The following is a 57671-nucleotide window of genomic DNA, read 5'->3' as shown; positions in this document are numbered from 1 at the left end:
GACGGAAGATATCCAGGCCCAGGGTGCTGAAGGGGGATTCTTTTTCCGGATCGAAACGCCAGTTGCGAATATCCAACTGATAGGTGCGTCCGGAAGGCTCAAGCCCATCATCTGGCTGAGATACCTGGCTGAGAGGCCTCAGGGTCAAGCTCATGCTGTCATCGCCGATATGACCGACCAGCGCCAGATTCACCTCTTCCCAGTTGCGTACCTTTTGCCCGGAAACCGCCACTATCTGCTGTGGGCCATCTATCTGCATCACGGCCGCAGGCGAGCCGGGTCTGACATCGCTGATCACCGGCTTGAGTGAAGGCACACCGATGAGATACATAATATAGAGCGCGAAAATGGCAAAGATAAAGTTGGCTATCGGCCCGGCAGCGACTATCGCGATACGCGCCCAGACACTCTTGCGATTAAAGGCCTGATCTTTAAGCTCCTCGGGCACATCCTCGACCCGTTCGTCGAGCATTTTGACATAGCCCCCAAGCGGGATCATGGCTATCACATATTCGGTGCCATCTTTACCGAGGCGACGCCAAATCGCCTTACCAAAGCCGATGGAGAAACGCTCTACCTTGACACCACAGCGCCTGGCTACCCAAAAGTGGCCATATTCATGGGCGGTGATCAGTATCCCCAAGGCGACGATAAAAGCGCCCAGGTTCCATAAAAAATCAAACATCAGACCTTATTTTCCTCACTTGCATCCGGCGATAGCTTCCTCGGCATACTGACGGCTTTGGCCGTCCAATGCCAGAATATCCGCTATGGAATTTAAAGGCGATTGCGGCACACGCGCCAAACAAGCTTCATTGACCCGGGCGATATCGGTAAAGCCGATTTCCCCTTTAAGGAAGCTGGCGACGGCCATTTCATTGGCTGCATTAAGCACTGTAGTGGCTTCCTGGCCCGAAGCGCAGGCACTCATTGCCAGCTCCAGACAGGGATAGCGGGCAAAATCCGGCTCACAGAAGCTCAATTGTCCGACTTTGAAAAAGTCCAAAGGTTCAACCCCGGAGACAATTCTCTCTGGATAGGCCATACAATGGGCTATCGGGGTGCGCATATCCGGATTACCCAGCTGCGCCAGCACGCTGCCATCCTGATACTGCACCATGGAGTGAATCACACTCTGGGGGTGGATAACCACCTTGAGCTGCTCGGCACTGGCGTTGAAGAGCCAGCGCGCCTCTACATACTCAAGCCCTTTATTCATCATGGTCGCCGAATCGACAGAAATTTTAGGCCCCATGGACCAGTTGGGATGCTTGATAGCCTGGGCTGGCGTCACACTCGCCAGACTGGCAAGATCGGCGCTCAAAAATGGCCCGCCTGAGCCGGTGAGCAGAATCGATGAAATCCCTGCACCTTGAAGGTTGCAATAACCCAGCTGTTGCTGCACGGCTTCCGGCAGGCATTGGAAAATAGCGTTGTGCTCGCTGTCTACCGGCAGCAGAGTCGCGCCCGATTGGCGGGTGGCTTCCATAAATAAGCGCCCGGACATTACCAGCGCCTCTTTGTTGGCCAGCAACACTCGCTTACCTGCCTTGACTGATGCCAGTGTTGGTATCATACCGGCGGCGCCAACTATGGCCGCCATCACGGTATCGACCCGGCTGTGAGTCACCAGCTCAAGTAGTTCGGACTCGCCGGTACTGACCCGGGTATCCGAGCCGGCACCCAAACGCTCGGCCAATGCCTTGGCCGCTTGAGGGCAAACCATATGGGCAATTTCAGGTCGGTGGATCGCACACAACTCGGCCATCTTGTCCACATTGGTATTGGCCACCAGCGCATAAACATGATATGCCGCCGGATTATGTTGGATCACACTGAGGGTACTGGCACCAATTGAGCCAGTCGCTCCTAAAATCACCATGTTTTGCATAGCACTACATCCAGAATGCAATATAGATAAGGGTAAAGACGGGCAAGGCTGCGGTCAGGCTGTCGATGCGATCCAGCACACCACCGTGGCCGGGCAATATGGTGCCCGAGTCTTTAATTTTAGCGGCGCGCTTGAACATGCTCTCGGACAGATCGCCAAGCGCCGAGGCAAGTGCGGTAAACAGGGTCACGGCAACCAGCAGTCCAAGCTCCTGTTCGGGAGAGAAATAGCTGACCCCGGCCACTACCACCATGGTGGTCAGCAGGCCACCCAGCAAACCTTCCAGGGTCTTGGCCGGGCTGACATTGGGCATGAGTTTAATCCGTCCCAGCGCCTTACCGGCAAAGTAGGCCCCTGAATCAGCGGCCCATACCGTCAGCATCACCAAAAACACCAGGATACCGCCAAAATAAGGGTCAGCAGGACTGCTGAGCGCTTTGAGGGCTATCAGGGAAGCGAAACAAGGTAGCAAGGTCAACTGGCCGAACATGGACTTGAGCATAGGGCTGCCCTGCCAAAGTTTGGCGCTGCGGGGATAGGAGATCACCAGCACCAGAGAGAACAACCACCAACAGGCACCGATAAGAATGATGGCCAGCATAATGGGGTGTAACTGGCCCCTGGACCAGACGGCATCGGCCGGAACCAGAAGATTAATCGCCACCAGCACTATCGCCAGGGTAGCGGTAAAACTCCATTGAGTAACCTCACAGCGGCTGTCGATAATGCGGCCCCATTCTTTTGCCGCAATCAGAAATACCGCCACCAAGGCCCATGAAAAATAACTTGCCGGGAGCAAAAAGATAGCCCCCATAACCAGTGGGATTAACCAAATTGCTGTTATTATTCGTTGTTTTAGCAAAAAATGTCCCTCGTAAGATGTTATACGCTGCGTATTTCTTCTATCTGACTTCCGGTCAGACCAAAACGACGCTGGCGGCTGGCAAAAGTCGCCACTGCCTGGCGAAACGCCTGCTCATCAAAATCCGGCCAAAGGGTGTCGGTAAAGACCAACTCGGCATAAGCCGCCTGCCAGAGAATAAAATTACTGATGCGGTAATCCCCGCCCGTACGGATCATTAAATCAACTTCATGTTGATTTTGCATGCACAAATGTTCTGCCAAGGCCTCTTCGCTGAACTGACTGCTGGTCATTTCACCGGATTCTACTTTTTCGGCCAGTTTACGAGCAGCTTGCATTATGTCCCAGCGGCCACCGTAGTTGGCGGCAACATTGAGGATAAGCTCTGAATTGGCGGCGGTTTTCTCTTCGGCTGCGCGGATCTGCTTTTGCAGCCTCTCGGAGAAGCGGCTGGTATCACCTATGATGTTCAGCCGGACACCGTTTTGGTGCAGCAGTTTGATTTCCCGGCGCAGCACGGTAAAAAACAGTTCCATAAGCAGGCTGACTTCCTGATCCGGACGACGCCAGTTTTCACTGGAAAACGCAAACAGGGTCAGTGAACGTACCCCGAGTTGCCTGGCGGTACTCACGGCGCGGCGCACAGCCTTGACACCGGCCTTATGGCCTATGACTCTGGGTTTACCCTGGGCCTGAGCCCAACGGCCGTTACCATCCATAATGATAGCCACATGCTGCGGGATAGACTGCTTTACCAGCTCTGAAAGCTGCTCCGGTAAGCACTCAGAGGTCAGGCAGTCGCCGGTGCTGGTTGGAGTCGTAGGATCGGCTTCCATATTGGATGACATCTGAATAAACAACCCTTATAAATAGACAAACGCCGCGTAGTATACCCCTACACGGCGCATCAACTCTAGTTTAGCGAGTCAATATCAGACTTCCATCAATTCCGCTTCTTTTGCGGCCAACAGCTCGTCTATCTTCTTGATATGTGCGTCAGTTATCTTCTGCACTTCCTCTTCGCTACGGCGTACATCGTCCTCGGTACACTCTTTTTCCTTCTCCAGGTTCTTCACCGCAGAGTTGGCATCACGACGAACGTTACGTACTGCCACGCGGCCGTTTTCGGCTTCGGCGCGAACCACTTTAACCAGATCACGACGACGCTCTTCGGTCAGAGCCGGCAGAGGGATACGGATAGTGGCACCGGCAGACATAGGGTTCAGGCCCAGATCTGAGCTCATGATCGCCTTCTCTACGGCCTGGATCATGCTACGGTCGAATACGTTAACCGCCAGAGTGCGGCTGTCTTCAACAGAGATATTACCCACCTGCTTGAGCGGAGTCATGGTGCCATAGTAAGACACCTGGATAGAGTCCAGCAATGCAGGGTGAGCACGGCCGGTACGCACTTTGGCCATTTGCGCCTTGGTGGCATCTACACACTTGTCCATACGAACCTGTGCATCTTCTTTAATCGCATCAATCACGTTAAATGTCCTTTTTGCAATCAGTCGGTTATTTCGTTTTGATCAGCGTGCCTTCGGCTTCTTCACCCATGATCACCCGGCGCAGTGCGCCTGGCTTATTCATATTGAAGACCAATATAGGCATGTCGTGGTCACGGGCCATGGTGAAGGCGGCCAGATCCATGACTTTCAATTCTTTATCCAGAACTTCAGTGTAACTCAGTTCATCGTATTTGACGGCTTCGGGGTTCTTCATCGGATCATCCGAATATACGCCGTCAACTTTAGTGCCTTTTAGCACGACTTCTGCTTCAATTTCAATCCCTCTCAGGCAAGCAGCAGAGTCTGTAGTACAGAATGGGTTACCGGTACCGGCAGCAAAAATCACCACACGTCCGGACTTGAGCAGGCTGATAGCCTCGGCCCAGTTGTATCTATCGCACACACCATTGAGCGGAATAGCAGACATCAGACGGGCATTAACATAGGCACGGTGCAGCGCATCACGCATCGCCAGACCATTCATCACTGTCGCCAGCATACCCATGTGATCGCCCACCACGCGGTTCATACCGGCCTTGGCCAGTCCTTCACCACGGAACAGGTTTCCGCCACCGATAACCACGCCAACCTGAATGCCGAGCTCAACCAGCTCTTTAATCTCCTGGGCCATACGATCCAGTACCTTGGGATCGATACCGAAGCCTTCTTCGCCCATCAGGGCTTCGCCACTCAGTTTCAGCAGAATACGTCGAAATGCAGGTTTTGGGTTGGTGCTCATCTTTTTCTGTCCTGGTCATAACAAGACCGCAGCGGCTGCTGCGGTCTTGGGAGGGTTAAGAATTGACGATTAAGCCTTCTTGGAAGCAGCGATTTGGGCAGCTACTTCAGAAGCGAAATCTTCTTCTTTCTTCTCGATACCTTCACCCACTTCCAGGCGGATGAAGTTAGTCACAGTGGCGCCTTTCTCTTTCAGAACTTCACCAACAGTTTTCTTTGGCTCCATGATGAATGGCTGACCAGTCAGAGAAACCTCACCGGTGAACTTCTTCATGCGGCCGGCAACCATCTTCTCAGCGATTTCCTGAGGCTTGCCTTCGTTCATAGCGATTTCAACTTGAACGGAACGCTCTTTCTCAACCACTTCAGCTGGAACGTCTTCTGGGTTAACGTACTCAGGCTTAGAGGCAGCAACGTGCATTGCGATGTGCTTCAGCGTTTCTTCATCGGCTTCACCGGTAACAACTACACCGATGCGATCGCCGTGACGGTAGAAAGCCATTTTGTCACCGTCGATGTACTCAACGCGACGAACATTGATGTTTTCACCGATTTTGGCAACCAGGGCAACACGCGCTTCTTCGAACTGAGCTTTCAGATCTTCAACAGTCACTTTGGCAGCAGCGGCAGCTTCCAGAACTTCGTTGGCGAAAGCCAGGAAGTTGGAGTCTTTTGCTACGAAGTCAGTCTGGCAGTTAACTTCAACCAGAGCAGTGTAACCAGCACCGTTTTTGATCAGGATAGTACCTTCGGCAGCGATGTTACCGGCTTTCTTGGCCGCTTTGGCCGCGCCGCTCTTACGCATGTTATCGATTGCAGCTTCGATATCACCGTTAGTTTCGGTCAGGGCTTTTTTACAATCCATCATGCCTGCGCCAGTACGGTCGCGCAGTTCTTTAACCAGGGCAGCAGTAATTGCCATTGTTAAATCCTCAATTGATAATTCGACAAATTTAACCTGTTGATAATCAGGTATAAAACAGGGGCCATATGGCCCCTGTTAACCAATCATATCTCTTGGTTAATAAGGGTGATGTACTAGCATCGCACCTTATTATTCAGCTTCGATGAAACCGTCTTCTTCAGCTTGAACAGCCAGGTCCTGACCACGGCCAGCTTTGGCAGCAGCAGCTACAGACTCAGCATACAAACGGATTGCACGCATAGCGTCGTCGTTACCAGGAATGATGTAGTCAACGCCATCTGGAGCAGAGTTGGTATCTACTACGGCAACAACAGGGATACCCAGGTTGTTGGCTTCTTTGATAGCGATGTGTTCATGGTCGGCACCGATAACGAAAATGGCGTCTGGCAGACCGCCCATGTTCTTGATACCACCCAGAGACTTCTCAAGCTTTTCCAGCTCACGGGTACGCATCAGCGCTTCTTTCTTGGTCAGCTTGTCGAAAGTACCGTCAACAGACTGGGTTTCCAGATCTTTCAGGCGCTTGATTGACTGACGAACGGTTTTCCAGTTGGTCAGCATACCGCCGAGCCAGCGCTTGTCCACGTAGAACTGCTCGCAAGATACGGCAGCTTCTTTGATGGCTTCACTGGCAGCGCGCTTGGTGCCTACGAACAGGATTTTACCTTTCTTGGAAGCAATGTTGCTGATGAAAGCCAGAGCTTCATTGAACATTGGCACAGTGTGCTCGAGGTTGATGATGTGTACACCGTTGCGGGCGCCGAAGATGAAAGGCTTCATCTTAGGGTTCCAGTAACGGGTTTGGTGACCGAAGTGTACACCGGCCTGGAGCATATCGCGCATTGAAACTGTAGTCATTTTCTATACCTTAATTTAAGGGGTTAGACCTCCACGCATCCCATGTCTTCGACCCTTTGGCCAAGCCGCGGGCACCCCGAAGAATGTGTCGATACGTGTGTGATTTAGTATTTGAGTTAAATGCCATGTATAATGGCCGCCATCTTTACTCTGACCTGCCAACGAAATGGGATCCCCCACCGAAGGCAGCCCGACTTGAAGTCAATTCGAACTCGTAGAGTCGTCAGCTCAAAGTCACTTAGAGTCAAACATAACGGCGCGCTTTATACCATAAATCGCCGGCAAACACAAATTTTTTACCGCTCATATGTCGGCCTTAAACTCAGTTCAAAGCCGCGCCAGGAGCGTTATTTTACCGTTTCACAAACAAGTTGGATTGGCCTTGGCCAAGACACAGGTTATTAAGAGAAAACCCCCATGAGTATAGTCATCAAGACAGCAGACGAAATTGAGAAAATGCGTGCCGCCGGTAAGTTGGCCGCCAGTGTACTGGAAATGATAGCCCCGCACGTCAAGGCAGGGGTCAGCACCAACGAGCTCAACGATATCTGCGCCAAGTACACGGAAGAACAAGGCGCCATCTCTGCGCCGCTCAACTACCATGGTTTTCCCAAGTCCATCTGTACCTCTATCAATGAGGTGATCTGCCACGGTATTCCCAGCGATCGCGTGCTCAAGGACGGCGATATTCTCAATATCGACATCACTGTCATCAAGGATGGCTATCACGGCGACACTTCCAAAATGTTCCTGATTGGCGATGTCAGCCCAAAAGATCGCCGCCTGTGCCGTATCGCTCAGGAAAGCCTCTACGCCGCCATCCGCAAGGTTCGCCCCGGCATGCAGTTGGGTGAAATTGGCACCACGGTCGAGAAGTTTATCAAGGCCAGCAAGTCAGGCCTGGACAAATATTCGATAGTGCAGGATTACTGCGGTCACGGTATCGGCGCCGGTTTCCACGAAGAGCCACAGGTAGTGCACTACAAAAACAACGACAAGACCATACTGCGTCCAGGCATGTGCTTTACCATTGAGCCGATGATCAACGCCGGTCGCCACACTTCTGTACTGAACAAGGATGACGGCTGGACTGTCACCACCTCAGATGGTAAAAATTCAGCTCAGTGGGAACATACTCTGTTGATCACCCAGACCGGCGTAGAAGTTCTGACGCTGCGCGCCGAGGAAGATTTCCCGAGGATCATCAATCACGCCAAATAAGGCGTCACCCAAGGAATAGAATGAGCACAGCGCTGGCAGCCAAAACGGCACTTTGTGAGCAGAATCAGGCCCTGTTTGACAGGTTTACCTCGCGAGAAAAGATAGTCGAACTGGTTACCAGCCGCTGTCGCTTTGTCGATAAGCAGCTGATTGAACAATGGCAAGCCCAGGGGCTGAATGATTATCCCATCGCCCTTATCGCCGTTGGCGGCTATGGCCGCGGCGAGCTGCACCCCTATTCAGACATAGATCTGCTGTTTCTGGTGGATGACAACCTGGACCCGGCAGCCGAGAGCAGGCTCAGCGCCTATATCGCCTTTCTCTGGGACGCAGGTCTTGAAATCGGCCACAGTGTCAGAACCCTGGGCGAAACCCTGCAGCAGGGTCGCCAGGACATCACCATAGCCACCAATCTATTGGAAGCCAGGCTGCTTACCGGCCCGGAAATCCTGTTTGATACTCTCTACGACGCGATTCGCGAGCACCAATTCTGGCCATCGAACGAGTTTTTCAGCGCCAAGCGCGATGAACAGCGCGCCCGCCACGCCAGGGCCAATGCCTTCGATCTTGAACCCAATATCAAAACCTGCCCCGGCGGCCTCAGGGATATTCAAACCATAGCCTGGGTCGCCATGCGCCACTTCGATGCCGCCAAACTCGAAGAGTTGGTCGGGCACGGTTTTCTGGAGCAGGCCGAACTCGAAGAGCTGCTGGAGTGTCAGCACTTCCTCTGGGAGCTGAGATTTGCCCTGCACCTGGCATCGGGCCGTGACGAAAACCGTTTGCTGTTTGACTTGCAGCGTCAGGTCGCCGGCTTGATGGGCTACGAAGATGCCACCCAACTGGCGGTCGAGCAGATGATGAAGCGCTATTACCGCACAGTGCGGCGGGTGATGGAGCTCAACGAGATGCTGCTGCAACTGTTCAAGCGTGCCACCCTGGGGCACACCCAGGCGCTGGAAATCCAGCCTATAGATGAACACTATCAGCGTCGCGGCCGCTTTATCGAGGCGCTGGACTTGGCACTGTTTGACGATCCGGAAGAGATCGTCAGACTGTTTTTGCATGTGGCCCGCAATTCCAATATTCAGGGGATTTATGCCCCGACTCTGAGGGCACTTAGAAGGGCCAGACGCGCCCAGCCGCAGCCGCTGATGGCCTGGGAAGGCTGCCGCGGGGTATTTATGGAAATCCTCCGCCATCCTCGTGGCATTGCGGCTCTGTCGCTGATGCACAAACATGGGGTGATGTCGGCTTATTTGCCTGCCTGGCGCGCCATTGAGGGCCAGATGCAGTTTGACCTCTTCCATGCTTACACTGTAGATGAACACACCCACAGGCTGCTGCTCAATATCGACAAATTTGCCCAGGCAGAGCAGAAAGAGGAGTTCCCACTCGGCTCTGTACTGATCAATCAGTTGCCGAAAAAAGGGCTTCTGGTCTTGGCGGCCATTTTCCACGACATCGCCAAGGGGCGCGGCGGCGATCACAGTAAACTCGGCGCCGTGGATGCGCTGGAGTTTTGCAAACTGCATGGCCTCAACGACCACGACGGCCGCTTGGTCAGCTGGTTAGTGGAGAATCATCTGTTGATGTCGATTGTTGCCCAGCGCCGGGATATTTCCGATCCGGAAGTAGTCGCCGATTTCGCCGACAAGGTTCGCGATGCGGTGCACCTGAGTTACCTCTACTGCCTGACAGTGGCCGATATCTGTGCCACCAATGAAAAAACCTGGAACAACTGGAAGGGCTCCCTGCTCAGGGATCTCTACTTTGCCACCCAGAGGGTGCTCGCCCGCGGCAAAGAAAAGCCGGTGGATATTCGCGCCCGGGTGCGGGAGCATCAGGCCAAGGCCAAGAAAGAGTTGCTGCGGCGCGGCTTCAAGGAAAAGGCGCTGGATCAGCTGTGGCAGAGATTCAAGGCCGATTACTTTTTGCGTCATCAACCCAATCAAATCGCCTGGCACGCCGAGGCGATTCTCAAGCATAAGCAGGATGAGCCGCTGGTGATGGTATCCAAACACACCACCCGTGGCGGTACCGAGCTGTTTGTCTATTGCCAGGACAAACCCAAGCTGTTTGCCACTGTGATGGCGGTGCTGGACAACAAGAATATCAATGTTCATGATGCCAACATCATGACATCCAAGGACAACTACGCCCTGGATACCTTTGTGATCCTCGAACAGGACGGCAAGGCGGTCAGTCAGCTGTCGCGGATACAAAGCATACGCAAGACCCTTGGTAAAGCGCTTAGCGGCGAGCAACCCAAGATCCCGCGCTTTCGCAAGTTGTCGCGCAAGATGAAACCTTTTAAAGTTCCGACTCAGGTCAGTTTCCTGCCGACCCGCCGCCATGGTACAAGTATGATGGAACTGATAGCCTTGGATAGCCCGGGCCTGCTGGCCAAGATAGGTGAAACCTTCTATCGCTGTGATGTCACCCTGCTGGCGGCCAAAATCACCACGATAGGCGAGCGCGCCGAGGACTTTTTTATTCTACAAACCAATCAGGGACTGGCACTGGATGAAGCCCAGCAACAAAAGCTGAAAGAGTCACTGATCAGTGCCCTGTCCCAATTCGGGACCCCAACAACCTAAGTAAACGGGAGAAACCAATGGAGGCTTTACGCCAACGTATTGAGGCGGCTTTTGAAGCTCGCGCACAGATAAGCCCAACCACAGTTGACGCCGAGCTGCGCGCCGATGTGGAACGAGTGATTGACATGCTGGACAGAGGCGAGGCCAGAGTGGCCGAGAAACTGGACGGTCAATGGCATGTGCACCAATGGCTCAAGAAAGCCGTTTTGCTGTCTTTCCGTATCTTCGACAATGGCGTAATCGATGGGGCCGAAACCAAGTATTTCGACAAGGTACCACAAAAGTTTGCCGACTATGATGAAGCGCGTTTTCGCGCCGAAGGCATACGCGTTGTGCCACCTGCTGCGGTGCGCAAAGGCTCTTTCATCGGTAAAAACACTGTGCTTATGCCCTCTTACGTTAACCTGGGCGCCTATGTAGATGAAGGCACCATGGTCGACACCTGGGCCACGGTTGGCTCCTGTGCGCAAATTGGTAAAAACGTGCATCTCTCCGGCGGTGTCGGTATCGGTGGCGTACTCGAGCCGCTGCAGGCCGGCCCAACCATTATTGAAGACAACTGCTTTATCGGTGCCCGCTCTGAAATCGTTGAAGGGGTAGTGGTCGAGGAAGGCTCAGTGATCTCCATGGGGGTCTATATCGGCCAGAGCACCCGCATCTATGACCGCGAAACCGGTGAAATTCACTATGGCCGGGTTCCAGCAGGTTCTGTAGTGGTGTCAGGCACCTTGCCCTCCAGCTGCGGCAAGTACAATCTTTACGCCGCCATCATAGTCAAAAAGGTAGACGAGAAGACCCGCGGTAAAGTGGGTATCAACGAACTGCTGCGGATGGTCGACTGACCCTTGCCCTCGGGAGCTGACCTCGAGCAATAAGCGCTTTAGCAGGTCAGCAACCCCATCTATGTGTCTGTCTGCTCTGCCCATAAGGGCGCGGGCAGACACATTTACTTACCAAGAGACAAACTTCCACACCTTGGGACACGCCTTGCCCAAGCAGCAACAACTGCTGACAGAAAGCCTCTATTCAATCGCTGGCAAATGCCCCTGCTGCGACTGTACTTAAATGGTACTTGAAGCATCCCCAAAAGGAGCAAGCCATGAACCTTTGCCAACGTACCCGCACCGGCGCCGTATTACTGGCTGTCGCCGGCCTGAGCTTCGGCTCTCTCAGTACCCAGGCCGCAATGGATCCTTATATTGAGCAGGCGTTGATCCAGGTCTGTAAGTCCAGTGCTAGCAACAGCATGATAGCGTTTTCCAATACCCTGCGTGAGTACCGGATCAATGAACAGCGAGTGTTCCCCCGTCTGGTGTGCAATGGTGAGTCACTGCATCAGTTTGCCATGAGTCACGGCGCCGATCGCACCGCCAAAAAGATTGGCCGCTTCCTGCCCGGCAAAGTGACCATTTCCGATATGGCCATGATCCCAGAGGAGGAAAAACTCTACGTGAGTTTCCGCTGAACCTACTGAGCCCAAAACACTCGGGTTAAAACACCAAGGTCTTGTTGCCGTACACCACGACCTGTTCATTGAGTACCAGCGCCAGAGCACGGCTGAGAACACTTTTTTCCACATCTCGGCCGGCTTTGGCCATATCTGCCGCACTGTAACTATGATCCACAGGGATCACATCCTGCTTGATGATAGGTCCCTCATCCAAGCAGTTATTCACAAAGTGCGCCGTGGCACCAATAATCTTCACCCCGCGCTCCCACGCCTGACGATAGGGATTGGCGCCGATAAAGGCCGGCAGGAAGGAGTGATGAATATTGATTATCTTATTGGGATACTGCTCGACAAACTCAGGGGTGAGTACTCGCATATATTTGGCCAGTACCAGGTATTCAGGCTGGTAGCCGGCGATAATCTCCAACATGGCGCGCTCGTGGGCGCTGCGATCCAACCCCTGATGACAGACGTGATGAAAAGGCACCTCAAACTTGGCCGCCAGCGGTGCCAGGGTGTCGTAGTTGGCCACTATGGCGGCTATCTCCACATCGAGAGCACCATAGTAGGTTTTCATCAAGAGATCCCCGAGGCAATGGGCCTCCTTAGTCGCCAGCACCACTATGCGCTTGCGTCCGGCATCCACCAGTTTCATATGGTTTTGCTTGGGCAGGACCTCGGCCAACTCCTTTAGCAGCTTAGTTTCATCGAACTCGCCTTCAAGTTCGGTACGCATGAAAAAGCGCCCCTGCTGATTATCGACAAACTCGTTGTTCTTGATGATGTTCAGTCTGTGCTGAAAGCATACCCCGGTGACTCTGGCGATAAGCCCATATTCATCGGCACAATCAATCATCAGTATTTTGCGTGGCATATCGGCTCCTGTCGCTGCATCAAAGTTTGAATATGCCACAGTCTCGCCGCTGGCGCGCTTAAAATTTATTCATCAAAAGCAGCCCGTTATCTCCGGCTTGCCTGGCGACTGTCCAAATACTTTTGCAAAAGCCCTCTCAAGGTCTCGGCCTTGGTGCCAAACACCACCTGGACGCCCTGCCCTACCACTATCACGCCCTTGGCTCCCAATCCCAACAGGCGGGACTTGTCCACCAGCTCTGGGCGTTCGACACTCAGGCGCAAGCGGGTCATACAGGCGCTGAGATTGCGGATATTGGCGGCGCCGCCGAGCGCGCCTATCATGGCCAGCAGATTGCCGCCCGAGGCGGTTTCCGGCTCCAGCCGCCCCGGCGTCTTGAGATTGAATGCCATAATGGAAGCGCGGAAAATCAGATAATAGATGACTGCGGTCAAGGGGCCCAGGATCAGAAACCAACCGGCGTTGGCAGATTGATGCCACAGAAGGGCAAAATCCAGCAAACCGTTGGAAAACACCAATCCATAGTGAATGTCGAGCCAGATACAGACAGCATAAGCCAGCCCGGTCAGCAGTGCGTGCACCAGATACAGCAAAGGCGCCACAAACAGGAAGGCAAACTCAATCGGCTCAGTCACCCCGGTAAGCCAACTGGTTGCCGCCGCCGACAGCATGATGCCGGCCACCCGATTGCGTTCACTCTTGTCGGCACAGCGCCAAATCGCCAGGGCCGCCGCCGGCAGGCCCCACATCTTGATGAGATAGCCACCGGCCAGATTGCCGGCCTGGGGATCGCCGGCGAGGTAGCGTGCCACTTCGCCTCTGAGCCATTCACCATCCTGATAATACTGCCCAAGCTCCAGGTAGAAAGGCGCATTCCAGATATGGTGCAGCCCAAGTGGCAACAAGAGGCGCTCCACTGTGCCATAGATGGCAAAGGCCAGCTGCGGCTTTTGATACACAGCCCAGTTGGAGAACACCTCAATATAGTGAGCCAAAGGTGGCCAGATAAGCGCCAGCAAATAGGCCAGCAACACAGCCAACGGCAACATCAGCAATGGCGCGCTGCGGCGCCCCTCAAAGAAGGAAAAGATAGCCGGCAAACGCAAGTGACGACTCATGGCCATCGCCAGGCAGGTCATCACCCCGAGCAGCATACCACCGGCAATACCTGTATCTATGGTTTCCACTCCGAGCCAGACTGAGGTGTGCACGGGGTTTTGCGAAGCCAGCAGCGATAAGGTGGAACTGAATACCCCAAAGCCGAACGCCGCACTGAAGGCAGCAATCCCCTGATCGCGACAAAAGCCTATGGCAATAGCGATGGCAAACAGCAGCGGCATCATAGTGAAGATGAGATTGCCTGTGGTGGCAAACAGCTCATTGAGAGAAGGAGACAAAATACCTGTCGGCGTACTGGCCAGGCCTTTCATCACCCCGGCAGCAGGCAGGATAGCTATGGGGACAAGCAGCGCCTGACTCAGGCGCTGGGCAAACTTAAACCAATGTTGTGAAAAGCCTTTCAGGCGCCCGGTTCTGTTTTCAGCAGGGGTAGCCAGTTGTTGAGCCATGCTTGAGCCTCGACCTCGGGTTCCATGGTTTCGCAGGCATCAATCTCCAAACGCTCACCGACACGTTTGGCACCAAGCTCCGCAAACAGTTCATCCAATTGTTTACCTGCGCCGCAGAAAGTCTCATAACTCGAGTCTCCCAGGGCAATAACCCCGTATCTAAGGTCTGGTAAGTAAGGGGCCGTGTCTTTCAGTTCCAAAAACCAGGGCAAAATATCATCCGGAAGATCCCCTTGGCCGGTAGTGGAAGAGACCAGCAACAGATACTCATCGGCAGTCGGTACATATCCTTTAAGCTCATGACTTTGCCAAAGTTTGGCATCCACACCATGAGTCTGGAGCTGCTTCAGGAGTGTCTCGGCAACAAACTGGGCGTTACCATAGACAGTTCCAAACACCAGGTTCACTTTTTTCATGTTATACTCTGCACCTCGGAGCCAATATTCATTGTTCTCCACCATACTGTATCGTCTGCTTGTGCTGCAAGCACAAGCATCAACAGACACCAAGCCGACACGCCACTGGCGATAAGGAAACGCAGCGATGCGACAGAGCAGCAGGCAGAAACTTCAGAAGCAACACCAAAGGGCAACTCATGTCCGCCGTATGTGTTACTTCAGAGCCGCTCAACAAGACCAACACCACGCCCACTATCCACTCGACGCCTATCGTCCCTTACTTGACATGATGCACCAGCGCACCAATAAAGACGAAACCTAAGGAAGGTGCGAACAAGTCCCATGTGTGCTCTGCGTCGGCTTACGGGCCTGGATGCAAGGCGTGGTTCGCAGCAAATGGCCCTAGTCCTTTGCAAGAAGCACAACATAGCAGGCAGGTCTGTAAGCCACGCCCTTCGGGGCTTTCACAGCAACCGGCTCTCTGCGTTATCCGACTTCGACAGGCCCCGGCATGCCTTCAGTCAGATGCCTTGAACGCCAATTGCTGTGCAAGCCACTCTCTACAAAAGAGAAGGCCACGAGGACTTATTCGCACCTTCCCTAAGCCAGCAGCAAACCGCTGTCTGACTCAAGCTGGGACTCATCCCAGCCCAGGCCTTCGAACACTTGCAGCCATTCGGCCTCCGGCTCTGTCACTATGGTGACGGGTTCGCCTGTCGTTGGGTGAGTGAAACTCAAGCTCTGAGCCAACAACCATAAACGGTTGAGGCCGAAGTGTTCGCGAAAGAAACGGTTTTGCTTGCCATCGCCGTGTGTGGTGTCACCTATGATGGGGTGACGCAGATGAGCCATATGCCTTCTGAGCTGATGCTTGCGCCCAGTCTGCGGCGAGAGACGTATCAAGGCAAAACGACTGCTGGGGTAACGCCCTGACGGGAAAGGGATCTCGGCATTGAGTAGCGGCGCATATTGAGTAATGGCGTCCTGGGCTTCCTTGTTGCGGTCGGCATGTTTATCGGCCACGGCATCGAGCTCTTCTTTGAGTGGATAGTCCAGTGTACCAGCTTGGTGCATATTGCCGCGCACCAGGGCCAGATACTCTTTGCGTGTCTCGCGCCCGGCAAACTGCTGACATAAAATAGCGGCAATTTCACTGCTCTTGGCGAACAACAAGACACCCGAGGTCGGCCTATCCAACCTGTGCACCGGAAACACATGGCAACCCACCAGATCACGGGTCAGCTGCATGGCGAAAAAACGCTCTTTTCGCGCCAGATAGGTTCTATGCACCAGTAATCCCGCCGGTTTATGGATGGCAACCAAGTGTTCATCTTCATAGAGGATACGGATCTCGGGGCACTCTTCATCCACAGGTGTCAAAGCTTGCTCCGAAATCTCGGCTTGAATCTGGGTCTCATCTTGCTTGTTTGGTAAGGAGTTCATCCAAGGTTCTCAACAAAGTGATCAAATTACGGTATGTGGGCGCTTCGCCCCAGACATGCTCGGCCATAGGTGCAGTTGCTATGGCTGATGGCAGCGGCATTTCGGCGTCTATCAGCGTGCGCATTTTGGGCAACAAAATAAACTGCAACCAGGCTTCAAATGCCATGCTGTCGCAGGCAAAGGGCGCCTGACTGGCCATGGCTGCCGCGCCAGGTTCGGTTGCGCTCCACATTCCCTGCGCTTTCAACTCGGCCTCTATGGCCAACAGGAGTTTTTCAGTCGCCAGAAAAGGCATCTGTCACCTCGCAGATCCAAAACAATAAATTGGCGCCAATCATACCATCGGGCCAAGCTTATCCCTATAATGCACCGCATTTGTTGTACAAGAGTCAAACGAGCATGGACAGTATCACTACCCTCAGCGAACTTCTCAGCGCCGCCAACACCCAATACCAGGTCTATGATCTCGGCCGCCGGGTGCAACACATAGATCCCATGGCTTTTCATCAGATAGAGGCCCTTCAAAGCCCCTATCCCTTCCCTATACAAGGGCATGCCCAGTTTGCCCTGGTGTTCTGGGATGGCAGTAATCAGCAATATATCTGGTTCCTGAAATTACCTTTGGATGAGCGCGGACTCCTGGTCCCAGCTGCACGCAGCCAGTTTATTCAGATGTTGCTTGAAGCCATGGGGGAAAACCTGACCCGTGAACTGACCGAAGCCCAACAGCAACAGATGGCCAATCATCCCTTCAGTTTCAAGCCGCCGCAGGAAAAACTGGCCCTGTTCAACGCCTTGGTGCGCAAACAACTGGGACAAGCCGCTTCTGTGCAGTATGAATATGCCTGCCAATACCTGAGCGGCAAGGTGGCTGCCGAAAACTGGCAACATTTGGGACTGCAAGGGCTGGCGGATATCTGTGCCCGGGTCAATGAACTGGATCACTCAGCCCTGTTGCAACAAGGGTTGAGCAAAGGCGCCGCCGAGGTGCAAATTGCCCTTTGCCAGCAACTGGAACATATACTATTGCCAGAGCCGCTTGCCGAAACGCTCTTCCAGGCATTCAAAGACGCTGCCCCCGAGCACAAGGTTTACTTCCTTCGCGCCTTGGCATCTCACCCTGAACTCTGCCAACAGGCGATAACAGAGCTGGATAGTCAGCAGGCGCTGAATATTGACGCCTTGATCGCCATTGCCGCTCGTTGCTGGTATAGCCTGAAACAGGATGAGTGCCGCAAAATTTATCTCGAGGCTCTGGCTTTGCAGGAGCAAAGCTTCTTTAATCAAATCTTTGCTGATATTGTGGCCATACCCGGGATACGTACCCAGGTATTGAGCGAACTTCGCAATCCTCACCGCAGTGACCGCCTATCCGGCGCCATCGGCGGTCTGTTCAGGGCGACCACAGAATGATGACAGATTTTCTCCTGATCGCAGCGCTGGTAATGATTGCTGCGTTTTTCTGGCAGTTGCGACAAATGGCCGAACTCAGTCGGATATTTGCCGAGCGGGAATGCCAACGGCAAAAGGTGCAGATGCTTGCCATCGCCATGGAGTCAGCCCGACCCAGCATAGGCGGCAAGAACGGCCTGTGCTGGAATGCACGCTTTATGTTTGAGTTCAGTACCGATGGCATCAACCAGTATCGCGGCCATATCCTGATGCACGGTAAACAGATCCAGAAAATTGAATGGCCAATATTTCCCGAACCCGAGTGGCATGAAGCGCCAACTGCCAGAGGCAGCGTCGGTGGCGGTTGTGGCTCCCGCGGAGGTTGCAGTTCGGGTAAGTGCCGCTGATATTTTGCTGCATCTGACAGAAAACTGAGCCGACCCCGTCGTTGAAGAGTCAGCAGAGTTTGCTAGGTTACACAGATAAAAAATCAGAAAAATGGCAGCAGACTCTTACGCCATCAAAGTTTGAGAACCATTTAAGTCCCCAAATAAAAAATCCCTTAAATAAGAAAGGGCGCGACAATTAAGCCGCGCCCATCTGTTTCTCTGTTAAGCCTTCCAGCTATTAAGTTGCTTCCCTGCACCATCCATGCGTCTGCCGTGCGTCCTGCGCTCCCTGTACCATCCTGGTGAGTCCCTGTACTTGCGTACCTGTTCCCTTAGTCCCGATTATCCCTTGATCGGGCCTTGCTCTATCCTTAAGCGTGTCCAGTATCGTCCTTGCGCATCCGTTCAATACATCCTGTTTCGTCTTCCTGACGCTGACCACATTCCTTGGGTCAGTACCTTTCCCTGTTTGCCATCATCCTGATAGGCATCTTCCTTGAGTCATCCCTGGACCGTGTTCCTCACGGTTTAGGTCTTCCTGACCTTGTTCCCTGAATCATCCTTGTCCTTGGATGATTTAAATACTAATCCAATCCCGGCTCCAGGGTTGTACAGAAACCGTTCAATAACTCGTGCAACTTTTTTGTAGCAATTGAAATGGAGTGCATAACCAATTAATTTTAAAAAGCTTAATTGTTTTTTAACGACAAAACCTGCTGTTTAACTCTTGTTTGTCTCACAGTCTTGTGAGACATCTCGCACACGATGCCCGGCTTTAATGGAAAACGATGTGTAGTTAAAGACACATCGCCTATAAATCAGTACCGGAATGACCCTAGCTTTAATGACGCCCTATAAGAAAAAACAGCAAAAGAAAAGGCGCGTCCTAAGACGCGCCCTATTTACTGCTGTCAGCCATCCCGCTGAGTTGTGCTCCCTGCACCTTCCATGCGTATGAATTTCTTCCTGTGGACACCTTGTCTCAGTTACGACAGCTTCCAAGCTATCTTTTCATCCCTGCTTACAACCATCCTGGTGTCTGCTCAATTCCCTTGAGCCTCCTTGTGGCCTCCTGGCACTCATCTTCCATGTTTGCCCATCCACTAGCAGCTGTCGTCAATGAGTTGGGTATTCCCTTAACCCAAAGGCTGGCATCCCTGAGCCTGTCCTCTACTTCGTCCTGAACGCTTTCCTTAGCAGACCTTCCTGTCTCAAATTGCCTTTCCTGGCGCGGCAATTTCCTTATTACCGGAAAAATCTCCTGTGTATCCATCATGGATACTGCTTTCCCTGCGAGCCATTTCCTTGGCTTGAACTTCCCTGGAATGGTTTCAAGACCTCCTGTCTTGATTGTCATCCATGACTGAAATCCATTTAGCAGGCTTCCTTGCAGCTCGTCCTTGCATAGGCCTTTCCAAAACGTGTCATCCTGACACTTGCCCTTCCTTGGCTGCCGCCTTAAACTCCTTGGCGTTGCTTTCCTTGCAGCTCCCTCTTCCTTGAGGCTCGTAATTTCAGCTCCTTTCCTTGGAAGCTCTGTCAAAGCATCCTGCCCTGACCACGACTTAAGTGTACCCAAGGACCCCTCTTTGAGATGGTCAATTTTAGAACAGGCTGGGAATGACAAATATTCAGCAGTCGCTAATGAAATGCTAATCACTTGTTTATTAACAATATTTAATTATTCGCCAGTAAGAACAGCCAATAAGTCTTATGTTTGTCGCACAGCTTTGTGAGACATATCTCACATTGGTACTGGTAAATAACCAAAAACACTCAGAAACGACGTTTGCCACTGACAAATTGGGCCAACATGACCCAGTCAGCCATCAAGCTGTAGACTGGGTATTGAAAGGTCGCCGGCTTATTGTGTTCAAAACCAAAGTGACCAATCCAGGCAAAGCCATAACCCACCACAGGCAGAGCCAAGAGCCATACAAATTGTCCACTAAGCAGGCTGAATAACAGAATAAGCAATACCAAGGTCGAACCTAGATAATGCAAACCTCGGCATACGGGATCGGAATGCTGAGATAGATAGAAAGGATAAAACTCAGCAAAACTCTTGTACTTTTGCTCCACTCTTAACTCCTGTTATTGGTAGACGTCATCATCGGTATGACTGTGGTAAAAGAGCAACTCTCCGGTTAACTGCCCTATATTGAGCTCAACCACGGGTACAAAGCCTTGCTCTCGGAACAGATGAGAATGGCCATCCTCAGTCACAAAGACTCCAACCCCTTCCAGCTCCGGCTGCTCATCACACCAACCCAATACCGCCTGGACGAGCAACTTGCCATAACCCTTGCGCTGCTCGGTTAAAGCTACTGCAATGAACTGTATAATGCCGTATTCAGTAGCCGGCAGGTGCTCCAGAATTGAATTCTCCTTCTGCATCAACTTCTGCGTCGATTGCCAGCCTGTCCCCAGCTGCATTTTCAAACGCCAATGCCAATAGCGTCCCTCCCCTTGGGGAAGTGATGAGGTCACCACGCAGGCAACCCCAATCAAGCGCTCAGCGTCGAACAACCCAATAAGAGGCTGCTCCTGTTGCCAAAGCTCATTGAGCTCTTCACGGATCGCGGCTCTGAGCTTTTGTTCATATTCGACGGCATTGGCGGCCGGCAAGGTCTGCTGAAAAAACGCATCATCGTGATAGGCGTTATAGAGAATTGATGCGGCCAGGCGCAAATCTTCCGCTGTCAGGTAGACGGCACGCAGAGAATCGGGAGTCTGGGTTTCCATTTGTTGTTGTCCTTGTCAGCCAAAAGGGCAATTTCCAATTTAACAATATTGGATCAAAGTGCAATATCTTGATCTTGCTTGCCAGGCATTGTCACTTCATCTTTAGGCAGATTGGTATAAGCTAAGGAAGGCGCGAACAAGTCCCATGTGGGCTCTGCGTCGGCTTACGGACTTGGATGCAAGGCGTGGTTCGCAGCAAATGGCCCTAGTCCTTTGCAAGAAGCACAACACAGCAGGCAGGCCTGTAAGCCACGCCCTTCGGGGCTTTCACAGCAACCCGCTCTCTGCGTTATCTGACTTCGGCATGCCTTCAGTCAGATGCCTTGAACGCCAATTGCTGTGCAAGCCACTCTCTACAAAAGAGAAGGCCGCGAGGACTTATTTGCACCTTCCCTAAGGGGAAGGAATAAGGCTTACTATCTGTTTTATTAAGGCTTGTTCACTCATCACCTTGACAAGATATGTCAGGACTTCTGGAGGTCAGAATATGGATACCACCCACACAGACTTGGCCCATTTATTTGAGCAATTGGGACTCCCTAGCAGCAGTAAGGCGATAGAAGGCTTTATCGGCGCACATTCTATCCCCGAGGGAGTCAAACTGGTGGATGCACCATTCTGGAATGAAGCGCAGCGCACTTTTTTAACAGAGGCTCTGGCCGAGGACGCTCAATGGTCAGACACCATAGACCATTTGGACGCCCAGCTCAGGAGTTGATTGAAATTGGGATGAGTGTGAATTACAGCTGCGCGTAAGCCTTATCGCCCCAGCCAATCAGTTGTTGATCGCGAAACACCAAGGGGGTGCACTCATCCTTGGTGGTCTTGCCATCACTGTGTCTGTGGCGGGTACGGTAAAATAGTACCTGTACTTGCTGATCATTGGAGAGAAAGGCTTCATTAAAGTCGGCCTGCCCCATGAGCTGCTGCACCTGTTGCTGATCCATTCCCAGAGTCAACTTGGCCAGTTGTTGCTGATTTTGCTGTTGCTGCAATTGCCAGGACTCCTTTTCATCCCAGTTGGCTTCGTGATCGCCGACATTGACCACACAGGCACTAAGCCCTAAGCTTGCAATCCCCATCAGTGGCAGTAATAACTTGTTCATTGTCACTCCTTGTTATATTTATCAAATGTTGACTTTTGTTAAGCAAATGCAGCAAACGCTATGCAACATGCAGGCCAACAAATAAACTGATAAATATCAAAATGATAAAAGCAAACAACTGCTGCACTATGTAGCTATTCGCGAAAATGTGAGGTTTTTTACCAAGATGTCCACTCCACTGGAACAGGTCATGGCCGCCGCGGCGGCAGTAGCCCAAAGCGGCCATACTCCCTCTCTGGCACTGATTAAGGCAAGACTCGGCAACAAGTTACCAATGCCACTGCTGGTTGAAGGTCTGCAGCGTTTCAAATCCCTGCCAGAGAGTGAACGGGAAAAACTGCTTGAAGACGCACCTCAACTGCAAGAAACCGTGCCACAACAAGCTGTCACCACAGTAGAAGTTCTCCAGCAGGAAATCAGCCAGCTACGCCAGGAACAGCAGCAACTGAAACAAGAATTCGCGGCCTTGCAACAAAGACTCGCCAAGCTTGAGGAACAGCAATAATGTTTGTCTGCGAACTCAGGTTTGAATGCTTTGCCAACACCACTATCAGCGCCGCAGAAAAAGCCATCAATACCCTGCTTGAGGCCTGGCGGGCCAACGGTCAGGTATTGGGACGGGAATTTGCGGTGGCCTTTAGGGACGGGGAGTTCAGAGTCAGGCTGCTGCTACCGGAAGAAACCAGTCTGGCCAACAGGCACAACAGTCCCTGGGCCAAACAGGCGTTGCAGCAGTTAACCGAGGCCAAACTGCTGACCCCCAAGGAAAAGCTCATAGGTCAGGATATCAATTCCGAGGTCAGCACCCTGGAGCCCCCAAGTTGGCAGCTGCTTTATACCAGCTATGTGCATATGTGCTCGCCGCTGCGCAGCGGCGATAACTTGCTACCCATTCCACTCTACCGCATTCCCGCGACCTTCAACGGCGATCACAAGCGGGTGATCCGTTGGCAAACCGAGTGGCAAGCCTGTGATGAACTGCAGATGGCCGCAGCAACCAAGGCCGAATTTGCCGCCCTCGAGGAGCTTTCCAGCCCGGACAGCGATCTGTTCCGCCGCGGCTGGGATCTGCGCGGCCGTATCGAATATCTGACCAAAATTCCTACCTATTACTACCTTTACCGGGTCGGGGGAGAGAGTAAACAAGCCGAATTGGCCCGTCCCTGCCCCCGCTGCGGCAACCCGGACTGGCGCCAGCCCAGCCCATTGCTGGATCTGTTTCATTTCCGCTGTGACAACTGCCGGATAGTCTCCAACCTCTCCTGGGATCATCAATAAACTGGGACAATCAATAGCCTAGGATCATCAATAGCAGTGATCATCAATCAATAGTGATTGTGGTAACCCCGACTGTCAGCGGCGGGAAAACAGGTGTTGCCACATGAGCTTCATCCGCGCCCAGAGACCGGGATGGTCGACATTCGCCATGGCCGGCTCCACAGGCTCAACCGCCGGCGCCACTCTGGGGCGCAACATAACAAGAAACTCTTCCAGACTGTCTGCCAGCTTCTTTGAGGGGAGCTCACCCGGGGTCTCACGCCAGACAGCACCGGTTTCATTATCCACGCAGATCATCTCATCACCTTGCCCCAATAGACCGATAAACCAGGTCGGTGGCTGCTTGAGCTTGCGTTTCATCATCAGGTGCCCAATCAGATTCTGCTGCAGAAACTCAAAATCGTCCTGACTCCAGGGCTGCAGTAGTTCCCCTTCGCCGAAATCGGCTTCAAACAACAGATGCGCGGCAAAAAACTGCCCATAAAACTCGTCGATATCGGCATGCAACGACAACTCCAGCGCATGACTGACATTGGCAAAGCTGCCTGGCTGTTCTCGGCGAATAGTCTGCCACAGTAGCGGATCTTCACCATCCTCCTGCAGCACACAGGGCGAGGCCTCTCCCCTGGCATAATATCTGGGGCCTTCCCCCAGACTCGACTGGTAACTTTGATGATAACGGCTGAGAAATTGCTCCAACGCCTGGGCACAAGACACTTATCGCACTTCCAAATTCAGGTATAATGGTGGCCTATTTTGACACGGAAACCCGCTTGATGACACAGAATCACGACCCTTACCGGAACGCCGAAGCCTTATCTGGCCTGACACTGGGTCAGCAGACAGATTATCAAGAGCATTACGCCCCTGAGCTGTTGCAGGGTGTGCCCCGCAAACTCAACCGTGATGCAATCAACCTGAGTGCGCCTCTGCCGTTTCAGGGGGCCGATATCTGGACCGGCTATGAACTCTCCTGGCTCAATGCCAAGGGCAAGCCCATGGTGGCCATCGCCGAGTTCCAGCTGGATCTCAACAGTGAGCATTTAATTGAGTCCAAATCCTTCAAGCTCTATCTGAACAGTTTCAATCAAACCCGCTTTGACAGTACTGAAGCCGTCGAGCAGACCCTGACCCAAGATCTGAGCCGCTGTGCCAATGGCGAGGTAAAAGTCAGAGTGATTGAGCCCAAGCACTTCAACAGCCAGAGAGTTGTTGAGCTGCCGGGGCACTGCATTGACGATCTGGATATTGAAGTCAGCGACTATGAGTTCAACCCCAAATGGCTCGAAGACAGCACAGACGACAAGCAGATAGTCGCCGAGACCTTGAACTCCAACCTGCTTAAGTCCAACTGTTTGATCACCTCACAGCCTGATTGGGGCAGCGTGATGATCCGCTACCAGGGACCCAAGATAGACAGGGAAAAACTGCTGCGTTATCTGATCTCTTTCCGCCAGCATAACGAGTTCCACGAGCAGTGTGTGGAGCGGATATTCACCGATCTGAAGCGTTTCTGCCATTGCAGTAAATTGACCGTCTACGCCCGCTACACCCGCAGAGGCGGATTGGACATCAACCCTTTCCGCAGTGACTTTGAGCACGTGCCGGAAAGCCAACGCCTGGCAAGACAGTAATTGAACATAAAGCGGCTTTAAAGCCGCTTTTTCATTCTTGCCGGTAACCTATTTCAGAGTGCTACTGACCAAGGTGCCACTGCAGTTGCCAGTTGATGGCTGCAGGCGCCCCCAGCGTCAGGGCCAATCGATAACCCGGCTCCATATGGCCAAGCCAACTCTGCCACTGGGTGTTTTCCTTAGGCTTTAACAAAAGCCCACGGCGCATCGAAACAATCTCGGCAGGCCGCTCGGCCGAGCATACCTCCCCTGAGCTCAAGTCAAACGCAAACCCATCGAGCGGCTGCGCCAACCCTTTGCCGGTCGCTTTGATATAAGACTCTTTCAAGGCCCAGAGGTCGAAAAACGCCTCTCGCCGCGTGGCATCATCCAGATCTCGTAACTGCTGCAGCTCAAAAGGCGCAAAATAGTGGCGCATCACAGTATCGATAGATGTGCGCATCCGTAAACGCTCTATATCGACTCCGAGTTGCAACTCAGGAGAAGGATGTTTCAGCAATGCCAACAGCAGCCAATCACCGCTGTGACTGAGGTTAAAATGCAGCTGAGTCTGTTGAAACTGCTCATCACAAAGGCGCGGCTTACCCTGGGGACCATAATCGAAACACCACTCCCGGGCTGCAAGCGGCGCTTGACTACTCAGGGTTTTTCTCAGCAAGGCGCGGCTTGTTATTGCTCGTTGTTGTACCTCTTTATGGCTTATTCGGGCAAACTTTTCCCGCTCGGCCGGTGTCAGGCACAGCGCCAGGTCTTTGATTTTTAAAGGCTCACTCTGGCGTAAGGGATACAAAAAGAGTTGCACGGCGTTGATGGGAGGCTCCAAAAAACCAAGGGGGAGTAGGCTATTTTGCCTTGGGCTCCCCCTCGGTCTCAAGTGCTAATCGTTCATGTTTTGCTGATTCATTTTATCGACATAGGCTCTCGCCTCTTCCCGCTCTCTTTCCCGTTGCTGGGCGGTTGTACAGCGGCGGTTGGGAATATTGCTGCCGGTGACCCTAACCCGATCGCAGCGGTATCCCTGTTCATCGAGTCTTTGTTGGCGGGCCGCGTCCTCAGGCGACAACTCGGCGGTCGTTGCACTGGTACCACTGCAACCGGCGCCGAGTACAGTAAACAAGGCAGCACTCGCCATTCCCAGTAGATTATTTTTTGTTAAATACACCTGACACTCTCCATTTCTGTTGCTGATGCCAGTTCATCCAGTTGCCCTAAAGGCAGATACCCAGGTTGTAACATAAGCTGCAATATAAGCTGCAACAGACCACTGGGGATTAGGGATAAATAGGTATCAGATATCCATTTTTACAGCACAAAAAACCAAAACAACCAATTTATATCAATTTAAAAACAAATCAACAACAAGCCATTCCAGACTCATTTGCGAGTGAGTGCTTTAAAACAAAAGCAGGATTTTCAGTCCCAGATGATTGTATCGAGCAACAGGCACTGGTAATCTGCTTCACCTGTTACTGAAATAACAGCCTGACGCTCAGTATTGTGGAAGTTTGCAACCATGGCAGACAGGCGAGAAAGGAAGCCCAAGGGCCCAGTCCCAGCTGATTATGAAGCAAACTCAAACCGGAAAACGGCGTCATCGTAATGCCACCACCACCCCGGAAATGCGCCGCTTTATCCAGGAGTCGGAGCTCAATGTCAGCCAACTGGCACGGTTACTGAATATCAGTGAAGCAACCGTTCGCAAGTGGCGTAAACGCGAGTCGACCCAGGATCAATCCCATACCCCGCATCATTTGAATACTACCCTGAGCGATATTCAGGAATATGTGGTTGTCGGACTGCGTTGGCAGCTCAAGCTGCCATTGGACAGGCTGTTGCAAGTCACCCAAGAGTTTATCAATCCCCATGTTTCGCGCTCCGGGCTGGCCCGCTGTCTGAAACGCCACGGCGCATCCCGGCTCGACAATATTGATGCTGCGCACTCGCTACCGCCAAAACACTTCAATAAGCTGCCGGTCTACAGTGGCAGTGAGATGCAAACCTACACCCTCAACAGCCAAACGCTCGCCGATGCGTTGATGCTGCCCAGTACCGATGAACACACTGTGGTTCAGGTCGAAGCCATGAGTATTCCCATTGGCCAACAGACCCATTCGGTACTCATAGGGATGGATCCCGTCAGCGGCTGGGTCTATGTCGACATCTATCAGGATGACGACACCCACGCCGCCGACCGCTACATAGCCTACGTCCTCAAGCGTGCCCCGTTTGCACTGCGCCGCTTGCTGGTACGCAACTATCATATTTTCCAATCCAGGTTTCCCGCTGCCGCCAAGGCAGGGCGCAAACCCAGGCCGCAACTTGCAGCCACCAATGGAGATGCTCAATGAGCCATGAACAAGCCTCTCAGATAGACAAACGCCTCAACAAAAGGCTGAAAGACACACCGATTGCCATAGTCGGCATGGCGAGCCTGTTTGCCGGCAGCCGTTATCTGAACCAGTTTTGGGATCTGATCTGCGACAAGATAGATGCCATCACCCAAGTGCCCGCCGACCGCTGGCAAGTGGCAGACTATTTTGACCCCGACAAGAAAGCCGCCGACAAGAGTTACTGCAAGCGCGGCGGCTTTATCCCGGAAGTGGATTTCAACCCGATGGAGTTTGGTCTGCCGCCCAATATCCTCGAACTGACCGACACCTCGCAGCTGCTGTCGCTGGTGGTAGCCAAAGAGGTGTTGGAGGATGCAGGTATCCATGAAGGCTCGGACTATGATCGCGACCGCATCGGCATCACCTTGGGGATTGGCGGTGGCCAGAAAATCAGCCAAAGCCTCAATGCCAGGCTGCAATACCCTGTGCTGAAAAAGGTGTTCCGCGAGAGTGGCGTCAGTGAGCAGGACAGCGAAATGCTGATCCGCAAGTTCCAGGATCAATATATACATTGGGAGGAAAACTCCTTCCCTGGGTCACTCGGCAATGTTATCGCCGGTCGGATTGCCAACCGTTTCGATCTCGGCGGCATGAACTGTGTGGTCGATGCCGCCTGTGCCGGCTCGCTGGCGGCAATGCGGATGGCGCTCACCGAACTGACCGAAGGCCGCAGCGATATGATGCTCACCGGAGGCGTCTGCACCGACAACTCCGCCTATATGTACATGAGCTTCTCCAAGACCCCGGCCTTTACCAGCGACGAGCAGATAAAGCCGTTCGACGCCGACTCCCGCGGCATGATGATAGGCGAAGGCATAGGCATGGTGGCGCTAAAACGCCTGGATGATGCCGAGCGCGACGGTGACCGCATCTATGCGGTGATCAAAGGGGTTGGCGCCTCCAGCGACGGCAAGTTCAAGAGCATTTACGCGCCGCGCCCAGAGGGCCAGGCCAAGGCACTGCGGCGGGCCTACGATGATGCCGGGTTCCCGCCCCATACTCTGGGCCTGATGGAAGCTCACGGCACAGGTACGGCCGCCGGTGATGTGGCCGAATTCAGCGGCCTCAACGCCGTAATGAGCCAGGATAATCCTGAGCTGCAGCACATTGCGCTGGGTTCAATCAAGTCCCAGGTGGGCCATACCAAGTCGACCGCCGGCACTGCCGGGGTGATCAAGGCGGCTTTGGCGCTGCACCACAAGGTGTTGCCGCCCACCATCAATGTAAAGCAGCCCAATCCCAAGATGGCAGTGGAGCAATCGCCCTTCTATCTCAACACTCAAACCCGCCCTTGGATGCCAAGAACCGACGGTACGCCGAGGCGCGCCGCCGTCAGCTCCTTTGGCTTTGGTGGCACCAACTTCCACCTGGTATTGGAAGAGCACAGCCCCGAATTACCCAAGCAACCCGCTCGCCTGAGACGCACGCCTTTGCCACTGCTGTTCTGCGCTCCGGACAAACCGGCGCTGGAGCAAGAGATAAGCGCTCTGTTCAAGACGCTGAACTCAGATGCCCATGGCGACCTTGAAACCCTGTGCGCGCCCTATCGCCTCGGCAGCCAGACTCAGGTACAAGGCCCCAGGCTGGGACTGCTTGCCTGCGACACCATAGAGCTGCAGCAAAAACTGCAACAGGCCTTGAACAAGCTGCAAAGCACGGCTGAAGAACAGCCGCAAACCCGTTGGCAACATCAGGGAATCGAGTACCGCAGCGCGCCTTTGACTGAGGCCAAGACCGCCGCCCTGTTTGCCGGTCAAGGCAGTCAGTATCTGCAGATGGGCTCTGGGCTAACCCAGCTCTATCCCGAGCTTCGCGCCGAATTTGCCGCCGCCGACAGTGAATTCTCCCGCCAGGGCATAGCCGACAAGTACGGCATGGGCCCCTTGTCGGCGCGGGTGTTCCCGATAGCCAAATTCACGCCCCAGGCCAGCAAAGAGGATGAACTGGCACTGGCCAATACCCGCTTTGCCCAAAGCGCCATCGGCGCCCTCGGCATGGGGCAGTTTACTCTGCTTTGCCAGGCCGGATTCCAGGCGGATATGCTGGCCGGTCACAGCTTTGGTGAGCTGTCGGCACTGCGCGCCGCTGGTGCCTTGAGCCGTGAGAGCTATTACGCGCTGGCCTTCGCCAGAGGCGATGCCATGGCCAGCGTCCCCGAGGATAAAGACCCGGGCGCCATGAGCGCCGTTATTCTGCCTTCGGCCGCAGAGCGCAATACTCTCGAGCAACTGCTGCAGACTGAACCCGAGGTGCAGATAGCCAATATCAACAGCCCGGTTCAGCTTGTGATTGCCGGCGCGAGTGAAGCGGTGGCCCGGCTCAACCTCAAGCTGAACGAGGCAGGTTTGCGCGCCATAGCGCTGCCGGTATCCGGGGCCTTCCACACTCCGCTGGTGGCCCATGCGCAGCAACCCTTTGCCGAGGCGATTGCCCGCCAGGGCTTGAGCGATGCGAAAACGCCTCTGTATGTCAATGCCACAGGAGACAAGCTGGCACAGGATGCCGAAAGCCTCAGAGCCAACCTGGAGCAGCATATGCTCAAGCAGGTGCGCTTCAGTGAGCAGATAGAGAGCATGTACCGGGACGGCGCCAGAATATTTGTCGAGTTTGGCCCGAAAAACACCCTGGCCAAGTTGGCACAAGCCACCTTGGGCGATCGCGCCGCCGAATGCCTGTTCCTGTCGCTGGACAGCCCAAGCTGTATCGATTCACTGGCCGCCGACACTGAGCTGAAGCAAGCCCTTATCAGCCTGGCATTGGCGGGCCTGCCTCTGACAGATCCCGATGCCTATCGCGCCGTACAAACCCAGGCCAAACACAAGGCCTCACCGATGACTATCAAGCTCGGTGCCAGTAACTATATCAGCCCGGCGACCGCCCGAAAGATGGCGGCCTCACTCAAAGAGGGCCGGGTCAGTCAACAGACAAAAATAGTCGAGAAAGTCGTGGAAAAAATAGTCGAGATCCCAGTAGCGGTCGCAAGCCAGAACCCGAGTCAACCGAGCCAAGCTACAGCGCCACAAGCTGCAAACGGCCTCCCAGCAAACAGCGGCAGCGGATTACAGCAGTTTTTCAGCGCCCAGCAACAGTTGGCCGAGCTGCATCAGCAGTTTCTGAATATCCCACTGCAATATGGCAACAGTGTGCAGCAACTGCTCGCAGAGCAAGTAAAACTGGCGACGGCCGGCAAAGCGATTCCTGACAGCCTCAATCAGACCCTGGCCATGTTCCACCAGCACCAGGCCGAGACTTTAAAGATCCACAACGACTTTATTCAGTCGCAAAATCTCGGCGCCCAGCAGTTGTTGCAACAACTTCAGGGCGGTGCTGTGTTACCAAATTCTGTGTTGACCAATGCTGTATTGCCCAAGATAGAGCAGGCCCAAGCAGTAGCAGTGTCTATGCCCGTCCAGGCTGCAGCGCCTTTAACTCACGCCGCAACGCCAGTCAAAGCAGCAAGCACGCCACAGCAACCCAGCCAAGTGCTACAAAGCCGGCCTCAAGCTCCAGCCCCAGCAGTAGCCGTAACCACAGCCAAGCCAAGCACAGGTGTCGAAGAGCTGATGTTGCAAGTGGTGGCCGACAAAACCGGCTACCCCACAGAAATGCTCGAGCTGGGGATGGATATGGAGGCCGATCTCGGTATCGACTCCATCAAGCGGGTGGAAATTCTCGGCACAGTGCAGGATGCCTTGCCTGAGCTGCCACAATTGGATGCCGCAACCTTGAGTGAATGCCGCACCCTGGGGCAGATTGTCGCTTATCTGCAGCTAAGCGCCGGTGTGAACGCCAGTGTTCAGCCACCCCTGGCTCAATCAAACGCAGCTCAATCAAACACAGCTCATGCAAATCAGAATGATGTCACGGCACTGATGCTGCAGGTAGTGGCGGACAAGACCGGCTATCCGGCCGAAATGCTCGAGCTGGGGATGGATATGGAGGCCGATCTCGGTATCGATTCCATCAAGCGGGTGGAAATTCTCGGCACAGTGCAGGATGCCTTGCCTGAGCTGCCACAATTGGACGCCGCCACCCTAAGCGAATGCCGCACCCTGGGGCAGATTGTCGATTATCTGCAGCAAAGCGCCGGTGTGGATTCAAGCGTTCAACCTGAGCCAATTCAGCCGAGCCCCGCCCTGTCAAGCACGGCCCATGCAGATCAGAATGATGTGACGGCACTGATGCTGCAGGTAGTGGCCGACAAGACCGGCTATCCGGCCGAAATGCTCGAGCTGGGGATGGATATGGAAGCCGATCTTGGTATCGATTCCATCAAACGGGTGGAGATCTTGGGCACAGTACAAGATGAATTGCCTGAGCTGCCGCCGCTGGACGCCGCAACTCTAAGTGAATGCCGCACCCTGGGGCAAATTGTCGACTATCTGCAGCAAAGCGCCGGATTGAACGCCAGTGTTCAGCCACTCCTGGCTCAATCAAACACTGCTCATGCAAATCAGAATGATGTCACGGCAATCATGCTGCAGGTAGTGGCTGAGAAGACCGGCTACCCCACGGAAATGCTCGATCTGGGGATGGATATGGAGGCCGACCTCGGTATCGATTCCATCAAGCGGGTGGAAATTCTCGGCACAGTACAGGACCAATTGCCTGAGCTGCCACAATTGGATGCCGCCACCTTAAGTGAATGTCGCACCCTGGGGCAGATAGTCGACTATCTGCAGCAAAGCGCCGGTGTGCAGCCTGAGCCAATTTCAAATCAGAGTGATGTCACGGCAATCATGCTTCAGGTAGTGGCTGAGAAGACCGGCTACCCGGCCGAAATGCTTGAGCTTGGGATGGATATGGAGGCCGATCTCGGTATCGATTCCATCAAGCGGGTGGAAATTCTCGGCACAGTGCAGGACAAACTGCCTGAGCTGCCACAGCTGGACGCCGCAAGCTTAAGCGAATGCCGCACCCTGGGGCAGATCATAGATTGTTTTGCCGGTTCAAACGCTGAGCATGCAGCCGAGCCGCTAACCCAAACCTATGAGACGCCAAACACTCAGCCGAGTGTGGCCTTGCCGCCCCATTCGGGAGTCAGCCTAAAAAAGCTGCCGGCGGCAGATAGATTCTCAGGCGCAAGCGCCGAGGCTCTGTTTGCCGCGAACAGCTGTGCGCTGCTGCTCGATGACGGCCACAATGCCGGTGTCCTGGCCAAGAAACTGACCGACAGTGGCATCAGTGTCACGCTGGTGCGCCCGGCGGCAACCGATTCGCAATCGGCGCTGGATAGCAAGCTGCCAATCCTGACTCTGGCCAGCAATGATGATGCCGGAGTCGAGGCGCTCATCGCCGGGCTCAAACAGCAAGTGGCCATCTATATCCATCTGCAGCCACAACTGCCGCGGGAACAACTCGAGGAGTTGATGCCGCTCAACATCACGGCCAAGACTCAGGTACAACTGAGCTTCCTGTTCGCCAAGCATTTGAGCCCAGCCTGGCAAACGCCGACAAAAGGCCGCCGCGCCTTTATCACTGTGGCGCGCATGGATGGTCAGCTGGGTTTCAGCGGTCAGCCCTGTGAATTGAATCAGAGCGCCCTGTTTGGCTTAACCAAGACCCTGGCGCAGGAATGGCCTCAGGTGCATTGCCGCGCGTTGGATCTTGCTCCTGAGCTAGATGCCTCGGCGCTGGCCTCGCAAGTCATGGATGCGCTCTACAGCCCTAGTCAGGATCCATTGGAGTGGGGCAAAAGCGCCGCCGGCAGAGTGACCCTGGTAGCGACTTCGGCCGATGACCAGAATGCTGCCGATACAAGCCTGGCGCCATGCAGGCTCGATAGTTCAGATAAAATACTGGTGACCGGGGGCGCAAAAGGCGTCACCCTGGACTGTGCCCTGGCGCTGGCCCACCAAAGTGGCAGTCACTTTATTCTCGCCGGTCGCAGCAAGGCCTTGGCATTGGAAGCCTTTCCCGATTGGGCCCAAGGGCTTGAGAGCGGTCAGCTAAAAGCAGCCGCAATCACCGCGCTATTGGCCAAGGGGCAAAAGCCCTCGCCCAAGGAAGTGGAAGCCCTGATAAAACCTCTGGTCAACGCGCTTGAGATTCACGCGGCGCTCAAGCGCTTTGAGGCCATAGGTGCCAGCGCCGAATACCTGAGCCTGGATGTCAGTAACCCGGATGCGGTCGCGTCCACACTGGCGCCCATTCAGGCATTGGCGCCTATCAGCGGGCTGATTCACGGCGCCGGGGTGTTGGCCGATAAACACATCGCCGACAAGACCCTCGCCGAACTCGAATTGGTGACAGGCACCAAGGTTGGCGGCCTCTCCGCCTTGCTCAGAGCCTTGGCGCCAAACCAAAAGGCCGCCGAGCACTTAAAACTGTTGGCGCTGTTTTCCTCCGCCGCCGGTTTCTACGGCAACACAGGCCAGAGCGACTACGCCATGGCCAATGAAATTCTCAATAAAACTGCTCATCGGCTGCATCATGAGTTGCCGACCACCCGAGTGATCAGTTTCAACTGGGGCCCCTGGGATGGCGGTATGGTCAACGCGGCGCTGAAGCAGATGTTTGAGTCCCGCGGCGTCTATGTGATCCCAAGAGAAGCCGGTGCCAAGCTGTTTGCCGAGGCGATTCTGGCCCGCTCAGAGCCGCAGCTATTGATTGGCTCCAGCATGCAAGGCCCGGGTGGCAAACAAGGCCTGAACCACACAGATGCGCAGGAAGCCCAAGCTAGCCCTCAAACCCTGAGTCGCAGCATCAAGCGCCAGGAGCTGGCGCTGCTGGAAGATCACTGCATAGGCGGCAATCCGGTATGGCCGACTGTCTGCGCGCTCCAGTGGATGCTGCAAAGTGCCCAGAGCCTCTTTGGCGGCGATTGGCGCGCCGTGGACTATAAGCTGCTCAAAGGCGTGGTATTTGACAGTGATGAAAAGCGATTGCAGCTCAGCCTGACGCTGGGAGCCGACGGCGAGCTGCAGGCGAGCATCAGCTGTGATGAGCGGCCTCAGTATCAGGCGACCCTGCTTCCGTTAATCCAGCAGCCGTTAATGCCACAGCAAGCCAGTCAGCCGCTGGCACATGTTTCTATGACTGAGGTAGGCGAAGGTGAGCCCCAAGTGCGTCAAGGCAGTGAGTTTTATCACAGCGGCGCCCTGTTCCATGGCCCGCAGCTGCAGGCCATTACTGAGGTGCTGCAGTTTGACGATCAAGGGCTTAGCTGCCGATACCGGCTACCGGATGCCGCATCGAGCGAAGATCGCGCCCTGATCCAGCAAGACGCACTGCTGCAGGCCATGTTGATCTGGGCCCGGCTCAAATACGATGCCGCCAGCCTGCCCTCCTCACTGGCGGCGCTCTGGCAAAACGCCCTGCTACCTGAAAATGACACCGGCCTTATTCGCCTGCAGGTGACCAAGCACTCCAGCCGTCAGCTCAGCGCCGATCTGGCCCTGTTCAACGCCGAGGGCCAACTGCAAACCGGGCTGGGAAATGCCAAGGTCACCATTAGCAAGGGGCTCAATGCCGCCTTTGAACCGGCCAAGGCCGCCACAGGGAATAGAGAAAGGCCTTGAGCAAAGCGATAGGCCATATGCCTCACATTGAAGTAAAGCCAGCTGAGTCTGCGACCGAAAAGCCGCTGCGGCTGGCCCTGTGCCTGGTCGAAGAGGAGCAAAGCCTGGCGCCCAAGCTTAGGGCTGCCTTGCGCACTATCGCGTTTGATAGCAATCAGGTTCCCGACTGGCCTTGGCTGGTGGCCGAGGTCAAGGCCGGGGCAAGCCTGAGCCTGGTGCTGCCATCAAAGCAGCGGCTATTGCTGCTAAGCGCAGTCGATGCGGCGCAAGCAAGACTGCATCCCCAAGCCTTGCTGCAGGCCTTAAGCCATGGCGCTCACAAGCCGCAGCAGCTTCTTAAGCAGGCCTGGCAGCAGGCAAAACGCCCGGAGGTGGAGGAAAGGGACACTCTGTTTCTGGAGCAACCGTTGCAGCTTGAGCAGTTATGCCTGCAACTGGAGGCATTTGCCAAGCGGCGCCAGGTACAGAAAATGGCGGGGTTGCCTTTTCAAGGCAAGTCTCTGGCGCTGGTCTTCAGCTCCCCTGCTATGGCGCTGATCCTCAGCCAAGGCACAGCCTTGAGCGGCTCTTGTGATAAAACAGCCCTGAGCAGCTCTTGTGTGAGCGGCTTGGCTTTTGGAAAAGAATCAACCTCTGGCCTTTGCTCCCAAGGAGCACCCTGGCTTTTGCCACTGACCTTGATTGCCAATCCAAAGACTCTGCTCAGTGAGGCGCAAACTGCGCTGCAGCAGGCCAAAAGTCGCCTGAGCCAATCGATGAGCGCAGATGCTCTGGCGCGCTGGCTGACGGATGAACTGAAAACCCTGGAGCAGAGCTTTTCAGGCACAGCGCCCGAGGGCGGCGAATACTATTCGCTGGCGCTTATTGGCAGAGATGCCGCCGAGCTTATTGCCGAGAGCGAATTGCTCCTGGGTCAGCTTCGGAAAATAACGTCTTTGGCCGAAGTGCCAGAGCTTGAGCTTATTACGCCAAATGGCAGCGTTTTTTGCGCCCAGCCGCTGGGCCCTGCTCGCCTCTGCTTTGTCTACCCGGGTGTCGGCACGGCTTACCATGGCATGCTCGGCGCCTTAAAACAGGCCTTTCCACGCAGTCATGCCGATTTTGAGGCCGCAGCAACAGCCGAAAATGTCGCCCTATCCACCCTGCTGCCAGCAGCCTTGAGCGATATTTCTTATACATCATCCTTGAGCGATGCTTCTAATGAAACAGCCTTGAGCGATAAAGAAGAGGCCACACCCAGTCCGGCGCCAACAATGACACTCGCCGAGCAGGCCGTTGCCGGGGTCGGCGCCAGTGTGCTGCTGACGCAGATACTGCGGCGTGAGTTCAAGCTCCGCCCGGCCTTTGCCATCGGCTACTCCATGGGCGAAGCGGCCATGTTTGCCGCCAATGGCGTCTGGGACAACCCTTTTGCTTTGGTTAAACCTACGCTGGAAAGCCGGATTTTCTCAGAGCAGATCTCGGGCGCGCTCACAGCCGTGCGCCAGGAGTGGCAACTCGATGCCAGAGATGCCATCGGCTGGAACAGTTTTCTGCTGCGCATTGATGCCGACAGCATCACGCCATTATTGCAAAACCCAGCTTACTCACGGGTCTACCTCGCCATACGTCAGGGGCCAAGCTGCGTGCTGGCCGGGGATGAGGCTCAGTGCCGGACACTGATAAAGGCCCTTGGCAAACGCGGCGTTGCCGCCAACCGGGTCACCGCCATGCACACACCGGCGGCCCTGCGTGTAAAGCCCGAATTGACCGCCTTTTATGACAGGCCACTCTCGGGTGAGCTTGAACAGCCGCAGCCCGTCTATATCAGCGCCGGCAGCGAGCAGCCGCTCAAACCTGCCAGGCTTGAGCGCAAGCTGATAGCCGAAACCATAGCGACTTGTTTCAGCCAGCCACTCGATGTGGAGTCGCTGCTGCAAAGAGCCCGAAAACATGGCGCGCAGCTGTTTCTGGAGGTCGGCGCCGACAGCCAAACCAGCAGCATTATTCAGGCGATGGCCGGAAAACAGCTCTCCGGCGATATCAAGGCCTTTGGCTGCGATCGCAAACATAGCGGCTCCGCCGACAACAAAGCATTACTCAAGGCCCTGGCTCGACTCATCAGCCACAGGGTCCCACTGGCCACAGCGGCACTGTATCCACAGCTTGCCCGGCCCGATAACTTAGTGACGTGAGAAAGTGAGAACAGAGTGACAAGTAAACAAGCCGAGCCCATTGCCATAGTTGGCATGGCCGCCCGCTTCCCGGGCTGTGAGGATCTGGACGCCTTCTGGCAACTGCTCAGCGAAGGCCGGGATGCCATCAGCTCCCTGAATGACAGCCAATTGGGCGCCAGTGTCAGCGATTATAAAGGCGTAAAAGGCCAAAGCGACCGTTTCTATTGTGATAAGGGCGGTTATATTCGCCAGCTAAACTTCTCGCCCGAGGGCTATGCCAGATCAGCGGATGAAATGGCAACGGGTGCCCAAACCTGGGATCAGCACCTGTTGTGGGCACTCGATTGCGCCCGCAAGGCCCTGCAAAGCGCCGGGCTAACCCCAGCACAAAACGCTTCCGACTTGGCGCGCTGCGGCGCCGTGATGGGCACGCTTTCGTTCCCTACCCGAGCTTCCAACAAGGCCTTTTTGCCGCTGTATCATCACAGTGTCGATACGGCGCTGCGGCGCCGTTTCCCCGGCATGCCGCCATTGGCGTCAGCCATAGATGCGGAAACGACAGCAGATGCAGGCATTCGCCATTGGGATACGGATATCGCCGCCCAGGGCTCTGAACTGCTGTGCGATTGCCTGGGCCTTGGCGGCCCCAGCCTGAGCCTGGATGCCGCCTGCGCCAGCTCAGTCTATGCATTGCGCCTGGCCTGCGACTATCTCAGCAACCACAGCGCCGATGTGATGTTGGCCGGTGCCGTCAGCGGCGCCGATCCCTTCTTTATCCATATGGGCTTTTCCATTTTCCAGGCCTTCCCCGAGTCGGGCCAAAGCGCCCCGCTGGATAACAGTTCCGGCGGCCTGTTTGCCGGTGAAGGCTGCGGCGTATTGGTGCTCAAGCGCCTGAGCGATGCCCAAAGGGATGGCGATACCATTCACGGCATAGTCAGAGGCACAGGGCTTTCCAACGATGGTCGCGGCCAGTTTGTCTTAAGCCCCGCCAGCAAGGGCCAGGTACTGGCGTTTGAACGGGCCGCCGAGGCGGCAAATATCGCGCCATCCCAGGTGGAGGTGATTGAATGCCACGCCACGGGTACACCTCTGGGTGACAAGGTGGAACTCAGTTCCATGGAACAGTTTTTCGGCCCACGTCTGGAAGGCTGTGCCGCGCCTAAAATCGGCTCGGTCAAATCCAACCTCAGCCACTTGCTGACCGCTGCCGGCATGGCAGGCATCATCAAGTTGCTGCTGTCGATGAAACACAAGCTGTTACCTGCTTCGGTGAGAATATCCGCGCCGCTGAGTTCGCCCAACGGCGTGTTTGGCGAGCACAATATGGTGCGCAGCGCCATCCCCTGGCCGACCAAAGCGGGCAATCCCGGCCCGGTTGCCGGGGTGTCAGTGTTCGGATTCGGAGGCTGTAACGCCCACTTGCTGCTCACAGGACCCGATGCTGCCAAAGAGTTTATTCCAGCCAAACCTTCGCCGGAAGCGGCTGAACACAAGGACACTGAGGGCCTGGCAATTGAGGGCGCCGCTGGGCATTTTGGCGCCGCCGACTCGCTCGAGACGCTTGCCAAGCTGATAGCCAAAGGGCAAACGGCCACCAGAGCCCTGCCCCCCAAACGCTGGAAAGGCCTGGAGCGAAACCGCTCTTTGCTCTCCAGCATGGGGCTTGAACAGGCTCCCAATGGCGGCTACATAGACAAGTTTGAACTGGATTTTCTCAAATTCCGCCTGCCGCCCCATCCGGGGGATAGACTGGTGGCGCAGCAATTACTGCTGCTCAAGGTGGCCGACGATGCGATTCGCGATGCCAATCTGCCCATGGGTGGCCGGGTGGCTGTGTTGGTCGCCATGGAAACCGAGCTTGAGCTGCACCAGTTCCGCGGCCGAGTTAATCTGCATAGCCAGATTAGCCAGAGCCTTAAAGATGCCGGCATCACCTTAAGCCAAGATGAGTATCTCGAACTCGAGCGTTTGGCGATGGACAGCGTACTGCCCAGCGCCAGCCTCAATCAATACACCAGCTATATAGGCAACATCATGGCCTCCCGGGTCGCCTCCCAATGGGATTTCAACGGCCCGGCTTTCAGTATTTCGGCCGCCGAGCTGTCGGTTCCCCGGGCGTTGGAAGTCGCCGCCAATCTCTGCCGCACCGAGGCGTTGGACGCCGTAGTAGTGGCCGCGGTGGATCTTGCCGGCAGCGCCGAGCGGGTATTGCACTCTGGCAAGCGTCTGCAACAGCTTGGACTGTTACCGGGTGAAGGCGCCGGCGCCTTGGTGCTGACGCCGTCAGTTGCGCATCAAAGCGGCCGCTACGGCGCCTTGACAGAGCTGAGCTTCAAGCCGTTTTCATCAGTGGAATTAACAGCTACTGAGACTCTCTCTGCGACAGATTCAAGGGAGCAAGCACTTTGCCGGGACGCACAGCCTGAGGTAGATGAACACAGCCCCAGCATCAAGGCTTTTCGCCGTCTCGCGGCCACCAGCCACAGCGCCGTCTCGCGTATGGGGCACAGCTTTGCCGCCGCCGGGATGGCCAGTTTGCTGCACTCGCTGCTGCGCCTGACCCAGGATAGGGATAAAGATTCCCACACCCTGCTGATAGATGGCGAGCGCCGCTGCGCCGCGGTTACTTTGCAACAGTCGGCGGAGCAAAAGGCGCACCTGCAACAGGCGCTGAGCACACAGAATAAAAAGAGCAGTCAAGAGAACAGTCAAGGGGCCAGTGAAAAGCCCAATCAAAAGATAGCCGGCGCCAATATCCGCCAGCTGTGGCAAACCATCACCCTTGGCGGTGACACCATAGAGCAGCATATCGCCAACGCCGAGCTTAAACACGAGACCGGCATTCGCCAAAAGCTTGCCCAGGCAAAGAACACTCAAGCCCAGGCAGCGCCTGCAATGCACAGCAGCAGCCAACAAGTTAACAGTGAACTGACTAAGGAGCTCACTCCGGTGAACAATCAGCACGCCCCATCAGCTCTCAGACAATCCATGCCCGGCGATAAAATTGCGGCCGCTCCCCATAAAGCCGCTACCGAAGCGCACCTGCAGGCACTGGCAGATAATCAACGGCTGGCACGTGAAGCGCACCAGGCCTTCCTCAAGAGCCGTGAAACCGGACTGGCACTGGCCAGCGCCCTCTTGGGCGCCGGGACTGCGGCCGAAAACCGCTTAAGCGCTGAGAATATCGGTCCAGAAGACAAGCGCTCGGCAGACCTGAGCTCCGCCTCAGTAGCGCCTTTACCAGCGCGCACGCCCAAGGACTCGGTCCAAACGGCTGCAGAAGCTGTTGCCAAAACCATTACCCCAAAAGCGACATCCCAAGTGCCCAAGGACAAACCCTGCATCTGGAATTATCAGGATCTGGTGCAATACGCCGAGGGCGACATAGCGCCGGTATTCGGCCCCGAGTATGCCGTGATCGACAGCTACCGCCGCCGGGTGCGACTGCCCACCACAGATTATCTGCTGGTCTCCAGGGTGACTAAACTCAATGCCCGTCTTGGCGAATACAAGCCGAGCACCATGACCACGGAGTATGATATTCCCGTGGACGCCCCCTATCTGGTCGATGGCCAGATCCCCTGGGCGGTGGCCGTGGAGTCGGGCCAGTGTGACTTGATGCTGATAAGCTATCTCGGCATAGATCTGGAGAACAAGGGCGAGCGGGTCTACCGTTTGCTCGACTGTACCCTCACCTTCCTCGGCGATCTGCCCCGTGGCGGTGATACCTTGAGATACGACATCTCCATCAATCACTTTGCCCGCAACGGCGATACCCTGCTGTTTTTCTTCTCCTACGAGTGTTTTGTCGGCGAGCGTCTGATCCTCAAAATGGACAACGGCTGCGCCGGTTTCTTCACCGATGCCGAGCTGGCCGATGGCAAGGGAGTCATCCGCACCGAAGAGGAGATCAAGGCCCGCAACCTGGCGATGGCGAACAAGCGCCAATTCCAGCCCTTGATCCACTGTAAACAACAGATATTTGATTATCAGCGAATGAGGCAACTGTTGAGCGGCGATATCGGCGCCTGCTTTGGCCCATCTCATGACTTGGGTTACCGCCAAGCCTCGCTGTGTTTTGCCTCGGAAAAGTTCCTGATGATCGAAGAGGTCAGCAGAGTCGAGCCAAGCGGCGGCGCCTGGGGGCTGGGTCTGGTTGAAGGGCACAAGCAACTGGAACCGGATCACTGGTATTTCCCCTGTCATTTCAAGGACGATCAGGTGATGGCCGGTTCCTTGATGGCCGAGGGCTGCGGTCAGTTGCTGCAGTTCTATATGCTCTATCTTGGCCTGCACAAACACACCCGCAATGGCCGTTTCCAACCACTGGAAAGTGCGCCGCAGAAGGTACGTTGCCGCGGACAGGTACAGCCGCAATCCAATCGTCTCACCTATCGGATGGAAGTCACCGAAATAGGACTGACACCCAGCCCCTGGGCCAAGGCCAATATTGAGATCTTGCTCGACGGCAAGGTGGTGGTGGACTTCCAGAATCTTGGCGTCATGCTCAAAGAAGATGAAGACTGCCACAGGTATGCCGATGATAGCGACCAGGAGCACGGCGGAAAGCCGCAACAGGTTGCCGCCTCGGAAAGTAATGCTAACGAGGCACTGAACGCCAGACGCCAGGCGTCCATCAATGCCCCCTTGATGAGCCATGAAAGCTGCCCGGACTCTCAGCCCATTCACGGCGTGCTCCCGGTCAGGCATGTTACGGCGCCAGTAACGCCGGACTACCCGAATCGCACGCCCGATACTGCGCCCTTTACCCCCTGGCATATGTTCGAGTTCGCCACCGGCGATATTGAGAACTGCTTCGGCCCCGACTTTGCCGCCTACCGCGGGCTTATCCCACCGCGCACCCCCTGCGGCGATCTGCAGCTCACCACCAGGGTGACGCAGGTGATTGGCAAGCGCGGCGACTTCAAGTCTCCGGCCTCCTGTATCGGCGAATATGAAGTGCCGCCCAAGGCTTGGTACTTCAGTGAAAACAGCCACCCGGCGCATATGCCCTACTCGATTTTGATGGAGATAGCGCTGCAGCCCAACGGTTTTATTTCCGGCTATATGGGCACCACCTTGGGCTATGGCGACACAGAGCTTTTCTTCCGTAACCTCGACGGTAAAGGCACACTGCTGCGCCGGCTTGACCTGCGTGGCAAGACCATCAGCAACGACTCACGTCTGCTGAGCACTGTCAAGGCGGGCACCAACATCATCCAGAGTTTCAGCTTTGTGCTCAGCGCCGATGGTGAACCCTTCTATGAAGGCGAGGCAGTATTTGGTTACTTCAAGGCCGAGGCGCTGAAAAACCAGTTGGGACTGGATAACGGCAAGGTGACCGAGCCCTGGGATAAACAGCAAGGGCTTGAGGCCGATGTGAGCTATGATCTTCGCGCCGCCGATTGCGCTCTCTATCATGGCTCTTGGGATCAAAAACACCTGCGCCTGCCGGGCGGTCGACTCAACTTTGTCGATTCTATCCGCATCTGCCGCCAAGGCGGCCATTCCAACTTGGGCTACATCTATGGCGAGCGCAAAATCGATGCCGCTGACTGGTTCTTCCGCTTCCATTTCCATCAGGACCCTGTGATGCCGGGCTCGCTCGGGGTGGAAGCCATGCTGGAACTCCTGAGTGCCTTTGCCCTGGACGCCGGGCTTGGGAGCCAATTCAATAACCCAAGATTTACCCATTGCCTGAGTCAGGTGCAGTGGAAATACCGCGGTCAGATCAATCCCCTGAACCGGCAGATGTCGCTGGAGCTGCATATCACAACCATAGAAGATACGCCGGACAGAGTCACACTGACAGCCGATGCCTGGCTCGCCAAAGATGGCCTGCGAATTTATGAAATAAAAGATCTGGCTCTGGCCATTGAAGAAGCCTGAGCCCTCAGGCAAAAACAACCGAACAGATAATGAGAGCAACAAGATGACAAGCTTCAATTGGCCCTGGGCCCTGAACCCGAACAGTGATGATGTCTTTGCGGCCACGGATAACTGTGCCGGCAACGCAATCAAGGCGCTGGATAAGCCGCTGTTTGTCGCCAGACAAACCAAGGGTGAAATCCTGTTTGCCAATCAGGCGCAGCTTGCCGAGACGAGTGCTAGCGGCAATACACTGCCGGTTTGCGCCATGGTGCCGCCACTCAGCGCAGCAGCGCTCGGCGATCCGGCCTTTGCCGCCTGCCACAAAGTCAAGTACGCCTATTATGCCGGCGCCATGGCCAACGGTATCGCCTCCGAAGAGCTGGTGATTGCCCTCGGCAAGGCCGGCATACTCTGCTCATTCGGCGCCGCCGGTCTGGTGCCCTCCCGGGTGGAAGCCGCCATCAGCCGAATTCAGGCGGCGCTGCCAAGCGGCCCCTACGCCTTTAACCTGATCCACAGCCCCAGCGAACCGGCACTCGAGCAAGGTGCGGTCGAGCTCTATCTCAAACACCGGGTACGCACAGTCGAAGCCTCGGCCTTTCTGGCGCTGACCCCTCACATAGTGAGATATCGGGTGGCCGGACTGAGCCGGGACAGTGACGGCAACACCCTAATCGCCAACAAGGTGATAGCCAAGGTGAGCCGCACCGAAGTCGCCGCCCACTTTATGGCGCCGCCGCCGGAGAAAATCCTCCAGCAACTGCTGAGTCAGGGATGGATCACTGAACTGCAGGCCGAACTTGCCAGGCAGGTGCCCATGGCCGACGACATTACCGCCGAGGCAGACTCCGGCGGCCATACCGACAATCGTCCTCTGGTTACCCTGCTGCCCACCATTATCGCCTTGCGGGATCAAATGCAGGCAAAATACGCCTACCAAGAACCTATCCGGGTTGGAGCGGGTGGCGGCATAGGCACGCCGGATGCGGCTTTGGCGGCCTTCAATATGGGCGCCGCCTTTATCGTTACCGGTTCTATCAATCAGGCCTGTATCGAAGCAGGTGCCAGCGAGCACAGCCGTAAGCTATTGGCGACAGTGGAAATGGCCGATGTCACCATGGCGCCGGCCGCGGATATGTTTGAGATGGGCGTCAAGCTGCAAGTGGTAAAACGCGGCACCCTATTCCCCATGCGAGCCAATAAGCTTTACGAAATCTACAGCCGCTACGACTCGATAGAGGCCATTCCGGTCGATGAGCGCCAAAAGCTGGAAACTAAGGTGTTTCGCGCCAATCTGGATGAAATCTGGCAAGGCACGGTTGCCCACTTTATGGCGCGGGATCCCGAACAGATTCGCCGCGCCGAGGGCAATCCAAAGCGCAAGATGGCGCTCATTTTCCGCTGGTATCTGGGGCTATCGAGCCGCTGGTCCAACACAGGGGAAAGCGGTCGGGAGATGGATTACCAGATCTGGGCCGGGCCGGCACTGGGTGCCTTCAACGCCTGGGCCAAGGATAGCTACCTGGATGATTACCGTCAGCGCCGCGCCGTGGACTTGGCACTGCAACTGCTCGTAGGTGCCGCCTATCAAAACCGGGTCAACCAGTTGCGAAGCCAGGGCATAGCCCTGCCATCCAGCCTGGGCCATTATCGGCCGCTGAAATCGCTGGACTGAGCAGGATTACGGCTCATCAAAAAAGGTCTAAAAGGCTCTTTACCATGCACCGCAAACGGGCACTCTGCCTGCTTGCGGTGCAATTCTGAGTTTTAGTTTGCATTTAGAGGTACAATCATCCGCCTTTATAACTTCCACTCAAACGATAAAAATATAAAATTTTCTTTTTAAATTTAAGGTCTATGCCTATCATAAGTTAACCACATGAGAGGTAGTTTTAGAAAGGGAATTCATGAGAATTAGCACAATATTACTAGCAACAACATCCTCACTGTTTATAGCTAATATAGTTCACGCGGAAATATATAAGTGTGAAATCAATGGCATTACCAGCTACTCTCAATTTCCTTGCGATGAAGGGAACAAATCAAAAGGAACATATCAACCAAATCCCCCAAGCATGACATATAAACCAACAATGCCATTAGCAGAGTATTATTTGGAAAATGAAAAAGTTCCTGTCAACACTATGGATGCCGGTGATGCAATATCCATTTACAATACTCAATGCAATAGAGATTCTTACAGTGGTGTTATTCAGAACATAAGTGCATACTCCACTTATGTTACGACCATTACAGTTACATTCAAATATTACAAGCTGGGAATGGAAAAGCAAATCTGGGATAGACAAACAAAAGTACTAAAACTCCAGCCCGGTAGAAGTACCCTTTTCTCTATTAAGGGAAGAGCTGCGCCGACCTCATATAATATCGATTGTGTTGTATCACGCCATGTTAAGTTTGTTGATAGTACAGTCACGAGATAATCGTAATGGCATAGTGAATTTGGCCATCTAAATAGACAATGTGATAGATTGACTTCTCGCAAATAGGTGGCAGATATGAAGAATACAAAACCGACATTCAGTACTGATTTTAAGCTCAGCTAATAACGAATTATAGATAGGTGGGCTGCCTGAATACTGTGAAGGACTGGACATCCGAGAAAGCCTTTTAGCACAGACGAAAGTCCACAGTAGTTAGCCGCAAGGCTGATGACTCTGGGGGATAAGCTGCAGATGCAGCTCGCCATCTTCGGTAAGCCCCAAGGATTGCCAGCCGAGATGGCGATAGAAGCCTTCGGCGCGGGTACCCGGCTCGGTACTGAGTTGCAGCTTGCTACAGCCACCGGCGTGGAGCCAGTCAACAGCTTGCTGTAACAGGGCCTTACCTATGCCCTTTCCTTCCGCCTCTTGAGCGATAAAAAGCGCCCAAATTCTGGCATCATCACGATCGGCACAGGTAAAGCCAAGCAGTTGTGTGTCAGTCTCGGCAACCCAGCTTCGCCGCCGGCCGCTCAGGTAACCGAGATAACAGGCATGAGTGATCCGCCCGGGATCCTGCAGGCGATTTTCGCTCACATTCAACCTCAGTGACATCATGGCGGGGATATCGCTTAACCTGGCGGTGCGTATGTTTATGCTCATGCTCGCGCTTGCAGCTAAAAAGACTCTCTTCATAGTGCTCAAATTAGCGCCAACTTAAGGTGACTGTCCAGTTGCCGAGCTCCAGTTGCCGAGAGTCAGGTTGCCTTGAAACGATTAAGGCACTGGCACTGGCACCGGCATTGTCATCTTCACCAAGCACCATATTCCTTGGACATCGCCAGCACATTATGGCGTGAAAACCACACAAGTTGGCGCCAATACCAAAGCAGCACCCAGCCTGATGCGGCACCATGGTGTTGCTTAACAGAAAAGCTTAACCGGGACATTCCCCGGGATAGACCAACAAGGAGCCGAAAATGAAGCTGGATCCCAAAGAGAAATTGTTAGCCGGCAGAGTGCAACAGATATTGGGCCGAGTGCTGACCCGCGCCGATTGGCAACTGGCATTAACGCAGGACTTTCATCCGGAATATCGTCAGTGGGTAGATGGTAAGGAGCTGGATTACCGGGCCTTTTGTGCTCACATTCACTGGCTCAGAAGCCAGGTAAAAATTAGCGAGATCGGCTTTGAGCAGCTTATTTGTCAGCAGCAAAAGGTGTTTTCCTGTCATAGAGTGGCGGGAGAGAAAGCCGATGGCAGCCGATTCAGCATCAGAGTATTGGCCCTGTTTCAATTCGAGGCCGAACGTATTATCCGCACTGACGAGATGAGTTGTGTGTTAAGCGGCGATGATAGCGCCAAGCGGCTGGCGCAGAGCTACTGAGGATATGACTGGCGCCGGAAGAAATTGTGATAAGCCGCCGAAAACGCACTGAGATTCTGATAGCCAAGCTCCAAAGCCACCTGTGTCATCGGCTGCCCTTGCCGCAGTCGGCGCTGGGCTTCGAGCATAAGGCTACGACGGCGCCAGTCCTTAAAGCTCACCCCCAGGCACACACGGAACAAGCGATTCAGCGTCCGCTCGGAAGCGCCGCAGTGCTTGGAAAAATCCTCTAGACGCAGCTTAAGATTGGGTGAACGCTGCATGGTTTCGATAACTGGCAATAGCCTGGGGTCCAGACTCTGGTAAAGCGGCTCGAGCCGGCCTTGAGGCTGAAGCTGACACAGATTATCCTGCAGCACTTCAAGATAGGCGGCCTCCTTGTCTTCAGTGACAGTTTCCAGTCTTTGCAGCAGCGCCGACCACAGTGGACTGACGCTCATGGGTGCAGGTCCTTGATGCAATCCATGAGACTGCCAATGCTGCGGCAATACCTCGGGACGAAAATAGAATAAACTGCAGCGTGTATGTTTCAGCAATCTATGAGCATGCTCGCACCCGGGCGGCAGATACAGGAGTTGACCGCTGAGCAGCAAGGACTCGGCTTGGCCACTCTCCAGCAAAATCGCGCCATGATGCAGATAGATAAGCTGACCGATATCGTGGCTATGGCACCCTGTGGCGTCGCTTTCACTGTAGTGTCTCAATAAATGCCGCATCGCTTTCCCTTATATCCTTGCCTTGACACAATCTTCCGGCTCATGCCCGGAACGCAAGCATAGCGGCGACGCCCCCTTTCGCTCAAGCGGGCTTGGTTTAAGATTCCCCAACAAAGAGCAAACCACAGACAACAGGACCGCAATTGTAAGATGCCTGAATATACGCTAGGTTTATTCAGTTAATTCAGCCAGATAAATCTGGCAAACGTCAGTACACAAGGATGGTCGCCATGAACGAACAACGCCCCGACTTTATCTACCCTCCCGGCTCAGTGCTTATGCACTCTCCTCTGGTGTTAACCCAGGCCGATATGTACGGCTTTTTCCTCAAGGGCAAGCTTGCCAATTTGCAACAGAGTGTCGATCAAACCCTGAACCGGGTCGCCAACAACAAGATGTATTTCAAGGTGTTGTCCCCTTATGTATTGACAACTTTCACTCAAATCGCCAAGGCTTATTCCAGTGTCGAGGTGGATCGCAACAAGGGTTGGATCCAGGAAACCGATATCATCACCTGGGTGATGGTGGGTAAACAGGCCAATCCAGATTCCGGCGAAATCAGCGAAATCCTGTTTCAGCCGCTGCATATCTGGGTCAATGATGCCATGGCATTGATCAATGGCCGTGAGCTGTTTGGTTATCCCAAATACGCCTGCGAATACCGGATGCCTGGCGTAGATGAGCCGCTGACAGAACTGTCGTTGTCGGCCAAGAGTTTTCAAAAATTTTCCCCGGATGCCGAACTGGCAATGGCACCACTGCTCCAGGTTAAATGTAGGCCGCAGCAGGAGAATGCCCTCTCGCCACTGGAAGCCATAGGCCAAACCTGGGACTTTATTCAGGCCCAAACCGACTTTATTCCCGATCTGGATGCTCTTGGAGCCGAGCAGGTATTCGAACTGCTGTTCAAACCGGCGGTGGAGCAGGTTTTCCTGAAGCAGTTCCCCGACGCTTCCGGCACCAAGGCGGTATATCAGGCGCTGCTGCAGGCGCCGGCCAGAGTCAACAAGGTGCATCATCTGTCGCTGCTGGATAACTCCCTGGTGGCCACCGTCTTTGCCAACGACAGCTTCCCGCTGGCCGAAACCCTGGGGGTACAACTCGGCGAGCAGCAGGTGTTGCTGCCCTACCATGTGAACTTTGACTTTGAGGTACCGCCTGGCGAAGTGTTGGTGGACAACTCTGTGGTCAAAAAAGAGAAAATTGCCATTCTCGGTGGAGGCGTTGCCGCCATTACCGCTGCCATGTGCCTGACCGAACAACCTGGCTGGCAAAACCGGTACCAGATAGATATCTATCAACAGGGCTGGCGCATTGGTGGCAAGGGAGCCTCCGGGCGCAATGCCGCTATGGGGGATCGTATCGAAGAGCATGGGCTGCATATTTGGTTTGGTTTCTACCAAAATGCCGCCGCTCTGATGCGCAAAGCCTATGAAGAACTGGGGCGAGCGGATGACGCGCCGCTGGCCAGCTTTGTCGAAGCCTTCAAGCCCCATAACTTCATTGTGCTGCAGGAGCAGATAGAAGGTCGCAGCCTGAGCTGGCCCATAGAGTTCCCGCCTATGCCGGGTATCCCCGGCGACAGTACAGAAACCCTGACGCTGTGGAAATTGGTCAAGGCGGCCTTCTACTGGATCCGTCAATGGTTAAAACAGATGGATGAAGTCGATGAGGCCGTGGCCAAGGATAGCCCCAGAGACTGGTTCTCCCGCGACTGGTTTGAACGTCTGAACGATCGCATCGAAGAGGCGCTGGATGACGCCAAAGATAGCCTGGAAACCCTGGGGGATAAGCTGGAGTGCCGCTTCAACCAGCTGATAGGCCAGGAGTGTGACGATCACCACGACACGGTCGAGGACGATGGCCTAATCGAGAGTGCCGTCGATATACTGCATCAGCGTCTCAACCGCCGCTTTGGCGATCACTTGAGTGGCAATGACGAGCTCAGGCGCCTCTACATAGGTGCCGACCTCGGTCTGACCATACTCAAGGGGATGTTTGTCGATGGGGTATTCAAGGGCGGATTCGATGTTATCAACGGCTATGACTACCGCGAATGGCTGCGTCGCCATGGCGCCAGCGAGCGCTACACCGTCGATTCAGCACCGGTCAGGGGCTTCTACGATCTGGTGTTTGCCTACGAGCAGGGCGATTTCTCCCGCCCCAATGTGGAAGCCGGCACCATAATCCGTTCCATGCTGCGAATTGCCCTCTGCTACCAAGGGGGCGTGATGTGGAAAATGCAGGCCGGTATGGGCGACACAGTATTCACCCCCTACTATGAAGTACTGAAACGCCGCGGAGTGAATTTTCACTTCTTCCATCAGGTACAACAGCTGCATTGTCAGGGGCAATCCGTCAGCAGCATAGAGATAATGGAGCAGGCCAGCCTCAAACCCGGACTCAGCGAGTATCAGCCGCTGGTGGATGTCAAAGGACTCGGCTGCTGGCCAAGCGAGCCTCTGCTATCACAACTGGAAGAAACTCAAGCCAGATTAATTGCCGAAAACCGGGTCAACCTGGAACACTTCTGGAGTGATTGGCCGCAGCTGTACCAGCAAGAAACCGGTCACACTCTGCCGGTGAAACAGCTGCGTAAGGGGATTGATTTTGACAAGGTGATCTTCGGTCTATCCATAGGAGCCGTTCCTCATGTGGCTAAAGAGGTGATGACCCAAAGTCCGACGCTATCCCAAGCTGTGGCCAAGGTGCAAACCGTGGCGACCCAGGCCTATCAACTGTGGCTCAACACAGATCTCAACGGCCTTGGCTGGCAGCTTTTTCCGGCTTCCGGCGAAGAGCCTGTGCTGTCGGCCTTCAGCGAGCCATATGACACCTGGGCCAGTATGGATCAATTGATTGACAAAGAAAGCTGGCCGATAGGCAGCGTCAAAAATGCCAGTTACTTCTGCTCGGCGCTGCCGGTTGCCGAATATCCACCCAGAGAGCAGAGTGACTTTAACCAGCAAATGAATGCCGTGGCCAAGTCCGGGGCTCTGGGGCAACTCGAGCATCAAATAGGCAATCTCTGGCCGGAAGCCAAAAATGGCTTTGTCTGGGATTGGCTGCACGACCCAGAGGAACGTCAAGGACAACAGCGCTTTGACAGCCAATACTGGCGTGCCAATGTCGACCCGTCCGAGCGGTATGTGTTGTCGGTGAAAGATAGCTCGCGTTTTCGCATCACCACAGACGGTACTGGGCTGGATAACCTCTATGTCACCGGCGATTGGATAAAAACAGGGCTGAATGTGGGCTGCGTCGAAGCCGCAACCATGGCGGGTATGCACACCTCCAAGGCTATCTGTGGCTATCCGCGCCATATCAAGGGTGAGGAAGACTTCTGATAGGCATCCAGGCGAGATTTAGCCTGTTCGACTCAGCTTTGGACTTGCTCCTGATTTAGCCCAGGAATTAGTCCCGAAATTAGCCCCGTGAGTTCAGCGGGGCAGGCCTTCGGCTGCAGCCAGTTGTCTGGCGTGCAGCTCACGGCGACGCAGACTCTTGCACTGATACAAGTCTTTGTCGGCGGCGCGGACCCAATCCTGGATCTTTTCTTTATCTATACTGGTGGCAGAGCCATGATTGACACAGAGCTCGGCAAAACCTTCACTGGCAATACGCTGCTCCAGCCTCGGCAGTAAGTTCTGCAGTTGCTGCGCCTCGGCTTCCGGCAGCAGCAAAGCAAAGTCATCGCCACCGATACGAAAAGGCTTTAACTTGGCCACAGACCAGCTCTTTAGTTCTTCGGCTACCGCCAGCAGCAATCTGTCCCCTTCCCCATGCCCCAGGGTGTCATTGACCCGTTTCAGCCCCTCAATATCCAGCAATACCAACATATATCCCGGCTTGGGCATGCCACTACTCAGGCAAGTATCCGCCAGACTCTCATCATAGGCCAAGCGGTTGGCAAGACCTGTGAGGCTATCACTGCGGGCTCGCTCCCAAGCGATGCCCAACTTGCGGATATACTCCTGGCGCTCTTCCGACAAGAGTTTGAGCTTGCTTGCCAACGCCAAGGACAGCAGCAGAGCATCGGCAGTGCCGCCCAGCAGAGTCGCCAGCTCGGCATACTCAAAGAAGTCCGGGGTGATACCCATGTTACCGGGCAATATGATGATTGCCGGCAATAGCAAACAGCTGAAAGCCATAATGAAATAGCGTGCCGGCGAGAAGCCCTTCATCAGACAGACATTACCGCAAACTATCGCCAGTCCAATCCAGAGCATGATAAGCACGGAAGCAATAATCGCCGTATAGGACAAGAGCCAGATACTGGTAGGCAGAGCCAGCACGCAGGCCCACAGCAAGATGCGACTGAGGCGCCAAAGCTTGGGCGAATAGAGAGAAAGCTGCAAAAAATTGTTATAGAACAAGATGTTCAATATTGGCAGACTGATAAAGAACAGGTGGTGCAGCTCGAGTTGACGGAACTGAAACAGGTGCACCGGCAAGTGGAAGGTCAAGGCCCAGCCGCAGAAGTAAGCCAGCACATAAAGACCGTACCAAAAAAACGCCTTGTCACGGGTGGTAAAGAAGATGAACAGGTTATAGCAGGCGATAAAAATCAAGCCCCCGAGGCATAGCACCACGGCGGTGGCATGCCTGTCGGCACTGAGTCTGTGTTCCCTTTCCGGTGCCAGACGGATCTCGGGTGCCGATGAGTAGTAACGGCTCTCGACCTTGACCACCAACCAATAATCTATCCCCGGCTTGATGGTGAACCGCCTGCCGTAATCAAACAGATACTGATAGTCGGCATCATAGCCAGAGTGGGCTTGTTGCATGCTGCCATCCTGCCCAAGCAGCAGAAGGTCGATGGATTCTATGATGGAGTTGCGTACGTCTATGACCCAAGTCTGTTCACGACTGGCCACCCGCAAAGGGTTCACCATCCAGTAACTGCCACCACTCAAACTCAGGCTGGTTTCCTGTTGAGCTCGGATCCAGGCAGGTACCCCCTCGAATGAGGTCGGAGCCAGCTGTTGTGGCTCAGCCTTCAGAATGTAGCTGTTGTCGAGCACCTGAGCGGCCCAGGCACCAACACTGAACTGGAGCAGAACAAACGCAAGCAGTAGCCTGAAAAGGTAACCTGGGTGTTTATCCATATTGAAGGGCGAACGTTTGTCTGTCGGCAAATCGATTTCCGTCCAAGACCATGGCCGTATCCTTATCCCTGAGCACAAAAACGCCCAAGGCACTGAATCTATTTTTATTGTTGGTGATTTAACTCTATTTCGGCTAATGGCATTTTGCAATCTGGCTCACGGCATTCGTGACAAAATTCTGTCAGGAAACGCAAGTTTGCCACGAGCTGATGACAAAAAAGTGTAAATTCAGTCGATTCTGACCCTATCCCCTACCAACTTGAGCATTTCTGTAGTGACATCCACTTGGTCATCCAACACTAAAAAGTACCAACCCACGGTATTGCCTGTGCCCCTGATACTCAGATAATTACCCCAAAACTGCATCCCGGACTTGAGCAAGTTGTCACGACTGGCACGATTCTCTTCTCTAACTGTAGCAAACAATAGCCGAATCCCCATTTCCCGGGCGATTTGGATCCGCTTTCGCGTCAAGGCCGCCGCAATCCCCCGCCGTCTGTACTCAGGATGCACCATTAAATACCCAAGCTCGGCGATATCTCCTCGCCCGGCCTTAATCACAGCACAGCCCACCAGCTCCCCGGTCCCGTTTTGCGCCACTATCACGGCACGAGAGGCCATAAAGGCCTGATGATCCAAGGGGTGAGCATTATCATCGCGGCTGTCCACTAAAGCGCAAGCAGCAGCAATCAGATCTGGACTTTGGGCCAGGGAAACCGTGATTTCCTGGGCTGGATTAGGCATAGATACTCCTTTGGTGACTATACTTGGCGGATATGTGAGCTATCGAAGGGGATATCCCCCATAAAACTTAACCTCGGCTTAACCAGATTAACGTATGGCTACAGGTAAAAACCGCAATTGGTTCGGGAAGGTGCGAATAAGTCCTCGTGGCCTTCTCTTTTGTGTAGAGAGTGGCTTACACAGCAATTGGCGTTCAAGGCATCTGACTGAAGGCATGCCGGGGCCTGTCGAAGTCGGATAACGCAGAGAGCCGGTTGCTGTGAAAGCCCCGAAGGGCGTGGCTTACAGGCCAGTCTGCTGTGTTGTGCTTCTTGCAAAGGACTGAGCCATTTACTGCGAACCACGCCTTGCATCCTGGCCTGTAAGCCGACGCAGAGCACACATGGAACCTGTTCGCACCTTCCTTATGTTAGCCCCATTGAGGGAGTTTGTGGCAGACAACAAACATAATTCTCTGAGTAACCCCCGGTAATCGGGTAGCTGTCACGCTCCGGGAACAACAAGAGGAACCAAGATGAAAAATCGTATCTCGACTATTGCACTGCTTTGCGGTTCAGGCCTATTACTGGCGGCCTGTGGTGGTAGTGACAATGACACCCCGCCGACACCGACGCCTGATACCGCCAAAGTCAGCTTTGCCGTGTCTGATGCCCCGGTCGACAGCGCCGAAAAAGTGGTAGTGGCATTTGACAAAATTGAGCTGGTAAGGGCGGGACAGGATAACATCATCCTCGAGGTCTCCGGACCTAACGGCGAGGACTACCGCCAACTGGATCTGCTGGAATATCAAGGCAGCGACAGCGCCCTCATCCTCAGCGATGCCGAGTTGGAAGTAGGCACTTATTCAGAACTCATCCTGCATGTATTGGATGAATCGGTCGGTTCAGATCTCAGCTATGTGATCGACGAAACCGGTCAAGTGCCACTCAAACAACCCAGTAATAAACTGCGTTTGGGCAGCTTTGAGGTCGGCAGCGCCGGCGTTCAGCGTTTTACCATAGAGTTTGACCTGCGCCGTAGTTTGGTGGAGAACCAAAATGGCCAGCGTTACAACCTCAAGCCTCATGGCGTGACTATAGTCGACAACGCGACTGTGGCTTCATTGTCCGGCCAAGTGGATATCAACCTGTTCAACGCCGGTGAATGTGCTGCCGATAGCGGTAACTTTGTCTACCTCTATCCCGGTCACGATCTGGACCCAACACTGCTGACCGACAACCTGGATCCGGATGTCAATCAGAATGCCGTACCAGAAGGTGCCGTAGTGCCTTACAACTCGGTCGAAGTAGAGTATGAAGTGGGTAACTTCGGCAAATACGCCTTTGGCTTTATTCCCGCAGGGGATTATACAGTAGCCTTCAGCTGCAGCGCGGAAAATGACGATCCAGAGCAATATGATGGTCTTATCATTCCCAACCCAGCCCCTCAGTTGCATCAGGTCACCCTGAGTAACCAAACCGACACAGTGCAAGATTTCAACGCAATTGTCGCCCAGTAGCTTTCAAAGCCTTATGTGAAAGGGAGCCTGTGCTCCCTTTTCTTTTGACTGTCTTCTATTGAGCCCACTTTGCAGAAGTGGTCAATGCTGCGCTATAAAAAAGCTAACGACTATAGATACAGTAAGGTTGCCAATCCAAGGAAGGTAAAGAAGCCGACAACATCCGTGACCGTGGTCAGGATCACCGAGCCGGAAAGCGCAGCATCCTGATTGAATTTCTGTAATATCATGGGTACTGCCACCCCGGCCAAGGCCGCAACCAGCATATTGACCAAAATTGCCACGGCTATCGTCATACCAATCAGGTTATCGTCAAACCAGAGCCCGGCCACCAAACCTATGAGTATGGCCCAGAGAATGCCGTTGAGTGCCCCTATCCCGAGTTCGTTCTTCATCAAGGAAAACAGATTGCCTATGGAAATCTGTCCCATCGCCATGCCGCGGATCATCAGGGTCAATGATTGCGAGCCGGCAATACCACCCATAGAAGCCACTATCGGCATCAATACCGCCAACGCCACTACTTTTGCCAATACATCCTCGAACAAACCTATGGTGGCAGAGGCCAAAAATGCCGTCAGCAGATTGATCCCTAGCCAAATGGCGCGGCGACGCGCGCCCTTGACGATAGGCGCAAACAGGTCATCGGATTCATCCATACCGGCCGAAGCCATCAAACGCGCTTCATAGTGTTCTCGCACCAAGGCGGTTGCCGTTCGCAGCGTCAAGCGGCCGATTAAGGTGCCTTCTTCATCGACCACCGGCAGCTCAATGTCTGAGCTATGCTCTATCGCTTCGGCCGCCTCTATCAAGGATGAATCGGCCGACAATACCCGGCTGTCCGGTTCAATAAGCGAAATAAGCTGGGTTTGTGGATCCTGGCGAAAAATCTCATAGCGACTGACTGTCCCCTGGTAATGATTATCCTCATCCACCAGATAGAGATTTTCGCAGCAATCCAAGTCAATGCGGCGGAAAAAACGCTGCGCCTGTTCCACCCGGCTTTTGTTACTGAGCACCAAGGCCTGATGTTCTGTGTAACGGCCTATTTCATTTTCCGAGTATTGATCATAAAGCTCGTAGCGCTTGCGTTGCCGCTCACCCATTTGCGCCAAAGCGCGGTCGATAAAGCTGTCGGGCAGATAATCGCTCCACTCGATCATCTCTTCAGCTGACAGCTGCGCCAGCAACAGATCCACCTCTTCCACAGACATCTGCCTAAGAAGGCTCATCCTGGGTTCGGCGCGCATCAAGCTGAGCACAGCCGAGCGCTCGGCAAAGGCTATCTGATTCCAGCGCTCATAGCGTTCATCCAGCGGCAAGGATTCCAGCAACAAGGCTATAGTGCCAGGTTCGGCCTCTTCAAGGATCTCACCAAAGACCTCGGCCTGAGCTTCGCCCTCCAATAGCGTTAACTGCTGTACCACCTGCCCCACTTCTGCTTGAGGTTGAAGCTCCGGCTCGGCTGCTGTTTGTGTCACTCAACTCTCCTCTCTTTTTTCTTGGTATGCGCTTGGGCCAACATTTAAATTGCACACAAATAAATTGCTGACAATAAAACTTGTCATATATAGTAAAGCCTCAACCAAGGAGCTACTATGTCTAACTCAATATACGCTATCCCACTGGAGAATATCCAAGGACAACAAACGGATCTCAGTGAATTTCAAGGCCGGGTCATGTTACTGGTCAATACCGCCAGTGCCTGTGGCTTTACTCCTCAGTATGCCGGATTGGAAAGCCTGTATCAGGAATTCAAAGACCAAGGCCTGGTTGTACTCGGCTTTCCCTGTAACCAGTTTGGTGCTCAGGAAAAGGGCAATGAGCAGGAGATCCAGTCCTTCTGCGAATTGAATTTTGGTGTCAGCTTCCCACTGTTTGCCAAGCTGGAAGTCAATGGCCCCAATGCTCATCCCTTGTTTAAACTGCTCAAGCAACAGGCCCCTGGCGTGTTGGGTTCGGAAGGGATTAAATGGAATTTCACCAAGTTTCTGGTCGATCGCCATGGCAAAGTCATCAAGCGCTATGCTCCCACAACCAAACCCGAGGCTCTGCGTGAGCAGATTCTCCAGCTGTTACAGGATAAATAATCAATTGAAAAATAAACCAATTAAAAAAACATGATTATTTTTCGCCATTCAGGGGGAACCAAAACATCACTAAAGACTCCAACATAGTGAGCAGTGAATTTACTTTTTCATGTTCATCATTCTCCCTAAGGGGCTTCTAGCGCAGCCCCATTGATCTTCGATAGATCATAAGGCAGTCCTTAATGGCTGCCTTTTTTTATGCCTGCCGGCTCCCCAAGAAAAATCTCTTTATGGCTGAACTTTTTCTCTCCGAATGGCTCTGAATAAGTGAAGCTATTTTAACGGTTTCATCATCATCTCCCTTTGGACTGAGATACTGGAGCTAGCGCACAAGATCTTTGTCCCCTGCATTTTTTAGGCAGTCCTTTGGACTGCCATTTTTATTATCTATTTTTATGCTGTTTGGGGACTTAACCCTCTGCCTTTAATCATGCTTGGCATGTCGCAGATAAAAAATTTATCCACCAGGGAAACTTTTTTGTCAAAGCCGACTCTGAATAACAGAACCTTTTTCAAGTGTTTCATCATCACCTCCCTTGGATGGGAGCCCGACGCTAGCGCAGCGGGTTTTCATTCTTTGCATGACTTAGTTTTGTACGAATTTGTATGGCAGCCCCTTGGGTTGCCATTTTTTTATCCCCAGTCTTTCATTGCATACCAAGGCCAGCAAAAAAATTTCTCTTCCAGGGAAACTTTTCGTCAAAGCTGACTCTGAATAACTGAACCTTTTTCAAGTGTTTCATCATCACCTCCCTTGGATGGGGCCCGACGCTAGCGCAGCGGGTTTTCATTCTTTGCACGACTTAGTTTTGTACGAATCAGTTTTGTACGACCTTGTATGGCAGCCCCTTGGGTTGCCATTT

45 protein-coding genes and 1 pseudogene (1 of these 46 running past the window's edge) are annotated in these 57671 nt (G+C 54.2%); 21 read left to right on the top strand and 25 right to left on the bottom strand.

What is annotated here, in order from left to right; all coding sequences use genetic code 11:
- The 8 genes from rseP to rpsB form a co-directional block, all read right to left on the bottom strand.
- Positions 1–685, bottom strand: partial view of a sigma E protease regulator RseP gene (rseP, locus tag ACMHXI_RS03400; RefSeq protein ID WP_028779855.1) — the beginning only. Its footprint begins 698 nt before the window's first position; the window shows 685 of its 1383 coding nt (coding positions 1–685); its start codon is at positions 683–685; its stop codon lies off the left edge, out of view.
- Between the two features lie 15 nt (positions 686–700).
- Positions 701–1891: a 1-deoxy-D-xylulose-5-phosphate reductoisomerase gene (gene ispC, locus ACMHXI_RS03395; RefSeq protein ID WP_044734897.1), complete on the bottom strand. Its 1191-nt coding sequence runs from the start codon at positions 1889–1891 to the stop codon at positions 701–703.
- Positions 1892–1895: 4 nt separating this feature from the next.
- Complete coding sequence (locus tag ACMHXI_RS03390; RefSeq protein WP_044734898.1) at positions 1896–2753, bottom strand: phosphatidate cytidylyltransferase; 858 nt, start codon at positions 2751–2753, stop codon at positions 1896–1898.
- A 20-nt stretch (positions 2754–2773) separates the two neighbouring features.
- On the bottom strand, positions 2774–3601 hold the full coding sequence (gene uppS / locus ACMHXI_RS03385) for a polyprenyl diphosphate synthase (RefSeq protein WP_028779852.1): 828 nt from the start codon (positions 3599–3601) through the stop codon (positions 2774–2776).
- Between the two features lie 84 nt (positions 3602–3685).
- The gene (gene frr / locus ACMHXI_RS03380; protein ID WP_025010981.1) at positions 3686–4243 is read right to left on the bottom strand and encodes a ribosome recycling factor; all 558 of its coding nucleotides are present in this window, start codon (positions 4241–4243) and stop codon (positions 3686–3688) included.
- A 28-nt stretch (positions 4244–4271) separates the two neighbouring features.
- Positions 4272–5003 carry a UMP kinase gene (pyrH, locus tag ACMHXI_RS03375; RefSeq protein WP_025010980.1) on the bottom strand — a complete coding sequence of 244 codons (732 nt, stop codon included), beginning with the start codon at positions 5001–5003 and terminating at the stop codon, positions 4272–4274.
- A 69-nt stretch (positions 5004–5072) separates the two neighbouring features.
- Positions 5073–5924 carry a translation elongation factor Ts gene (gene tsf / locus ACMHXI_RS03370; RefSeq protein ID WP_044734899.1) on the bottom strand — a complete coding sequence of 284 codons (852 nt, stop codon included), beginning with the start codon at positions 5922–5924 and terminating at the stop codon, positions 5073–5075.
- Between the two features lie 132 nt (positions 5925–6056).
- Positions 6057–6785 (bottom strand): 30S ribosomal protein S2, encoded by a 729-nt coding sequence (gene rpsB / locus ACMHXI_RS03365; protein ID WP_025010979.1) that lies wholly within the window; start codon positions 6783–6785, stop codon positions 6057–6059.
- 417 nt (positions 6786–7202) lie between these two features.
- On the opposite strand from rpsB, the gene map reads away from it, so the two are divergent.
- The 4 genes from map (at position 7203) to ACMHXI_RS03345 (ending at position 12071) form a co-directional block, all read left to right on the top strand.
- Positions 7203–8006: a type I methionyl aminopeptidase gene (map, locus tag ACMHXI_RS03360; protein WP_028779850.1), complete on the top strand. Its 804-nt coding sequence runs from the start codon at positions 7203–7205 to the stop codon at positions 8004–8006.
- A 20-nt stretch (positions 8007–8026) separates the two neighbouring features.
- Positions 8027–10606: a bifunctional uridylyltransferase/uridylyl-removing protein GlnD gene (gene glnD / locus ACMHXI_RS03355; protein ID WP_413734002.1), complete on the top strand. Its 2580-nt coding sequence runs from the start codon at positions 8027–8029 to the stop codon at positions 10604–10606.
- Between the two features lie 17 nt (positions 10607–10623).
- Positions 10624–11448, top strand: coding sequence for a 2,3,4,5-tetrahydropyridine-2,6-dicarboxylate N-succinyltransferase (dapD, locus tag ACMHXI_RS03350; protein WP_413734000.1), 825 nt, complete (start codon positions 10624–10626; stop codon positions 11446–11448).
- Between the two features lie 257 nt (positions 11449–11705).
- Positions 11706–12071 carry a DUF3718 domain-containing protein gene (locus tag ACMHXI_RS03345; RefSeq protein ID WP_208147387.1) on the top strand — a complete coding sequence of 122 codons (366 nt, stop codon included), beginning with the start codon at positions 11706–11708 and terminating at the stop codon, positions 12069–12071.
- 25 nt (positions 12072–12096) lie between these two features.
- Here the strand turns inward: ACMHXI_RS03345 and purU are convergent, their stop codons facing one another.
- The 3 genes from purU to ACMHXI_RS03330 form a co-directional block, all read right to left on the bottom strand.
- Positions 12097–12930, bottom strand: a complete 834-nt coding sequence (purU, locus tag ACMHXI_RS03340; RefSeq protein WP_044734902.1) for a formyltetrahydrofolate deformylase — start codon at positions 12928–12930, stop codon at positions 12097–12099.
- Between the two features lie 86 nt (positions 12931–13016).
- Complete coding sequence (locus ACMHXI_RS03335; RefSeq protein ID WP_045283557.1) at positions 13017–14498, bottom strand: PTS transporter subunit EIIC; 1482 nt, start codon at positions 14496–14498, stop codon at positions 13017–13019.
- Positions 14450–14914 carry a flavodoxin gene (locus tag ACMHXI_RS03330; RefSeq protein ID WP_028779863.1) on the bottom strand — a complete coding sequence of 155 codons (465 nt, stop codon included), beginning with the start codon at positions 14912–14914 and terminating at the stop codon, positions 14450–14452. Before ACMHXI_RS03330 ends, ACMHXI_RS03335 begins: the two co-directional genes overlap by 49 nt.
- Positions 14915–15041: 127 nt before the next feature.
- On the opposite strand from ACMHXI_RS03330, the gene ACMHXI_RS03325 reads away from it, so the two are divergent.
- Positions 15042–15218: a hypothetical protein gene (locus ACMHXI_RS03325; RefSeq protein WP_099049524.1), complete on the top strand. Its 177-nt coding sequence runs from the start codon at positions 15042–15044 to the stop codon at positions 15216–15218.
- 278 nt (positions 15219–15496) lie between these two features.
- On the opposite strand, the gene truC is transcribed toward ACMHXI_RS03325, so the two are convergent.
- Together truC and ACMHXI_RS03315 are read right to left on the bottom strand one after the other, a co-directional pair.
- On the bottom strand, positions 15497–16339 hold the full coding sequence (gene truC / locus ACMHXI_RS03320) for a tRNA pseudouridine(65) synthase TruC (RefSeq protein WP_144132626.1): 843 nt from the start codon (positions 16337–16339) through the stop codon (positions 15497–15499).
- On the bottom strand, positions 16311–16634 hold the full coding sequence (locus tag ACMHXI_RS03315; RefSeq protein ID WP_028779843.1) for a YqcC family protein: 324 nt from the start codon (positions 16632–16634) through the stop codon (positions 16311–16313). The genes truC and ACMHXI_RS03315 overlap by 29 nt, the downstream gene beginning before the upstream one ends.
- A gap of 104 nt (positions 16635–16738) precedes the next feature.
- On the opposite strand from ACMHXI_RS03315, the gene ACMHXI_RS03310 reads away from it, so the two are divergent.
- Both ACMHXI_RS03310 and ACMHXI_RS03305 read left to right on the top strand, forming a co-directional pair.
- Entirely contained in the window at positions 16739–17752 is a 1014-nt protein-coding gene (locus ACMHXI_RS03310; protein ID WP_071238233.1) for a DUF3549 family protein, read from the top strand.
- Positions 17749–18138 carry a DUF3301 domain-containing protein gene (locus ACMHXI_RS03305; protein WP_025010973.1) on the top strand — a complete coding sequence of 130 codons (390 nt, stop codon included), beginning with the start codon at positions 17749–17751 and terminating at the stop codon, positions 18136–18138. Before ACMHXI_RS03310 ends, ACMHXI_RS03305 begins: the two co-directional genes overlap by 4 nt.
- A gap of 1003 nt (positions 18139–19141) precedes the next feature.
- Here the strand turns inward: ACMHXI_RS03305 and ACMHXI_RS03300 are convergent.
- The 3 genes from ACMHXI_RS03300 to ACMHXI_RS03290 form a co-directional block, all read right to left on the bottom strand.
- Complete coding sequence (locus ACMHXI_RS03300; RefSeq protein ID WP_208184948.1) at positions 19142–19699, bottom strand: hypothetical protein; 558 nt, start codon at positions 19697–19699, stop codon at positions 19142–19144.
- A gap of 197 nt (positions 19700–19896) precedes the next feature.
- Positions 19897–20202, bottom strand: coding sequence for a DUF962 domain-containing protein (locus tag ACMHXI_RS03295; protein ID WP_025887243.1), 306 nt, complete (start codon positions 20200–20202; stop codon positions 19897–19899).
- 12 nt (positions 20203–20214) lie between these two features.
- A complete protein-coding gene (locus tag ACMHXI_RS03290) occupies positions 20215–20865 on the bottom strand; it encodes a GNAT family N-acetyltransferase (RefSeq protein ID WP_115390077.1) in 651 nt (216 codons plus the stop codon).
- Between the two features lie 487 nt (positions 20866–21352).
- Here ACMHXI_RS03290 and ACMHXI_RS03285 point away from each other — a divergent pair, with 487 nt between their 5' ends.
- Positions 21353–21583, top strand: a complete 231-nt coding sequence (locus tag ACMHXI_RS03285; RefSeq protein ID WP_025887242.1) for a DUF2789 domain-containing protein — start codon at positions 21353–21355, stop codon at positions 21581–21583.
- A 22-nt stretch (positions 21584–21605) separates the two neighbouring features.
- Here the strand turns inward: ACMHXI_RS03285 and ACMHXI_RS03280 are convergent, their stop codons facing one another.
- Positions 21606–21971 carry a DUF3192 domain-containing protein gene (locus ACMHXI_RS03280; protein WP_037466957.1) on the bottom strand — a complete coding sequence of 122 codons (366 nt, stop codon included), beginning with the start codon at positions 21969–21971 and terminating at the stop codon, positions 21606–21608.
- A 166-nt stretch (positions 21972–22137) separates the two neighbouring features.
- On the opposite strand from ACMHXI_RS03280, the gene ACMHXI_RS03275 reads away from it, so the two are divergent.
- Together ACMHXI_RS03275 and ACMHXI_RS03270 are read left to right on the top strand one after the other, a co-directional pair.
- The gene (locus ACMHXI_RS03275; protein ID WP_025010968.1) at positions 22138–22476 is read left to right on the top strand and encodes a hypothetical protein; all 339 of its coding nucleotides are present in this window, start codon (positions 22138–22140) and stop codon (positions 22474–22476) included.
- The gene (locus ACMHXI_RS03270) at positions 22476–23249 is read left to right on the top strand and encodes a Zn-ribbon-containing protein (RefSeq protein ID WP_144191155.1); all 774 of its coding nucleotides are present in this window, start codon (positions 22476–22478) and stop codon (positions 23247–23249) included. The genes ACMHXI_RS03275 and ACMHXI_RS03270 overlap by 1 nt, the downstream gene beginning before the upstream one ends.
- A gap of 75 nt (positions 23250–23324) precedes the next feature.
- Here the strand turns inward: ACMHXI_RS03270 and syd are convergent, their stop codons facing one another.
- A complete protein-coding gene (syd, locus tag ACMHXI_RS03265; RefSeq protein ID WP_208184949.1) occupies positions 23325–23966 on the bottom strand; it encodes a SecY-interacting protein in 642 nt (213 codons plus the stop codon).
- Between the two features lie 59 nt (positions 23967–24025).
- Here syd and queF point away from each other — a divergent pair, with 59 nt between their 5' ends.
- Positions 24026–24883, top strand: coding sequence for an NADPH-dependent 7-cyano-7-deazaguanine reductase QueF (queF, locus tag ACMHXI_RS03260; RefSeq protein WP_025887237.1), 858 nt, complete (start codon positions 24026–24028; stop codon positions 24881–24883).
- A gap of 61 nt (positions 24884–24944) precedes the next feature.
- On the opposite strand, the gene ACMHXI_RS03255 is transcribed toward queF, so the two are convergent.
- Both ACMHXI_RS03255 and ACMHXI_RS03250 read right to left on the bottom strand, forming a co-directional pair.
- On the bottom strand, positions 24945–25685 hold the full coding sequence (locus ACMHXI_RS03255; protein WP_413733992.1) for a 4'-phosphopantetheinyl transferase family protein: 741 nt from the start codon (positions 25683–25685) through the stop codon (positions 24945–24947).
- Positions 25686–25760: 75 nt separating this feature from the next.
- Entirely contained in the window at positions 25761–26045 is a 285-nt protein-coding gene (locus ACMHXI_RS03250; RefSeq protein ID WP_129978400.1) for a hypothetical protein, read from the bottom strand.
- A 400-nt stretch (positions 26046–26445) separates the two neighbouring features.
- Here ACMHXI_RS03250 and ACMHXI_RS03245 point away from each other — a divergent pair, with 400 nt between their 5' ends.
- The 6 genes and pseudogenes from ACMHXI_RS03245 to ACMHXI_RS03220 all read left to right on the top strand — a co-directional run bounded on the left by ACMHXI_RS03245 (position 26446) and on the right by ACMHXI_RS03220 (position 45267).
- Complete coding sequence (locus tag ACMHXI_RS03245; protein WP_071238239.1) at positions 26446–27231, top strand: helix-turn-helix domain-containing protein; 786 nt, start codon at positions 26446–26448, stop codon at positions 27229–27231.
- Positions 27228–34793, top strand: coding sequence for an SDR family NAD(P)-dependent oxidoreductase (locus ACMHXI_RS03240; protein ID WP_413733990.1), 7566 nt, complete (start codon positions 27228–27230; stop codon positions 34791–34793). Before ACMHXI_RS03245 ends, ACMHXI_RS03240 begins: the two co-directional genes overlap by 4 nt.
- Positions 34790–36967, top strand: coding sequence for a PfaB family protein (locus ACMHXI_RS03235; RefSeq protein WP_413733988.1), 2178 nt, complete (start codon positions 34790–34792; stop codon positions 36965–36967). The genes ACMHXI_RS03240 and ACMHXI_RS03235 overlap by 4 nt, the downstream gene beginning before the upstream one ends.
- Positions 36968–36982: 15 nt before the next feature.
- The gene (locus ACMHXI_RS03230) at positions 36983–42841 is read left to right on the top strand and encodes a beta-ketoacyl synthase N-terminal-like domain-containing protein (RefSeq protein ID WP_413733986.1); all 5859 of its coding nucleotides are present in this window, start codon (positions 36983–36985) and stop codon (positions 42839–42841) included.
- Positions 42842–43067: 226 nt separating this feature from the next.
- A pseudogene (locus tag ACMHXI_RS03225) lies at positions 43068–44498 on the top strand (PfaD family polyunsaturated fatty acid/polyketide biosynthesis protein); the annotation flags it as partial.
- A 232-nt stretch (positions 44499–44730) separates the two neighbouring features.
- Positions 44731–45267: a hypothetical protein gene (locus ACMHXI_RS03220; protein ID WP_147289700.1), complete on the top strand. Its 537-nt coding sequence runs from the start codon at positions 44731–44733 to the stop codon at positions 45265–45267.
- 213 nt (positions 45268–45480) lie between these two features.
- Here the strand turns inward: ACMHXI_RS03220 and ACMHXI_RS03215 are convergent, their stop codons facing one another.
- Positions 45481–45927 (bottom strand): GNAT family N-acetyltransferase, encoded by a 447-nt coding sequence (locus tag ACMHXI_RS03215; protein ID WP_037466951.1) that lies wholly within the window; start codon positions 45925–45927, stop codon positions 45481–45483.
- Between the two features lie 317 nt (positions 45928–46244).
- On the opposite strand from ACMHXI_RS03215, the gene ACMHXI_RS03210 reads away from it, so the two are divergent.
- Positions 46245–46652 carry a hypothetical protein gene (locus ACMHXI_RS03210; RefSeq protein ID WP_045283550.1) on the top strand — a complete coding sequence of 136 codons (408 nt, stop codon included), beginning with the start codon at positions 46245–46247 and terminating at the stop codon, positions 46650–46652.
- Here the strand turns inward: ACMHXI_RS03210 and ACMHXI_RS03205 are convergent.
- Positions 46646–47368 carry a helix-turn-helix domain-containing protein gene (locus ACMHXI_RS03205; RefSeq protein ID WP_413733983.1) on the bottom strand — a complete coding sequence of 241 codons (723 nt, stop codon included), beginning with the start codon at positions 47366–47368 and terminating at the stop codon, positions 46646–46648. The two genes, ACMHXI_RS03210 and ACMHXI_RS03205, sit on opposite strands and share 7 nt — an antisense overlap.
- Before the next feature lie 230 nt (positions 47369–47598).
- Between ACMHXI_RS03205 and ACMHXI_RS03200 the strand changes: the two genes are divergently transcribed.
- Complete coding sequence (locus ACMHXI_RS03200; RefSeq protein ID WP_413733981.1) at positions 47599–50715, top strand: NAD(P)-binding protein; 3117 nt, start codon at positions 47599–47601, stop codon at positions 50713–50715.
- A gap of 93 nt (positions 50716–50808) precedes the next feature.
- Here the strand turns inward: ACMHXI_RS03200 and ACMHXI_RS03195 are convergent, their stop codons facing one another.
- Positions 50809–52476 carry a 7TM diverse intracellular signaling domain-containing protein gene (locus ACMHXI_RS03195; protein WP_413734027.1) on the bottom strand — a complete coding sequence of 556 codons (1668 nt, stop codon included), beginning with the start codon at positions 52474–52476 and terminating at the stop codon, positions 50809–50811.
- A gap of 228 nt (positions 52477–52704) precedes the next feature.
- Positions 52705–53220, bottom strand: coding sequence for a GNAT family N-acetyltransferase (locus ACMHXI_RS03190; protein WP_044734917.1), 516 nt, complete (start codon positions 53218–53220; stop codon positions 52705–52707).
- A 514-nt stretch (positions 53221–53734) separates the two neighbouring features.
- Between ACMHXI_RS03190 and ACMHXI_RS03185 the strand changes: the two genes are divergently transcribed.
- Positions 53735–54718, top strand: a complete 984-nt coding sequence (locus ACMHXI_RS03185) for a DUF4382 domain-containing protein (RefSeq protein WP_037474397.1) — start codon at positions 53735–53737, stop codon at positions 54716–54718.
- A gap of 110 nt (positions 54719–54828) precedes the next feature.
- Here ACMHXI_RS03185 and ACMHXI_RS03180 read toward each other — a convergent pair whose 3' ends face one another.
- Positions 54829–56199 carry a magnesium transporter gene (locus ACMHXI_RS03180; RefSeq protein ID WP_028779822.1) on the bottom strand — a complete coding sequence of 457 codons (1371 nt, stop codon included), beginning with the start codon at positions 56197–56199 and terminating at the stop codon, positions 54829–54831.
- A gap of 117 nt (positions 56200–56316) precedes the next feature.
- Here ACMHXI_RS03180 and ACMHXI_RS03175 point away from each other — a divergent pair, with 117 nt between their 5' ends.
- Positions 56317–56808 carry a glutathione peroxidase gene (locus ACMHXI_RS03175; protein WP_028779821.1) on the top strand — a complete coding sequence of 164 codons (492 nt, stop codon included), beginning with the start codon at positions 56317–56319 and terminating at the stop codon, positions 56806–56808.
- The last annotated feature ends 863 nt before the right edge of the window (positions 56809–57671 follow it).

The sequence above is a fragment of the Shewanella sp. BJSY2023SW005 genome, assembly GCF_047314585.1.
In the GTDB taxonomy this organism is placed as follows: domain Bacteria; phylum Pseudomonadota; class Gammaproteobacteria; order Enterobacterales; family Shewanellaceae; genus Shewanella; species Shewanella algae.
The sequence above is the reverse complement of the archived record's forward strand: the minus strand, read 5'-3'. Positions and strand labels throughout refer to the sequence as shown.

Bases quoted from the DNA above. Each gene is read 5' to 3' on its own strand.
- ACMHXI_RS03345 (WP_208147387.1), top strand. From the start codon at position 11,706: ATGAACCTTTGCCAACGTACCCGCACCGGCGCCGTATTACTGGCTGTC.
- pyrH (WP_025010980.1), bottom strand. From the start codon at position 5,003: ATGAGCACCAACCCAAAACCTGCATTTCGACGTATTCTGCTGAAACTG.
- ACMHXI_RS03270 (WP_144191155.1), top strand. From the start codon at position 22,476: ATGTTTGTCTGCGAACTCAGGTTTGAATGCTTTGCCAACACCACTATC.
- dapD (WP_413734000.1), top strand. From the start codon at position 10,624: ATGGAGGCTTTACGCCAACGTATTGAGGCGGCTTTTGAAGCTCGCGCA.
- uppS (WP_028779852.1), bottom strand. From the start codon at position 3,601: ATGTCATCCAATATGGAAGCCGATCCTACGACTCCAACCAGCACCGGC.
- truC (WP_144132626.1), bottom strand. From the start codon at position 16,339: ATGAACTCCTTACCAAACAAGCAAGATGAGACCCAGATTCAAGCCGAG.
- purU (WP_044734902.1), bottom strand. From the start codon at position 12,930: ATGCCACGCAAAATACTGATGATTGATTGTGCCGATGAATATGGGCTT.
- ACMHXI_RS03185 (WP_037474397.1), top strand. From the start codon at position 53,735: ATGAAAAATCGTATCTCGACTATTGCACTGCTTTGCGGTTCAGGCCTA.
- map (WP_028779850.1), top strand. From the start codon at position 7,203: ATGAGTATAGTCATCAAGACAGCAGACGAAATTGAGAAAATGCGTGCC.
- ACMHXI_RS03200 (WP_413733981.1), top strand. From the start codon at position 47,599: ATGAACGAACAACGCCCCGACTTTATCTACCCTCCCGGCTCAGTGCTT.
- tsf (WP_044734899.1), bottom strand. From the start codon at position 5,924: ATGGCAATTACTGCTGCCCTGGTTAAAGAACTGCGCGACCGTACTGGC.
- queF (WP_025887237.1), top strand. From the start codon at position 24,026: ATGACACAGAATCACGACCCTTACCGGAACGCCGAAGCCTTATCTGGC.
- ACMHXI_RS03315 (WP_028779843.1), bottom strand. From the start codon at position 16,634: ATGCCTTTTCTGGCGACTGAAAAACTCCTGTTGGCCATAGAGGCCGAG.
- rpsB (WP_025010979.1), bottom strand. From the start codon at position 6,785: ATGACTACAGTTTCAATGCGCGATATGCTCCAGGCCGGTGTACACTTC.
- ACMHXI_RS03210 (WP_045283550.1), top strand. From the start codon at position 46,245: ATGAAGCTGGATCCCAAAGAGAAATTGTTAGCCGGCAGAGTGCAACAG.
- ACMHXI_RS03285 (WP_025887242.1), top strand. From the start codon at position 21,353: ATGGATACCACCCACACAGACTTGGCCCATTTATTTGAGCAATTGGGA.
- ACMHXI_RS03305 (WP_025010973.1), top strand. From the start codon at position 17,749: ATGATGACAGATTTTCTCCTGATCGCAGCGCTGGTAATGATTGCTGCG.
- ACMHXI_RS03280 (WP_037466957.1), bottom strand. From the start codon at position 21,971: ATGAACAAGTTATTACTGCCACTGATGGGGATTGCAAGCTTAGGGCTT.
- ACMHXI_RS03190 (WP_044734917.1), bottom strand. From the start codon at position 53,220: ATGCCTAATCCAGCCCAGGAAATCACGGTTTCCCTGGCCCAAAGTCCA.
- ACMHXI_RS03290 (WP_115390077.1), bottom strand. From the start codon at position 20,865: ATGGAAACCCAGACTCCCGATTCTCTGCGTGCCGTCTACCTGACAGCG.
- ACMHXI_RS03275 (WP_025010968.1), top strand. From the start codon at position 22,138: ATGTCCACTCCACTGGAACAGGTCATGGCCGCCGCGGCGGCAGTAGCC.
- ACMHXI_RS03335 (WP_045283557.1), bottom strand. From the start codon at position 14,498: ATGGCTCAACAACTGGCTACCCCTGCTGAAAACAGAACCGGGCGCCTG.
- ACMHXI_RS03220 (WP_147289700.1), top strand. From the start codon at position 44,731: ATGAGAATTAGCACAATATTACTAGCAACAACATCCTCACTGTTTATA.
- ACMHXI_RS03310 (WP_071238233.1), top strand. From the start codon at position 16,739: ATGGACAGTATCACTACCCTCAGCGAACTTCTCAGCGCCGCCAACACC.
- ACMHXI_RS03325 (WP_099049524.1), top strand. From the start codon at position 15,042: ATGCGACAGAGCAGCAGGCAGAAACTTCAGAAGCAACACCAAAGGGCA.
- ACMHXI_RS03205 (WP_413733983.1), bottom strand. From the start codon at position 47,368: ATGCGGCATTTATTGAGACACTACAGTGAAAGCGACGCCACAGGGTGC.
- ACMHXI_RS03215 (WP_037466951.1), bottom strand. From the start codon at position 45,927: ATGAGCATAAACATACGCACCGCCAGGTTAAGCGATATCCCCGCCATG.
- ACMHXI_RS03195 (WP_413734027.1), bottom strand. From the start codon at position 52,476: ATGGATAAACACCCAGGTTACCTTTTCAGGCTACTGCTTGCGTTTGTT.
- ACMHXI_RS03240 (WP_413733990.1), top strand. From the start codon at position 27,228: ATGAGCCATGAACAAGCCTCTCAGATAGACAAACGCCTCAACAAAAGG.
- ACMHXI_RS03245 (WP_071238239.1), top strand. From the start codon at position 26,446: ATGAAGCAAACTCAAACCGGAAAACGGCGTCATCGTAATGCCACCACC.
- glnD (WP_413734002.1), top strand. From the start codon at position 8,027: ATGAGCACAGCGCTGGCAGCCAAAACGGCACTTTGTGAGCAGAATCAG.
- ACMHXI_RS03330 (WP_028779863.1), bottom strand. From the start codon at position 14,914: ATGAAAAAAGTGAACCTGGTGTTTGGAACTGTCTATGGTAACGCCCAG.
- ACMHXI_RS03175 (WP_028779821.1), top strand. From the start codon at position 56,317: ATGTCTAACTCAATATACGCTATCCCACTGGAGAATATCCAAGGACAA.
- ispC (WP_044734897.1), bottom strand. From the start codon at position 1,891: ATGCAAAACATGGTGATTTTAGGAGCGACTGGCTCAATTGGTGCCAGT.